Annotated in this window: 38 protein-coding genes and 1 pseudogene; 10 read left to right on the forward strand and 29 right to left on the reverse strand. The window is 42.3% G+C overall.

Translation table 11 applies throughout. The features are described 5' to 3' along the window. Window positions 1-397: 397 nt before the first annotated feature. Both dapA and ligA read right to left on the reverse strand, forming a co-directional pair. Window positions 398-1,291 carry a 4-hydroxy-tetrahydrodipicolinate synthase gene (dapA, locus tag ACESTD_RS15450; RefSeq protein WP_005827769.1) on the reverse strand — a complete coding sequence of 298 codons (894 nt, stop codon included), beginning with the start codon at window positions 1,289-1,291 and terminating at the stop codon, window positions 398-400. A 103-nt stretch (window positions 1,292-1,394) separates the two neighbouring features. Next, window positions 1,395-3,392 (reverse strand): NAD-dependent DNA ligase LigA, encoded by a 1,998-nt coding sequence (gene ligA, locus ACESTD_RS15455; RefSeq protein ID WP_057089422.1) that lies wholly within the window; start codon window positions 3,390-3,392, stop codon window positions 1,395-1,397. Between the two features lie 89 nt (window positions 3,393-3,481). Between ligA and trmD the strand changes: the two genes are divergently transcribed. Then, complete coding sequence (gene trmD, locus ACESTD_RS15460) at window positions 3,482-4,159, forward strand: tRNA (guanosine(37)-N1)-methyltransferase TrmD (protein ID WP_005837186.1); 678 nt, start codon at window positions 3,482-3,484, stop codon at window positions 4,157-4,159. Between the two features lie 93 nt (window positions 4,160-4,252). Here the strand turns inward: trmD and ACESTD_RS15465 are convergent, their stop codons facing one another. From ACESTD_RS15465 to ACESTD_RS15485, 5 genes are all read right to left on the reverse strand, one after another. Further along, window positions 4,253-5,164 (reverse strand): dihydroorotate dehydrogenase, encoded by a 912-nt coding sequence (locus tag ACESTD_RS15465; RefSeq protein WP_009038379.1) that lies wholly within the window; start codon window positions 5,162-5,164, stop codon window positions 4,253-4,255. Beyond that, complete coding sequence (locus tag ACESTD_RS15470) at window positions 5,152-5,928, reverse strand: dihydroorotate dehydrogenase electron transfer subunit (RefSeq protein ID WP_057281048.1); 777 nt, start codon at window positions 5,926-5,928, stop codon at window positions 5,152-5,154. The genes ACESTD_RS15465 and ACESTD_RS15470 overlap by 13 nt, the downstream gene beginning before the upstream one ends. 117 nt (window positions 5,929-6,045) lie before the next feature. Then, window positions 6,046-6,507, reverse strand: coding sequence for a helix-turn-helix domain-containing protein (locus tag ACESTD_RS15475; RefSeq protein ID WP_005827779.1), 462 nt, complete (start codon window positions 6,505-6,507; stop codon window positions 6,046-6,048). 911 nt (window positions 6,508-7,418) lie between these two features. Beyond that, entirely contained in the window at window positions 7,419-8,438 is a 1,020-nt protein-coding gene (gene holA / locus ACESTD_RS15480; protein ID WP_005837183.1) for a DNA polymerase III subunit delta, read from the reverse strand. A gap of 42 nt (window positions 8,439-8,480) precedes the next feature. Continuing rightward, window positions 8,481-9,257 (reverse strand): AMP nucleosidase, encoded by a 777-nt coding sequence (locus ACESTD_RS15485; protein WP_005837181.1) that lies wholly within the window; start codon window positions 9,255-9,257, stop codon window positions 8,481-8,483. 64 nt (window positions 9,258-9,321) lie between these two features. Here ACESTD_RS15485 and ACESTD_RS15490 point away from each other — a divergent pair, with 64 nt between their 5' ends. Then, the gene (locus ACESTD_RS15490) at window positions 9,322-9,771 is read left to right on the forward strand and encodes a type I restriction enzyme HsdR N-terminal domain-containing protein (RefSeq protein ID WP_005827787.1); all 450 of its coding nucleotides are present in this window, start codon (window positions 9,322-9,324) and stop codon (window positions 9,769-9,771) included. 30 nt (window positions 9,772-9,801) lie between these two features. Here ACESTD_RS15490 and ACESTD_RS15495 read toward each other — a convergent pair whose 3' ends face one another. From ACESTD_RS15495 to ACESTD_RS15530, 8 genes are all read right to left on the reverse strand, one after another. After that, window positions 9,802-10,692 carry a CblA family class A beta-lactamase gene (locus ACESTD_RS15495; protein WP_005827792.1) on the reverse strand — a complete coding sequence of 297 codons (891 nt, stop codon included), beginning with the start codon at window positions 10,690-10,692 and terminating at the stop codon, window positions 9,802-9,804. Window positions 10,693-10,829: 137 nt separating this feature from the next. Next, complete coding sequence (locus ACESTD_RS15500) at window positions 10,830-13,943, reverse strand: efflux RND transporter permease subunit (protein ID WP_118274942.1); 3,114 nt, start codon at window positions 13,941-13,943, stop codon at window positions 10,830-10,832. 25 nt (window positions 13,944-13,968) lie between these two features. Next, on the reverse strand, window positions 13,969-15,072 hold the full coding sequence (locus ACESTD_RS15505) for an efflux RND transporter periplasmic adaptor subunit (protein WP_117959113.1): 1,104 nt from the start codon (window positions 15,070-15,072) through the stop codon (window positions 13,969-13,971). 25 nt (window positions 15,073-15,097) lie between these two features. After that, window positions 15,098-16,531: an efflux transporter outer membrane subunit gene (locus tag ACESTD_RS15510; protein WP_035448557.1), complete on the reverse strand. Its 1,434-nt coding sequence runs from the start codon at window positions 16,529-16,531 to the stop codon at window positions 15,098-15,100. A gap of 93 nt (window positions 16,532-16,624) precedes the next feature. Next, window positions 16,625-17,407, reverse strand: a complete 783-nt coding sequence (locus ACESTD_RS15515; RefSeq protein WP_005837175.1) for a porin family protein — start codon at window positions 17,405-17,407, stop codon at window positions 16,625-16,627. 25 nt (window positions 17,408-17,432) lie between these two features. Further along, window positions 17,433-18,587 carry a PCMD domain-containing protein gene (locus tag ACESTD_RS15520; RefSeq protein ID WP_005837174.1) on the reverse strand — a complete coding sequence of 385 codons (1,155 nt, stop codon included), beginning with the start codon at window positions 18,585-18,587 and terminating at the stop codon, window positions 17,433-17,435. Between the two features lie 145 nt (window positions 18,588-18,732). Then, entirely contained in the window at window positions 18,733-19,572 is an 840-nt protein-coding gene (locus ACESTD_RS15525; RefSeq protein ID WP_005827804.1) for a zinc ribbon domain-containing protein, read from the reverse strand. A gap of 5 nt (window positions 19,573-19,577) precedes the next feature. Next, complete coding sequence (locus ACESTD_RS15530) at window positions 19,578-20,672, reverse strand: Nif3-like dinuclear metal center hexameric protein (protein WP_373158994.1); 1,095 nt, start codon at window positions 20,670-20,672, stop codon at window positions 19,578-19,580. Between the two features lie 188 nt (window positions 20,673-20,860). On the opposite strand from ACESTD_RS15530, the gene ACESTD_RS15535 reads away from it, so the two are divergent. Next, on the forward strand, window positions 20,861-21,637 hold the full coding sequence (locus ACESTD_RS15535) for a DUF4377 domain-containing protein (RefSeq protein WP_005827810.1): 777 nt from the start codon (window positions 20,861-20,863) through the stop codon (window positions 21,635-21,637). A gap of 24 nt (window positions 21,638-21,661) precedes the next feature. Then, window positions 21,662-22,072 (forward strand): DUF4891 domain-containing protein, encoded by a 411-nt coding sequence (locus ACESTD_RS15540; protein WP_005837172.1) that lies wholly within the window; start codon window positions 21,662-21,664, stop codon window positions 22,070-22,072. Between the two features lie 2 nt (window positions 22,073-22,074). Here ACESTD_RS15540 and ACESTD_RS15545 read toward each other — a convergent pair whose 3' ends face one another. Further along, window positions 22,075-22,884, reverse strand: a complete 810-nt coding sequence (locus tag ACESTD_RS15545) for an ABC transporter permease (protein WP_005827813.1) — start codon at window positions 22,882-22,884, stop codon at window positions 22,075-22,077. Window positions 22,885-22,895: 11 nt separating this feature from the next. Then, window positions 22,896-23,519 (reverse strand): ATP-binding cassette domain-containing protein, encoded by a 624-nt coding sequence (locus ACESTD_RS15550; RefSeq protein WP_005827815.1) that lies wholly within the window; start codon window positions 23,517-23,519, stop codon window positions 22,896-22,898. A gap of 92 nt (window positions 23,520-23,611) precedes the next feature. Between ACESTD_RS15550 and ACESTD_RS15555 the strand changes: the two genes are divergently transcribed. The 3 genes from ACESTD_RS15555 to ACESTD_RS15565 all read left to right on the forward strand — a co-directional run bounded on the left by ACESTD_RS15555 (window position 23,612) and on the right by ACESTD_RS15565 (window position 26,330). Further along, window positions 23,612-24,148 (forward strand): ferredoxin domain-containing protein, encoded by a 537-nt coding sequence (locus tag ACESTD_RS15555; RefSeq protein WP_005827817.1) that lies wholly within the window; start codon window positions 23,612-23,614, stop codon window positions 24,146-24,148. Window positions 24,149-24,286: 138 nt separating this feature from the next. Next, a complete protein-coding gene (locus tag ACESTD_RS15560; RefSeq protein WP_005837171.1) occupies window positions 24,287-25,402 on the forward strand; it encodes an agmatine deiminase family protein in 1,116 nt (371 codons plus the stop codon). Window positions 25,403-25,442: 40 nt separating this feature from the next. Next, window positions 25,443-26,330 (forward strand): carbon-nitrogen hydrolase, encoded by an 888-nt coding sequence (locus ACESTD_RS15565; protein ID WP_005827821.1) that lies wholly within the window; start codon window positions 25,443-25,445, stop codon window positions 26,328-26,330. Window positions 26,331-26,356: 26 nt separating this feature from the next. On the opposite strand, the gene ACESTD_RS15570 is transcribed toward ACESTD_RS15565, so the two are convergent. The 3 genes from ACESTD_RS15570 to ACESTD_RS15580 form a co-directional block, all read right to left on the reverse strand. Next, window positions 26,357-26,737, reverse strand: a complete 381-nt coding sequence (locus ACESTD_RS15570) for a GtrA family protein (RefSeq protein ID WP_005827823.1) — start codon at window positions 26,735-26,737, stop codon at window positions 26,357-26,359. Window positions 26,738-26,758: 21 nt separating this feature from the next. After that, complete coding sequence (aspS, locus tag ACESTD_RS15575; protein ID WP_005837170.1) at window positions 26,759-28,516, reverse strand: aspartate--tRNA ligase; 1,758 nt, start codon at window positions 28,514-28,516, stop codon at window positions 26,759-26,761. 131 nt (window positions 28,517-28,647) lie between these two features. Then, window positions 28,648-29,691 carry a diacylglycerol kinase family protein gene (locus tag ACESTD_RS15580; RefSeq protein WP_005827827.1) on the reverse strand — a complete coding sequence of 348 codons (1,044 nt, stop codon included), beginning with the start codon at window positions 29,689-29,691 and terminating at the stop codon, window positions 28,648-28,650. 207 nt (window positions 29,692-29,898) lie between these two features. On the opposite strand from ACESTD_RS15580, the gene ACESTD_RS15585 reads away from it, so the two are divergent. The 3 genes and pseudogenes from ACESTD_RS15585 to ACESTD_RS15595 all read left to right on the forward strand — a co-directional run bounded on the left by ACESTD_RS15585 (window position 29,899) and on the right by ACESTD_RS15595 (window position 32,978). After that, the gene (locus ACESTD_RS15585; protein ID WP_005837169.1) at window positions 29,899-31,086 is read left to right on the forward strand and encodes a pyridoxal phosphate-dependent aminotransferase family protein; all 1,188 of its coding nucleotides are present in this window, start codon (window positions 29,899-29,901) and stop codon (window positions 31,084-31,086) included. A gap of 99 nt (window positions 31,087-31,185) precedes the next feature. Next, window positions 31,186-31,992, forward strand: a pseudogene (locus ACESTD_RS15590) (M48 family metallopeptidase). 299 nt (window positions 31,993-32,291) lie between these two features. Continuing rightward, on the forward strand, window positions 32,292-32,978 hold the full coding sequence (locus ACESTD_RS15595; RefSeq protein WP_005827835.1) for a hypothetical protein: 687 nt from the start codon (window positions 32,292-32,294) through the stop codon (window positions 32,976-32,978). Here ACESTD_RS15595 and ACESTD_RS15600 read toward each other — a convergent pair. The 9 genes from ACESTD_RS15600 to mobV all read right to left on the reverse strand — a co-directional run bounded on the left by ACESTD_RS15600 (window position 32,956) and on the right by mobV (window position 51,364). Then, a complete protein-coding gene (locus ACESTD_RS15600) occupies window positions 32,956-33,822 on the reverse strand; it encodes a hypothetical protein (RefSeq protein ID WP_229079763.1) in 867 nt (288 codons plus the stop codon). The genes ACESTD_RS15595 and ACESTD_RS15600 overlap by 23 nt on opposite strands. A gap of 20 nt (window positions 33,823-33,842) precedes the next feature. Beyond that, a complete protein-coding gene (locus tag ACESTD_RS15605; protein WP_195289050.1) occupies window positions 33,843-34,127 on the reverse strand; it encodes a helix-turn-helix domain-containing protein in 285 nt (94 codons plus the stop codon). 25 nt (window positions 34,128-34,152) lie between these two features. Continuing rightward, window positions 34,153-35,718 carry an RNA-binding domain-containing protein gene (locus ACESTD_RS15610; protein ID WP_195289051.1) on the reverse strand — a complete coding sequence of 522 codons (1,566 nt, stop codon included), beginning with the start codon at window positions 35,716-35,718 and terminating at the stop codon, window positions 34,153-34,155. 1 nt (window position 35,719) lies between these two features. Beyond that, on the reverse strand, window positions 35,720-37,405 hold the full coding sequence (locus ACESTD_RS15615; RefSeq protein ID WP_195289052.1) for an AAA domain-containing protein: 1,686 nt from the start codon (window positions 37,403-37,405) through the stop codon (window positions 35,720-35,722). Then, the gene (locus ACESTD_RS15620) at window positions 37,402-43,743 is read right to left on the reverse strand and encodes a sacsin N-terminal ATP-binding-like domain-containing protein (protein ID WP_195289053.1); all 6,342 of its coding nucleotides are present in this window, start codon (window positions 43,741-43,743) and stop codon (window positions 37,402-37,404) included. The genes ACESTD_RS15615 and ACESTD_RS15620 overlap by 4 nt, the downstream gene beginning before the upstream one ends. Window positions 43,744-43,755: 12 nt before the next feature. After that, window positions 43,756-45,333, reverse strand: coding sequence for a hypothetical protein (locus tag ACESTD_RS15625; protein ID WP_195289054.1), 1,578 nt, complete (start codon window positions 45,331-45,333; stop codon window positions 43,756-43,758). A 26-nt stretch (window positions 45,334-45,359) separates the two neighbouring features. Further along, window positions 45,360-49,403 carry an ATP-binding protein gene (locus ACESTD_RS15630; protein ID WP_195289055.1) on the reverse strand — a complete coding sequence of 1,348 codons (4,044 nt, stop codon included), beginning with the start codon at window positions 49,401-49,403 and terminating at the stop codon, window positions 45,360-45,362. A 1-nt stretch (window position 49,404) separates the two neighbouring features. Continuing rightward, the gene (locus ACESTD_RS15635; protein ID WP_195289056.1) at window positions 49,405-49,812 is read right to left on the reverse strand and encodes a hypothetical protein; all 408 of its coding nucleotides are present in this window, start codon (window positions 49,810-49,812) and stop codon (window positions 49,405-49,407) included. Between the two features lie 148 nt (window positions 49,813-49,960). Beyond that, complete coding sequence (gene mobV / locus ACESTD_RS15640; protein WP_195289057.1) at window positions 49,961-51,364, reverse strand: MobV family relaxase; 1,404 nt, start codon at window positions 51,362-51,364, stop codon at window positions 49,961-49,963. Between the last annotated feature and the right edge of the window lie 368 nt (window positions 51,365-51,732).

Raw genomic sequence — 51,732 nt, forward strand, 5'->3', positions numbered from 1 at the left:
TGTTCGGTTAAACATACCCATGGGTGGGGCACTTTTTAAATGTTGTTCCGGGTCCCTTTTCAAGTGTTAGCTACAGAACACTTTGTTCCATCATATAAAAACAAAGTGTTTTTCTCTGCTGAAACAAAGTGTTCAGTGTTGTGAACTAATAGATTAGCTGAAATAATAGTCTTGTCTTGATTGAGCTAGAGATGTCTTTTTCTCGATTTAACCAGATGTCTTTTTGCTTTATAACGTAATCAGTAGACTGTTTTGGGATTATTGTACTGATAAATATAGTCACATAGGAAAAAAAGAAGGAGTTAATTCCGTGTTTCCACAAAATTAACTCCTTGCATATCTGATATTAATATGTTGTATACTGGAAATTAATATCCTATAGGGGCGGTATAAGGCCTTAGCATTTGATGTTCAATTCATCCAGAATCTTGCGCATGGCTTCGAAAGTAGTGATTCTGGTCGGCACCAATGGCAGGCGGAGCTTGTTCTCAATCATTCCCATTACATTCAGCATGGCTTTTACTCCGGCAGGGTTGCCGTCTACAAACAGAAGCTTGAATAATTCGGCAAATTTGTGGTGAATGGTCAATGCATTGGCATAGTCCCCTTGCAGTGCCAGACGTACCATACGGCTGAACTCACGTGGGAACGCGTTTCCGATGACCGAGATAATGCCGACGGCCCCCAGGGTAATCAGAGGGAAGGTGATGCCGTCATCGCCCGAAATAACGTCGAAATTGGCCGGTTTGTTTTTGATGATGTCGTCCATCTGCGTGATGTCGCCCGAAGCTTCTTTGACGGCTATCACATTCTTGAAATCACGTGCAATGCGCAGGGTTGTTTCTGCCTTCATGTTCACGCCGGTACGACCGGGGACATTATAAAGCACAATCGGCAAATCCGTTGCTTCAGAAATGGCCTTATAATGCTGATATATACCTTCTTGCGATGGCTTGTTGTAATATGGAACGACGGATAGAATGGCATCTACTCCGGTGAAATCGTCATTTTTCAGTGTTTCCACTATGGCCCGGGTGTTGTTTCCACCTACGCCCAGCAGGATAGGAATTCTTCCGTTCACTCGCTCGATGACCATTTTCTTGATTTTCTTTTTCTCTTCTTCAGTCAGAGTCGGAGTTTCTGCCGTGGTGCCGAGCACACATAAAAAGTCGGTATTGTTTTGAAGTTGATAGTCTACCAAACGCATCAACGCATCGTAATCAACGCTTTCATCCTCTTTAAATGGAGTAATCAGCGCTACCCCCATTCCTTTCAATCTTGTCTGTATCATGAGTATTATAAAGTAATCTCTAATTAAATGACTCGCAAAAGTACGAATTTTTTCGATTTACCCTACAAATATAAGCCATAAAAAAGCTTTTTGTGGAAATTTGTTAGGATAGCAATGCCAAAAACTCATCTTCGCTCATAATCTTTACTCCCAGTTTCTGCGCTTTCTCCAGTTTGGCAGGTCCCATATTTTCTCCGGCCAGGATAAAGCTGGTTTTGGAGGAGATACTGCCGACGTTTTTCCCACCGTTCTTTTCAATCATCTCTTTGTATTCGTCCCGTGAGTGGTGGGTGAATACGCCGCTGATGACAATGGACTGGCCCGCCAGTTTGTCGGTGTATCCGCTGAGGTCTTCTTCCGTCCGGTGGAGTTGCAGACCGTTCGATTTCAGCCGTTCCACCAGCTCTCTGTTGGCAGGATTGGAGAAGTAGGTTATAATGCTCTGCGCTATTTTTTCACCGATTTCATCGATGTTTTTCAGCTTTTCGAGGTCTGCGTTTTCCAGTTCTTCGATGTCCGTAAAGGACTTGGCTATTTTCTTGGCAACCGTTTCTCCCACGAAGCGTATGCCCAGTGCAAAGAGCACTCTTTCGAATGGCACTTCTTTACTTGCCGCAATACCGTTGACTATGTTTTCTGCCGATTTTTCGCCCATCCGTTCCAGGTTCTTGATGTCATCGGTTTTGAGCTGGTATAAATCTGCAGTATCCTTTATCAGCCCCAATCGGTAGAACATATCTACTGTTTCAGGTCCCAGTCCGTCTATATTCATGGCTTTGCGGCTGATGAAATGCTCTATTTTCCCTTTAATCTGCGGAGGACAAGCGGTTTCATTGGGGCAATAGTGGGCTGCTTCTCCTTCAAAACGTATCAGTTTGCTGCCGCATTCGGGACAATGGGTGATAAACTTCACTTTTTCACCGATAAGCATACTGCGGGCATCCTTATCGACACCGGTTATTTTGGGGATGATTTCACCGCCTTTTTCCACATACACCATGTCGCCTATATGCAGGTCCAGCCCCTCGATAATATCTGCATTGTGCAGGGAGGCACGTTTCACAATGGTGCCGGACAGTTGTACGGGGTCCAGATTGGCAACCGGAGTGACTGCGCCGGTACGTCCTACTTGGTAGGTAACCCTATTCAAGCGTGTCAGTGCACGTTCTGCCTGGAATTTGTATGCGATGGCCCACCGGGGGGACTTGGCTGTGAATCCCAAATTCTTTTGTTGTCTCAAGCTGTTGACTTTTAGTACAATACCATCAGTAGCTACCGGAAGGTTCTTACGCTCCGTGTCCCAATAATTGATGTATTCGAAGACTTCCTCCAGGCTGTGGGCTTTTCTGGTGTGCTCTGATGTTTTAAATCCCCAGCTGGCGGCGGCTTGCAGATTCTCGTAATGGCCGTCGCAGGGCAATTCCTCTCCCAATAGATAGTAGAGATAAGCATCCAGCTTTCTGGATGCTACGATGGCGGAATTCTGCAACTTCAAGGTACCGGAAGCAGCGTTGCGCGGATTGGCGAAAAGCGGTTCCTCACGTGCTTCCTTTTCCCGGTTCAGTTCTTCGAAAACCACCCAGGGCATCAGGATTTCCCCTCTGATTTCGAATGATTTAGGATAATCCCCATGGAGGACCAGTGGAATCGTTCGGATTGTCTTTACATTGTCCGTCACGTCATCGCCCTTTTCGCCGTCGCCACGGGTGACGGCACGCACCAGTTTGCCATCCTCGTAAGTCAGCGAGATGGAAGTACCGTCATACTTCAGCTCGCAGCAGATTTCAAAATCCTCATTCAACGCTTTCTTTACCCGTTCGTAAAAGTCGGTCACTTCGTTTTCGGAATAGGTGTTTCCCAATGAAAGCATGGGATATTTGTGTGCCACTTGTGTAAAGTTCTTATTCAAATCACTCCCTACACGCATCGTGGGCGAATTATCATCTTGGTATTCAGGATGTTCTTTCTCTAAGTCTTGTAGCTCGCGCATCAGGTCGTCAAACTCCTTGTCGGATATTTCAGGAGCATTCAGCACATAATAATTGTAGTTGTGCTGGTGTAATTCCGCACGGAGCTGGTCTATTTTTTCTTTTACAGTCATAGGGTTTTCGGATTGTTTGAACGCAAAAATACGGGTTTCTCCCCGAATATTTGTACTTTTGCAGCTTGAAATAGCTAAAATAAAGTTATATGCGCATTGACATTATCACAGTTTTGCCGGAGATGATTGAGGGATTCTTTAACTGCTCCATTATGAAACGTGCTCAAAATAAAGGGCTTGCAGAGATACATATCCATAATCTTCGTGATTATACGGAAGATAAGTACCGTCGTGTAGACGATTATCCGTTTGGCGGCTTTGCCGGAATGGTCATGAAGATAGAGCCGATAGAGCGGTGTATCAACGCCTTGAAGGCCGAGCGGGATTACGACGAGGTTATCTTTACGACCCCCGATGGTGAGCAGTTCAATCAGCCGATGGCAAATACTCTTTCCCTTGCCCAGAATCTCATCATTCTCTGCGGGCATTTCAAAGGGATAGATTACCGGATTCGCGAGCATCTCATCACCAAGGAAATCAGTATCGGCGACTATGTGTTGACTGGCGGAGAACTGGCGGCGGCTGTCATGGCAGATGCCATCGTCCGTATCATTCCGGGAGTGATTTCCGATGAGCAGTCTGCACTTTCAGATTCTTTTCAGGACAATCTGCTGGCCGCACCGGTCTATACACGTCCCGCTGATTACAATGGATGGAAGGTTCCGGATATTTTACTCTCCGGACATGAGGCCAAGATTAAGGAATGGGAGCTGCAACAGTCGTTGGAAAGGACCCGTAGATTGCGTCCGGATTTGTTGGGAGAGTAAGTTTACTGATGTAAATAAAAAGAAAAAGGACATTCGTCAATGAATGTCCTTTTTTATGAATATATATTGCGAATGGCAATCTCTTGTTATTCTTTATACCTCGAGTGCACCGATAATATCCTTTATAGACTGATAACCGTGTCTGTCAAGATAGTCATTTATTCCTTCTACCACTTTCACTGTAACCGCCGGATCAATGAAGTTTGCCGTACCAATCTGGATGGCAGAGGCACCTGCAAGCATGAATTCCACAGCATCTTTCCAGTTCATGATACCTCCCAAGCCTATGACGGGGATTTTTACCGCTTTGGCTACTTGCCATACCATACGTAAGGCAATGGGTTTCACGGCCGCACCGGACATGCCACCGGTTACAGTGGAGAGTATCGGACGCCTGCGTTCCGCGTCTATAGCCATTCCCAGCAGGGTATTGATGAGGGAAACACTGTCTGCACCGCCATTTTCGGCTGCGCGGGCTATTTCAGTGATGTCGGTAACGTTCGGGGAGAGCTTTACGATAAGTGTCTTTTTGTAAACTGAGCGCACGGCTTTCACCACTTCTTCGGCGCCCTTGGCGGTAACACCGAATGCCATTCCTCCTTGCTTCACGTTGGGGCAAGAGATGTTCAATTCTATGGCAGGAATTTTGTCAAGTTCATTAATGATTGCGGCTGTTTCGGCATAGTCTTCGATGGCAGAACCCGAAACATTCACAATCATGTTGGTCTGAATGTCCTTGATGCGGGGATAGATGTGTTCAACAAAGTAATGAACACCCTTATTTTGCAGTCCCACAGCGTTTAACATACCCGAAGGAGTCTCTGCCATGCGCGGATATGGATTGCCTTCACGTTTGTGAAGAGTGGTTCCCTTTACAATAATACCGCCTATTCGCGATAGTTCGATGAAATCGGCGAATTCTTCACCATATCCGAATGTTCCGGATGCAGTCATCACCGGATTATTCATTTGTAATTCACCAATATTTACACTTAAATCTGCCATAATAGTTTGTTTATATTAAAAACCGGACCTTCTTTACATACGCACAAATGACCTTCCGTGGTATTTTCTGCACAGCATAGACAAGCGCCTATGCCACACGCCATCATATTTTCCAAAGATACTTCGCAACTGATGCCTTTACTTTTGGCATACTTTGCTACTGCCATCATCATCGGTTTGGGGCCGCAAGTATATATCTGCTCAAAGCACACCTTATTTAATATGGAGTGTTGTGTTACGTATCCCTTCTCTCCGTGGCTGCCATCTTCGGTGGTGGTATACACCTCGCCATAGGCGGCAAATTGTTCCAATTGAAGCAAATCTTTGTCACTTCTGGCACCCAGCAGGAATGTTGGCTTGCAACCTTTCTTGGCGAGCTGTTCGCCTAAATATAACATAGGAGCTGTACCTACACCTCCACCTACCAATAAGAGCTTGTCTGAGGCTTTTTCAGGCATTGTGAAGCAGTTTCCCAGCGGAAGCACTACATTGATTATATCGCCTGCTTTTGCTTCTCCTAATCGCTTGGTTCCGTCGCCTACAAGTTGGATTAAGAACCATACTTCGTTCCGTTGTCTATCTACATAATTGATGGAGATGGGGCGGCGCAAAAAAGTGGTAGGCGAGCCGTCCACGCGAATCTCTGCAAATTGTCCCGGAAGCATTTCCGGAAGTGGGGACGGAGAAGTCAGCTTCAACAACACATAGTTGGCATGCAAGCGGAGGTTCTCTGTCACTGTCAGATCTAAAATATACTTTTTCATATCTATAAAGAGGGATGTTTTTCTTTCGGGTGCAAAGATAGTGTAAACCGAGTGCAGAATAAAATGAACCCGTTTCTTTTTTATGCCGGGGCGTTAGTCTATTTCCATTCTCATTCCTTAATTTTCCGGTTTGAAAGTCTCGTAGGTATTGTCATCAAAGAAAATTCTTATTTCTGTGATTTTTCTGGGAGGTCTTTCTTTGTAGATAATCTCTTGTTTTACAATCTCTTTAGGCGATTTTAGGGCTGTCTCTAATGCAATTTCCTTGCGATTTTTAGATTCTTCCGGCCCGTTGGACAGATTTTCCGGATTCTCGGCGAATAAAGGATAGTCGAATCCATCGTTTTCGGGTGAATCCGGATTATTACTCATATTACCTTTTCCGGTAAGCAGCCACTCCAAGTTTATGTCGTTGTATCGTTGATGCAATCGGAGAATGACTTCCGTACTTGGATATTTGTTACGCGGACCCAAGATGTGAGAAATGGTGGCTTGGGCCACGCCGATACTCTCGGCAAAAGCTCCTGCTGTCAGTTTCTCCCGGTCCATAACCATTTTGAACCTGTCTTTTATACTCATGGTTTATGTGTTATTACAATTGTACATGTTATTTATTGGATTACAAAAGTAAAAAAACGACATCACAAAAGCAAATTAAAAATGTAATATTTTAAAGTTTACAAATGAAATGCTGTTATTACAATATTCATCATTACAAATGCTATAATACAAATTACGAGTAAAATAGGTATTTATCGTAAGTTTAATAAAATAATATATTTATCTAGTTATTAGCATATTATATGGTTATTTTTTGATGGTAAATGCTGTATTACATTTGTTTGTCGCTCATTTTATATAATATATAATTTAATAATTTGATTAATCGTCGTATGTAATTGATATATACATATTTATTGCTTATAATTATATGGGTTAACCCCTACTCTATTATTTTTGTAAACCATCAGTTTGCGATATTAAATATTACTTATTACATTTGTGTTTTTCAAGTGTAATATTACATATGTTATAATACACCCGTCATATAGATATTTATGTAATGTATTAAATTCACAATAGTCAATTATCCTAGTTGTGTATTACAACTATTGTACTCTTGAAAAGTGTAACAGATTTCATATATGACGATTTAAAGCTGAATTGCTCCATCTCTTCTTTTTACTAAAGGAGAAAAGATGTGACATAAATAAGAAAATAAGATGCTTTATTTATTTTCTAGTCTTCAAGACTTAAATCCTTGCTTTATTTCTGTATAATTGGTCGATTCGTTATAAAAACACGATTCTCAGAGCTTATAAATGAACGTAATTTGCTGTAAATATGATTATTATCTCCTATTTTACTGTCTATGCTAAGGACCGAAATAGAAAAAAGGGGGATAAATCCCCCTAAAAATGACATAATGATATTAAATCAGTCTGTTTTATGCTTTTTCCCCTTTTATGGAAAAGGATGCTGTATGGAAGTTAATGTAGAATCTTAAAGACCAATTCCCGGAGGATATCTCCATCGCTTAGGGAGGAATTTCCTACTCCTTTGGATTTGGCATCTGCATATCGAATTTCTCCGATTATCTGCATGGTCTTTACTCCGCTGTAACGGCGCATGGCACTTAGGTATTCGCGCGACTGCCAGGGAGTCTTTAATCCTATGAAACTGGCAATACCCTGCTCCGTCTTTTCGGGTGCATAATAAGCCAACATCAAGTTGGAGAAGAAGCCGAAAAGTAAAGATAAAGTCATCTGGATAGGGTTTGTTTTCGGATTTTCTTCAAAATATTTTATTATTTTATTGGCCTTTAGTATGTCTTTTTCTACAATGGCACTGCGAAGTTCAAAGTTATTATAATCCTTACTGATTCCGATGTTACGTTCTATCTGTTCGGGGGTGACGCGTGTCTGACCTTTTGGAAGAGTTATAATCAGTTTTTCCAGTTCTCCTGTAAGGCGGCTGAGGTCCGTACCTACGAAATCGGCAAGCATGGAGGTGGCTTTAGGATCCAAGTCTACACCTTTGCGCTTCATGTATGAGGTGATGAATGCCGGTAACTGGGCATCCTTCACCTTCTTGGATTCGAATAGAACTCCCACCTTCTCTATTTCGGCCGCCAGCTTCTTTCTTCTGTCCAGCACCCCATGTTTGTGGCATAGAACAAGAATGGTGGAGTTCAACGGTTTTTGCAGGTAGTATGAAAGCTCCTCCATGTTGCGGATGGCCTGCGCTTCCTTTACGACTACGACCTGGCGTTCGGACATCATCGGATAGCGCTTGGCCGCATTGATGACAGTGGCTATATCGACATCTGCACCGTAGACTACGGTCAGGTTGAATTCCTTTTCGGTGTCAGTGAGAACGTTGTCTACAATATAGTCGGAGATGAGGTCTATGTAATACGATTCCTCGCCCATGAGATAGTAGACGGGGCGGTATTGCTTGGCTCTCAACTCTTTTAGAATATCATCACAGGTTGTTTCTTGTTTTGCCATATAATAAAGTAAATGCTATACGAGGGGATGTCCCGTAACGGATTACCAGTCGAACTTCAAGTGTTTTACGGTTTTCTTTTCATCAATAATCATGCGCAAGGATGCGATGCCGATTTCAACATGCTCCTTTACATAATTCTGGGTCACCAGATTGTCGCTTTTATCGGTTTTTACACCTTCCGGAATCATCGGTTGGTCTGAAACCAGCAGAAGGGCTCCCGTGGGAATATGATTGGCAAAACCGCAGCTGAATAGGGTTGCCGTTTCCATATCGACAGCCATGGCACGGGTTTTCTTCAGATATTCTTTGAATTCCTCGTCATGTTCCCAAATGCGGCGGTTGGTGGTGTATACGGTACCGGTCCAGTAGTCACGGGCATAATCGCGGATGGCAGAAGAAACGGCACGTTGCAGCATAAATGCCGGGAGTGACGGGACTTCAGGTGGGAAGTAGTCGTTGGAGGTACCCTCGCCACGGATGGCGGCAATGGGAAGGATGAGGTCCCCTATTCTATTTTTCTTGTCTATACCGCCGCACTTACCCAGAAACAGACATGCCTTGGGCCTGATAGCACTCAGCAAGTCCATGATAATGGCGGCATTAGGACTTCCCATACCAAAATTAATGATGGTCATTCCTTCTGCACTGGCAGATATCATGTTGGCATCTTTACCGAGAATGGGAACATTGAACTTTTCTGCGAAAATCTCTACGTACTTGTTGAAGTTGGTCAACAGAATGTACTCTCCAAAATCCTCCAGGTTACGCTTTGTGTAACGGGGCAGCCAATTGGCTACGATTTCTTCTTTTGTTTTCATAAGATTTCATTAAATTTGTGTTCCCAAAAGACGGGAACCATTATTTAACTTACAAATGTAGTAAATGTTATCGTTAAACCTACCAGCATTCGATGCTAAAATTGCCGCAAGGAACGGAAAAAATGTTATTTTCGATGTAATCCGTCGTCGTTATGTCGCCTTGACCCCTGAAGAATGGGTGCGGCAGCACTTCGTCCACTTTCTTCTTGCTCACAAGGGGTATCCGCAGGCGCTTATGGCAAATGAGGTGCAGGTACAGCTGAACGGTACAAAGAAACGCTGTGATACAGTGCTCTATCGACGCGACCTTACCGCCCGGATGATTGTGGAATACAAGGCGCCTGAAATAGAAATCACCCAAAAGGTTTTCGACCAGATTACCCGCTACAACATGGTGCTGAAAGTGGATTATCTGATTGTCAGCAACGGGCTTCAGCATTATTGTTGCCGCATAGATTACGAGCACAACAGCTATACTTTTCTGCAGGATATACCCGAGTATCAAAACTTATAGGAGGAGCTACCAATAGCCCCCTTGCCTCTCTCATCTCATCGCATCATATACCATGCGTGATATGCGGGCGATGATGTTCGCATTGTCCTCATCCGTCTCGTATGAGTCCATGACGAAGGCGGCAATGTAGTATTTCCGGCCGTCGGGAAGGATAACGAGGCCGGCATCATTATCTGCAGTTTTCATACCGTCGGCATTGCGGTCGGAAGAGCCGGTCTTGTGTCCTACCACGGTTTTGGCTGGCAACATACCTTTCAGTTTGTTGGCACCGGTTTCAGTATCTATCATGGTCTGCCACAAGAAGTCTTTCAGCTCCTTGTTGGAGAACAACTCTTTTTCATCAGCCGTTCTCAGTAGTCGGACCATAGCGGAAGGAGTACTCCAGTTGCGGTATACAGCCTCGAAGCTGGAGTGCATGCCGTCTTCTGTTTCCGAGAGGTTGAAGGAGTCGATACTCAACCGGTGGATATAGTCGTTGATATGTTTGATGCCTCCTGCATATTCTATCAAGATGTCGCAGGCATTGTTGTCGCTTTGGGAAATGCTGTATTGCATCAGTTCCCTAAGCGTAATCGTGAAATCCTGGTCGGGAAACTTCTTCCGCAGGGGGCTGTAGGTATTGGGCGGCATTTGGGATGCCTTTATGGAAACAATGCTGTCCAGACTGATGCTTTGCTTATCCATCTTGTCCAGTACGGCCAGTGCCACATGGAATTTGAATACACTGAGCAAGGGGAAGTGTACATGGTCGTTATACCGGAGCATGTCTCCTTTGTCTGTCCATACGGCTATACCAACGGTGGCTTTCTTGCCATTGAGCAGACTGTCAATCCGGTTTTCAAGTTCAGACATTTGCTGCGCCCGGACGACGGTAGCTATACAAGTGAATAAGGTAAGTATGGCGATGAAATATGCTTTCATAACTTCAATTTCTTTAAGAGGCAATTCGCACGCAAAGATACAACTTTTAGCAGCAAGTTGCTAAAATGAGTTATGGATTATGGGCTATAAGTGTGATAGCTTATAACCCATAATCCATAACTTGTAGCTCATCCTCCCTATTGTTTCTTACTGAACTTCTCCTGCAACTTCTGCATCAATTCGTAGAAATTAGGAATATAGACCGTGGCAAGCAAGGTATTCAGTGCCATACCGAACACTACGGCGGCTCCCAGTGCAATACGGCTTCCCGCCCCTGCTCCGGTTGCAAAAAGCAGCGGCATAACCCCGAATACGAATGCAAGCGATGTCATCAGAATAGGTCGCAGGCGGATATGTCCGGCCTGGAATGCCGCATCGCGGATTGAATTGCCTTGTGCACGAAAGTCACGTGCAAACTCCACAATCAGAATACCGTTTTTGGCAGACAAGGCGACAAGCAGAATGATTCCAATTTGTGTGTAGATGCTGACCGGAGTCCCCATGACATAGCATCCCAGCATGGCACCGAGCAGTGCAACCGGAAGTCCCATTACGGCAGCTACCGGACTGGTCCAGCTTTCGTATTGTGCGGCGAGTACAAGGAAGGCAACCAGCAGTGCCATGACGAATACGACAGTCGTCGTGGTTCCCGCCTGCGTCTCCTGATAGGCTACCGAAGTCCATTCATAGCCGAACTCGTCTCCGAGATGCTCTTTGATTAGACTTTCCATTTGCCGGATACCCTCTCCCGAACTACTGCCCGGAGCCACATTGCAGGTCACGGCTGCTGTGGAATACATGTTATATCTGTTTATCTGGTCCATGCCTAACTGCTCTTCCACCCGGGTGAAGGAAGAGAAAGGCACCATTTCTCCCGATGCATTGGGAACGCTCAATTTCAGAACATCGTCGATGACACGCTGGGCACGGTCGCCCGCCCCCAATTTCACTTGGTAGATGTGTCCGAACTGTACATAGTCGTTGACGTAGGCCTCCCCCATATAGTAACCCAAGGCGGTGAATACACTGTTCAGCGGGATACCCATCAACTGTACCTTGTCGCGGTCTATATTCAAAAAATATTGCGGTACATTGGCTTGGTACTGGCTGCTGACCGATGCCAGTGCCGGATAATTGCGGTAATGCTCCATCAAGGTCTCTACAGCACGCTGCATCTCGGTGGCGCCGAGGTTGTGGCGGTCTTCCAATTGGAGTTGCAGGCCTCCGGTAGCTCCCAGTCCGGGGATGGCAGGCGGGACCATGGCAAATATCTCTGCTTCCTGGATGCCATATACTTCCATATTGAAGCGCTGTACTACGGCTTCAGCCGTATGTTCCTTTCCCTTGCGTTCATTCCAGTTTTTCAGTACGATGAAGTAAGTGGCCGCATTGCTTTGCTCTCCACCTCCCATCACGGAGAAGCCGGATATGCCGATGTAGTCCTTTATTTCGGGGTAAGAATCGAGAATCTTATTTATCTGCTTTCCTACGGCTTGGGTGCGCTCCAGGCTCGATGCAGGGGGAAGTTGTACCACTGCGAGGAAATAGCCGTCATCTTCTTCCGGAACAAATGTGGACGGCCATTTGACAAACAGCAGGACAGCAATCAATGTGAAAACTGCATATGAAACGATGGAAGCGACAGGGCGTTGGAGCAGGTACTCCACTATCCGGTCGTAGACTCCTTGTGTCTTGTCGTACAGATGGTTGAACCCCCGATATAGGGGATTTTTGGAAGGCCGGGTAGGTTGCAGCATCAAGGCACAGAGTGCCGGAGTAAGGGTCAGTGAGTTGAATCCGCTAAGTACGGTGCTGGCTGCAATGGTCAAGGCAAACTGTTTATACAGTTGTCCTGATATGCCGCTGACGAGTGTTGTCGGGATAAATACGGCAAGCAGCACCAGCACTACCCCGACAATGGGTCCGGTAATCTCTCCCATCGCTTCGGTCACAGCCTGGCGGGAGGTGTAGCGCCCCGTGTCCAGCAGACGCGTGGAGTTCTCCACCACCACAATGGCATCATCCACCACGATGGCCACGGCAAGTATCAGTCCGAATAGTGTCAGCGTATTGATGGAGAAGCCGAACAAGGACATGACGGCCAGTGTGCCGATGAGTGATACCGGAATAGTGATGCAGGGAATGACGACCGCCCGCCAGTTCTGCAGGAACAGGAAGATGACGAGAACTACCAGCAGGGTTGTTTCAAGGAACGTCACCATCACTTCGTCTATGGAAGCATGAATGACATCCGTAGTGTCCAGGGTTACATTGTATTGTATGCCTGCAGGGAAATTTTGCGAGAGTTCCTGCATTTTTGCCTTTACTCCTTTGGAAACGTCCAGCGAGTTGCTGCCAGGTTGCTGATAGATAGCGATGGCAGCGGTGGGTTTCCCGTCCAGTTGGGATACTACGCTGTAAGAGGCCGAGCCTAGGTCGATGTGCGCCACGTCGCGCAGACGGAGTATCTTCCCTCCGGCTTCGGTACGCAGGATGATGTTGCCGAACTCTTCGGGCGAGGTAAGGCGCCCTTTTACGGTCAGGCTGTATTGATAGGCATTTTTATTGTCTGTGCCGATGGGTTGCCCTACGTTACCTGCGCTGACTTCCACATTCTGTGATTGGATGGCTTGGTATACATCGGCCGGCGAAAGATAGCGGATGCGCATGGCGGCAGGGTCGAGCCAGATACGCATGGAGTAGTCCCCTGCTCCCATCACATTGACGGCACCCACACCGGGCACACGCGTCAGTTGGTCCACAAGATTCAGCTTGGCATAGTTGCTGAGGTAAAGTCCGTCGTAGTCTTTGCTGTCCGACGTCATCGTGAGGAACATCACGATGTTCGATGACTGTTTCTGCACCGTGACACCTTGTACCACAACGGGAGTAGGCAGTGACGACTGGGCCACGCTGACCCGGTTCTGAACTTGTACGGTAGCCATATCAATGTCCGTGCCTACGGCAAAAGTAATGGTAAGCGAGTAAGCGCCCGATGAGCTGGAGTTGGAGGACATATAAAGCATTCCGTCCACTCCGTTGACTTGCTGCTCGATGGGAATGCCGACGGTTTGTGCTACCGTCTGCGCATTGGCTCCGGGATATACGGCACTGACCTGCACGGTGGGTGGTGTGATGTCCGGATATTGGGCAATGGGCAGGATACCCAGTGTGACCAGTCCTGCTACGACGATGAGCAGCGCCAATACGGTAGCAAAGATAGGACGGTCTATGAAGAATTTTGAAAACATAGGCTTTGGTATTAATCAATTCATATTAGTTGTCGATGGGATGTACTTTCATTCCATCCCTTACCTTCATCAGCGCTTTGGTGACGTAGCGTTCCCGGGGAGTGATGCCTGCCCTTATCTGGCGTAGGCTGTCCCCTATCAGTTGTCCGGTTTCTATATGGCGGTAGCGCACTATATTCGAATCGTTGACTACGTATATGTATTTCCCCAGCTGGTCGGTGCCGATGGAGGCATCCGGCAGCAGGATGGCCTGCTGTTGCTCTCCGTAGGGCAAGATGATGCTGACGTAGAGGCCGCTTTTCAGAAGTCCTTTAGGATTGTCGAGACGGGCGCGGATGTTCAGAGTTCCGGTGTTCAAGTCTACGTTGGGCGAAAGATAATCCAGTTGTGCAGGATAAGTGAGAAGCCCGTCTTTGCCCAGGCTGACGGTTACTTGCCGGGGAATGCTGTCCCCTTGCTGCATCAGCATGGAGAGCCATTGGTTGTCTGCCACGTTGAAGTAGGTGTACAGATGGTCGTCCTTGTAGATGGTTGCCAGTGTGACGGGCTGCACGCTGCCGCCTACATAGCTTCCGGCATCCACCAGGTTACGGCTTACAGTGCCGTCGAAGGGGGCACGGACGGTGCAGTAGCTCAGATTGGTGCGTGCCGTGTTCAGGGCTGCTTCCGCATTGCTCACTGCAGCCTGCGAAGTTGCCACGTTGGATTGTGCTTGTAGCACTTGTATACGGCTTACAGCATCGCTTTTCACGGCTTCCTGCATACGTGTGTAGTTGTTTTGGGCGTATTCCAGGTTGGCGCGGGCAGTGTTGAGTTCTGCTTCTGCCTGCCGCACATTGTCTTGATAGACTGTCGGTTCGATGACAAAAAGTACTTGTCCCTGGCGTACCCGGCTGCCGGGAGCGTAAGCGATGGTCTGTAAGGTTCCGCTGACTCTGCCTACCAGGTCTACGGTCTTTTCAGAAGTCAGGTAGCCCGGATATTCTTTCGTCAGCGTAATGTTCTGCACTGTCGGACGGGCCACGCTTATCTCGGGAACGGGCATCGTTTGTGCCGTTTCTTTCCTTCCCCCGCATCCCGTTGCCAGCAATGGCAGGATGAGCAGGGTGATGTACATTTGATTTTTCATATACGGTTCGGTTTAGTTTATATTCTTATTTCTGATTCATTTCATATCCACCTCCCAATGCCTGGTATAAGGCTATCAGATGCAGCAAGGAGCTGCCTTGTGCCTGCACCAGCTGATTTTCGTATGTCAGGAGTGAGCGTAGTGCGTCCAGTACGTTCTGGAAGGGAGTAAGTCCTTGTTTGTACAAATCGAGGGAGAGTTTCAGAGTTTCTTCTCCCTGGTTGCATACTTCGCGCATGGCAACAATCTGTTGGATGGAGTTGCGATAGGAGTTCATGGCATTATCCGTTTCCTGCACGGCGGTAAGCACTGTCTGGTTGAACTGGTGAATGGATTCATCGAGCTGGGCACGTGCCAGACGGGTGGCATTCACCAGTTTGGTACCGCTGAATAAGGTCCAGCTGATGCTTGGAGCAATTTCAAACGTCATACTGTTCCGTTTAGTCAAGTCCTTCAAGTCATGGGAGGAATAGCCGATGGAACCTTTTAGGAACACTTGCGGCAGCCAGTCACTTTGAGATGCGCCGAGTGTTGCCGCCTGCGCGTTGACTTGGCGTTCGGCTTGCCGTATATCGGGGCGGCGGAGCAGCAGGTCGGCAGGAACACCGATGCCTATGGGTTCCATATAGTCGGGCAGTTTGCTGGGCTTCTCCAATATGGGGCGGATATGCTGGGGGTAAGTACCGAGTAAGATTGCGAGCGTCGTGATGTATTGGTTGATGCCTGCCTCCAGTTGTGGGATGGAGGCTTTGGTACTGTAATATACGGATTTGGCTTGTGAAACGTCCAGTTTGGACACCAGTCCGGTTTTGTAGCGTACTTCGGTAATGTTAAGTACGGCTGCCTGGGTATGGCAATTGTGGGTCACTACACTTAGCTCTTGCTGCAGTTCGCGGAGTCCGATGTAGGCAGAAGCTATCTGGGCACAGAGGGATACCATGACAGAGGTATATTCCTCCTTGCTTGCCATGAAGGTTTCCCGCTGTGCCTTTACCCGTTGGCGGATACTTCCGAATACGTCCAGCTCCCAACTGGCGTTGAGCGAGGCGCTGTATGCACCGGTAATGGATTGCGGAAGTGCGTTGACATTGCCGCTGCTTTGCTGCCGTGCCCATCCTCCGTCCAATGAGATGGAAGGGAAAAAGCTGCCGCGTTCTATCCGCAGATTGGATTTAGCCATATCCATACGGTCCATGGCAGAAAGTACGGAATAGTTTTGAGTGGAGGCTACCGTAATCAATGAATCCAGCATCGGGTCATCGAAGGCTTTCCACCACTTGTCGTCAATGGGTGGTATTTGTCCGCTGAACAGATTGTCATCTCCGGGAATGGCATGGGAGGCGTCCTTTCCCCAGCCTTGTGGGAGTGGTTTCTCAAGATAGCGGTTGGCTTTCTGTGCCATAGCCGCAGGACATAGGCATAATATGAGCAACGCAGTGCTCCAAACTTTTATATTCATAAATAAAGGTTTAGGTGGTTATCTTTTTATGGGATTGATAACAACCTAAACCTTTATTTGTTTATGAGTATTTACTCGGTATACCCGAGTATCTTAGAAGGCATACCCGAAACCCACATTCAAGTAGATGGGATACATGGCAAAGGTAATTGTATTGAAATCTTTCTTGAAAATATCATTCAATCCCCATGTAAGGTCGGCAAATACACTCAGATGTTTGAAGGCACGCCAGTCTACACCAGCTTGCACGCCCCAGGCAAACTTGCGCAAATCATCCGAAAAGTCGTAAGTGGCAATGGCACCGTCGGAGAAGTTTACCTTTTCTCCGGTGGAGTCTCCTTCACGCAAATAGCCTTCATATACATGTCCGGAGAATTCCTCATCCATCAGATATGAGACATATATACCTGCTTTGGCCCGCAATCGTGAGTTGATTTTATATGCACCCAGCACGGGGACGGTGATGTAGGCATTGCGTACTTTAGTTTTTACTCCCCCGGTCCAGTTGCCTTTCAAACGGTTACCGTCATTTCCTATGATTTCCATGCCATAGTTCTTTACTGTCGCTTTAGTAATCATATTTTTGGTTTCCAGTCTTACACCGGTTATTACACCCCATTTTTTTGTTTTGCCCAACCATTTGATGGCATTTCCTTCCAGCATAAAGGCTAAGGTAGGATTATAGGCATCGATACTTCGTATTTCTACGGGTAATGGAAGCGGAGAAGTGCCGCCGATACTGACACCGGCCCTTATTTCATATTCCCAACCGTGTAGAGCGGCGTTTATAAGCGTACGGTTCTGGTTTTCTTGAGCGTATAAGGCAGTCTGCATACATCCCACCAGTACGATAAATGCTAATATTTTCTTTATCATGTTGTATTCCAATTCTATATGATTCTTATTCGTAAATCAGTTCCACTTCGTCTATAAGTAAAGTGCTTCCTGGAGCACCCTCAAAAGTGGCACCATCCTTGCTTGAGGCAAATATGATGCCTATCTTATATTCTCCTTTAGCCAGTCTGGCTTCGTCAATCTTCTTTCCGTACCGTTGGTAGTCGAAAGGTATATCAAAGAATTTCCATTCGTCTCCTTCTGTTTCTTGCGGATTGGAAACTAAAGCAAGAGCCACCATGCTGGAGTGTTCGTAGTTTTGATTCGGCAGATTTCCATCCAGTGTTACATCTGTCCCCTTTCCTGCACTGTCATATTTTACTCCATCATAAAATATTGCATAGATATTGAATATATCTTTTCGGGAGGTATATTCGCCATTTTCATAAAATTGTTCTCCGGCCTTATACTTATAGTATCCAGTCAGTCGTAAAGGTTTATTGTAGAAAGGAGTACCGAAGCGCGTAGCACTAAGCGGATTGGTAATAGCATTCAGCATGTCGAAACTGCCGATAAACAGATTACCGGCGGCGATGGGCATACCTACCATGTTACCTAAGTCGCCAGTGAGGCGTGTTTCCAATTTCACACATTTTCCAGTTTTGCCATTGTCTATTTGGGTAGTAGGATAATCTTCTGTTGCGGCTTCACTCATAGCCCATTTGAATCCCTTATTACCACTTGCCCATGTCAATTCGTTACCGGAATCTTGCTCTTCGTAGAATTCCTGCCATACATTTTGCATGATTCTTACCTTTTCAAAGTGGTATGTGGTCGGAATGTTACTTGCCTTTTGTTCTCTGGCAGTAATGGCGTAGACACGATGCCAGGCCTTGTCTTCCGAAGTGACTGTATATCGTACTGGAGTCGTGAAGTTCTGAACACTCCCACTGGCAGGACTGATGGTAGCTCCCGGAGTCAATTCAAATATGGGGGCCAGACTTGTCATGTCCGTACCTTCTTTCACACTGATCCGTATTGGGTAGGCGTTCTGGCTTTCGTCGTACGACGGGTTCAGATCAATGTATGAATTTGCCAGTACATCTTCTTCAAAAGAGATGCCTGTTATATCAGCTTCAGCATTGGGTGCTTCATCTTTTATGCACGATGCCATCAATATTCCGAAAAGTGAATAGAGTATGAATAATTTGTTTAGTCTCATGCTTTTTAATTTAATTCTATTAATTTTTCAAGCAACAAAACTACTTCTTTTTTCTCTAATAGCAGGTTTTTATGAGCTTATTTAACAAAAAAACGGCAATAGGTGCTTTACTATTGCCGTTTTATATATAGAAAATGTTCTATTTTTAATTATCTGAGCCGATATGTACGATTTTTCTTTTGGCTCTTACTGGCTTTTCCTTTACAACTTCCACTTTCTGTTCGGGAGTTATACCTGCTAATTCCGGGTCAATCATGATACGGCCACAATATTCGCAAACGATAATTTTCTTGCGTGAGCGGATGTCCAATTGTCTCTGGGGCGGAATCTTGTTGAAGCAACCACCGCAAGCATCACGCTGTACGTATACAATACCCAGTCCATTGCGTGAATTCTTACGGATACGTTTGAAGGACTGAAGCAGACGGGGTTCAATCTTTGTTTCCAGTTCTTTGGCTTTGTCTCTCAGCTTCTCTTCCTCTTGTTTGGTCTCGGAGATGATTTCGTCCAGTTCGCTCTTCTTTACGTCGAGGTCTTTTTGTCTTTCTTCCAGAGCAGCAGTGCTTTCTGCTACTTCTTGAGATTTTTCTTCCTCTTGTGCGGCAAATTCCTTGATACGCTTTTCGCAGAGTTCGATTTCCAATGTCTGGAATTCGATTTCCTTGCTTAAGAAGTCATATTCGCGGTTGTTGCGTACGTTGTCCTGCTGGTCTTTATATTTAGCTACAGAAGCCTTTGCGGTTTCAATTTCAACTTTCTTTCCTGCAATGGAGGATTTCAACTCGGCAACTTCTGCCTTGATTCTGTCTATACGGGTACTCAGACCGGCTATTTCGTCTTCCAAGTCCTGTACTTCCAGTGGAAGTTCACCTCTCAACGTCTTGATTTCATCGATTTTGGACAGCATTGTCTGCAATTGGAACAAAGCTTTCAACTTCTGTTCTACGGTTAATTCCTGAGGATCTTTTTTTGCTTCTTTAGCCATTTTACTTACATGTATTTTATGGGGTTTGTATTCACTTTGGTCATCTGAACCTCAAAATGAGGAAACAAATCCCGGATTATTGTATAAAATATTTCTTTCGTATATTGCTCACTTTCATAATGCCCTATTTCAGCCAATAATATATCGGTATCATGTCCGAAATAGTCATGGTATTTTATCTCGCCGGTGATAAAGACATCTGCACGGTTGCGGATGGCAAGCGGCATTAGGAAAGCGCCGGCGCCGCCACATAATGCAACAGTCTGTATTTCCCGCCCGAGGAGTTTGTTATGTCTGAGACACCCTACTTCGAAGGTTTTCTTTATCCGTTTCAGGAATTCAAGTTCTGTCTCCGGTACTTCCAATTCGCCAATGACACCGGCTCCGGCTTGTGGCCATGAGTTTTGCAAGGGATAAATATCATAGACCGGTTCTTCATATGGATGTGCCGCAAGCAGTGCCTTGACAGTTGCCGCTTTTTTGTAGGCGGGTATGATTGTCTCAATACGTACTTCACGTTCGGTATGCAGCTCCCCTATCGCTCCACAGTATGGGGTGGCACCTTCCCGGGCTCGGAATGTCCCCTCGCCTTCCATGTTATAACTGCACAAATCATAGTTGCCGATATTGCCGCATCCAGCGACGAACAAGGCTTTCCTCACGTCTTCCGCTTGGGCGGTCGGTACAAATGTGGTCAGCTTTACCAGCGCATTTTCCTTGGCTTCCAGGATACGGACATTCTTCAAACCGATTTTCTCGGCAATCTTGAAGTTCACTCCTCCCGGTGCATTATCCAGGTTAGTGTGCGCAGCATAAACAACGATGTCATTCTTGATGGCTTTCAAGATACAACGTTCCACATAATCCCTGCCCGTGATGGATTTATACCCTTTGAAAATGAGAGGGTGATGTGATATAACCACATTATATCCCAATGCAATGGCTTCATCCAGTACAGCTTCAGTAACGTCAAGACACAACAAAGCCCCTGTTGCTTCCGCATCTGTCAATCCGATTTGCAGGCCGGCATTATCAAATCCGTCTTGCAATGGCAGAGGCGCGAACCGTTCAAGGGCGCTTACTAATTCCTTAATTTTCATTGTGAACAGAAAATTTGGTTGCAAATATAGTAAAAAGCAATGGATTGAGAATGTTTTTTATTCTTTTTATAAAATATCAGTAACAAATTTGAGTAATAGACGGTTTTCTTCCAACAAAAACTCTTATCGAAAAATGTTTTATCACGAAAAAGACTATCTTTGCGAGCGATTATTATAAAACTAAATCTATGAAAACTAAAAAACTATTCGGAATTTTATCGCTCTTGATTATAATTGGTGTGACCTCTTGTAACAGTGATACTCCACAAGACAATGTAGAAAACATTAAAATGAAGGTCTCTTCCGAGATTGGCACTTACCAGCCTTGGGGAAGTGATCATTTCATTGATTGTATGTTGGTAAAGGAGGAAGGTAAAAATGAATATGAAGCGTTGGACTTTTTAGGAATTGCCGGGTTTGATTATAGCAAGGGGTATGAATACACCTTATTGGTGAAAAAAACAACTTTGCTCAACCCTCCCGCCGATGCCAGTAATATTGCATACGAACTGGTCGAGGTGTTATCAAAAGTCGGAGTAGAATATGAATATACAATAGAGGTTGATGGACCCAATCCTTTTATTCTTTCTCCTGATGGAGGAAAATATGAGATTCCTTTTGCATGCAAAAGAAAAAAATATGTAGCAGGCGAGTTTACTGAAGAAGAATATGCTCCTTTAAAAGGATTGAGATATAATATGGGGACCAATTATGGAACCTATACAAGCATTATAAAAGATGGTGATACAGTTGGATTATATAAGTTTGTAATCGAGGGTATTGAGCCTTATAATATGGAAGGAACTCCCTGGTGGTATTATGGTATTTATCCTGCTGATGCAGATTTTTTCTCTGAAACAGAGCCGGAACCTATCTACAAACAATTGTTTGAACAACCGCAAACGGAAGGTGAAGAACATTTTATATATCCGATAATATATGCTTCATCGGGTACGTTTGATTAGTTGGACACATTAATCTCCTTTATTATGAAAACATTACTTGTTTTGTTTCTTTTCCTTTTATCGTTATTGTCTTGTCAGGATACGAACCGTTCCGGTAAAGATGTATCTGAGGATATGGAGGAGCCGGTAGATACTACTCCCAAGGCTACGGCTATCTTTTGGGTAGACAAGGATAAAGATTATCAGGCTAAGAAAAAAGACGGTCCTCTTTCTCTACGCACCGTCAAGGCAAGGGTAGAGATTGATTCGCTGGGAAAAGTTAATCTGTTGGCATATACCAAGCCGCAAAGTCAACGCATCAAAAGTTACCTGCAGTATAGGCTTGAAGTATTCCGTGTAAAGAAAGTGATGTTGGACAGCGGCTTTGTGAAACCGGGCGTACAATATGTGCAGCTACGCTATCTCCCCGGAAAACTGGATGCCCATCACCGTTGAAGTTATTTATGCTCCTTTTTTCCCTTCTTCTCTACCATCACCGGCAGTAGCTTGCCGTAGGCATCGAACGACTTGCGGGAAGCCAGAGAGATTGTAATCATCAGTGACAGCATGGAGGCGGTAAAGGTGATGACCATAATCATCATCTGATATTTGATGGCCACATTCGGGCTGCTGCCACCCAATATCTGGCCAATCATGGTTCCCGGAAAAGCAACCAGCCCCATCACGGATATATTGGCAATCAGCGGACTGAAGGATTTGATGATGGCTTGGCGGATGAAAGGTGCCTGTGCTTCCGCTTTTGTAGCACCATTGCCGAGAAGATACCGGTAAAGCTGTTGTTCCCGTTTCAGTCCACTATAATAGGTGTTGAGGGCTATGACGTTACTGGATAGCATGTTGCCCATCAGTATGCCGAAAATAGGGATGAAATACCGGGCGCTGAATACGTTTTCCACTCTCAGTACTATTCCGATAAAGTACAAGCCTACACATACTACACTGCATAAGAAACCTGCAGATATGGGAAGAAGCAGAATCTTCCTCTTCAATTGCGTTCGTGCCAACGCCGTCTGCGATGCTACGAATATCATGACAATTACCCATAGAAAGTTTATCCACGGGTTATCCCATAAGAAGAGGTAGTTCAAGTATATGCCGATGAAGAACAACTGGACAATCATGCGTGCCGTACCTATCACAGTAGCGCGCAACAGTCCGGTCTTGAACTTCCAGATGTAAAACAGCGGTATTAATAATAGCAATAATCCGATGCCCAGGCTGAGGTATGATATATCTATGGTTCCCAATAGTGTGTATGTTATTTCATGATTATATGTCGGTCACATCCGTTGGCGAATCTTTTGTCATGGGATACGGTCAGTATGGCACTTCCATTTTCTGTCTGCCTGCGGAAGAAAGAGAGTACTTTTTCCGCGGAACCGGAGTCGAGAGCGGAAGTCGGTTCATCGACAATGGTCAGTGGTTTGCCAATCATTGAGGCTACGGCTATCATCATCCGTTGGCGTTGGCCTCCGGATATTTCGTTCACCCGTTTGTAATATAACTCTTGTTCCAGACCCAAATCCTCGAAACATGCAAATAAACGGGTTTCAGAAAAGGGTGTACCCCGGTTTGCCTTTAAACCGAAGGGCAATTGTACCATGTCCTTTACCCATTCCAGCGGCAATGCCAGTTCTTGTGGAATCCATGCAGTCTGCTTACGGACAACGTCGACGTTTCCTTTATCCAGCAGAATGCCGTTCAAGACGATGCGTCCTTCTTTTAACGGAGTAAATCCAAGTATGGCATTCAGCAGTGACGACTTTCCGCATCCCGAAGGGCCGGAGATACTGGCTATCTCTCCCCTTTCCAATTGCAGGTTGAAACCCGAGAAAAGTATATCGTTGCCGTAGGCGATACTGGCATTTTCTATTTGCAGCATGGTGTTCCTTTAATCTTTCTGTATCGCAAAGATAGTGCAAAAAAATATTTGTGCTATCTTTGACGCACTAATTAATTCAGGAAAGAAAGACTATGATACAGAATGAACGGGATTGCCGCCACGAACATGTGCTTGACGTGGCAAGGCAAATGCTGACTGCTGCGCGCACGGCACCGAAAGGAAAAGGTATTGATGTGATTGAAGCTGCGCTGGTTACGGGTGAAGACATTAAGAAGCTGTCTGAAAAGATGGTCGCTATGGTTGAAGAGCACGGTATGAAGTTCTTTCTCCGTGATGCGGACAACATTTTGCAGGCTGAATGTGTAATTATAATAGGTACGCGCGAGCAGACGCAAGGTTTGAATTGCGGACACTGCGGTTTTCCCACTTGTGCCGGTCGTCCGGAGGGAGTACCTTGTGCTTTGAATACGGTGGATGTAGGGATAGCTGTAGGTTCGGCTTGTGCCATGGCTGCCGATTTGAGGGTGGATACCCGTGTCATGTTTTCTGCCGGACTTGCCGCCCAGCGTTTGGATTGGCTGAAAGGATGCAAGACTGTCTTTGCCATTCCGGTGAGTGCATCCTCCAAGAATCCATTCTTCGACCGGAAACCGAAGGAAGATAAGTGATAATTGACGAGTAGAGGTTTACAATCATAGAGTAGAGGTTTAGAAGTCTGAAGTAGAGGTTTGGCAATTCTAAACCTAAGGTTTATTCTCCCTCTCTCTGCTAACTTAAAAAGTAACGAATTAGAAAAGATAAATAATATGGGATATTTTGTAGGACTGCCGCTGGGTGGTGCCGCAGAGAAGGACTGTCAGGTGCGTTTTGGCAAGAATATGACTTTTCAGGTAGAGACACGTGCTCCCCACTTGCCTGCCGAATGGGCTTTGCAAAGCGGCATACAGCTTACATGGCCCCATGCGGGTACAGACTGGACCTATATGTTGGACGAAGTGCAGGAATGTTTTGTAGCCATTGCCCACGAAATAGCCGCCCGGGAGACATTGCTGATTGTAACCCCAGAACCGGATGAGGTGAAGAAACAGATTCTCGGCAGGGTGAATATGGAAAATGTCCGTTTCCTGAAGTGTGAGACGAATGATACTTGGGCACGCGACCATGGAGCCATCACCCTACTGGATGCTGACGGTGTATCTCTGCTCGACTTTAAGTTCAACGGGTGGGGATTGAAGTTTGCATCCGATAAGGATAATTTGATTACGCGTCGTGCGGTGGAGTCGGAAGTGATGAAAGGAAAGTATGTAAATCGCTTGGGGTTTGTCCTTGAAGGCGGTTCCATCGAAAGTGACGGCATGGGTACGTTGCTCACCACCTCCGAATGCCTGCTTTCGCCTAACCGGAACGGACAGATGAACCGGGTGGAAATTGAGGAATATCTTCGTTCCGTTTTTCACCTGCAACGTGTTCTTTGGCTGGACCACGGTTATTTGGCAGGTGACGATACGGACAGTCATATAGACACGCTGGCCCGTTTCTGCCCTGCCGACACGATAGCCTATGTACAATGCAAGGATGCGGATGATGAGCATTACGAAGAACTGCATCGCATGGAGGAGCAACTGAAGACTTTCCGTACGTTGAAGGGGGAACCTTACCGTTTGCTGGCTTTGCCCATGGCCGATAAGATAGAAGAGGAAGGGGAACGGCTTCCTGCCACTTACGCTAATTTCTTGATTCTGAATGATGCAGTGCTTTACCCCACCTATCGCCAGCCGGAGAATGATGCCCGCGCGGGGGAAGTGTTGCGGGAGGCTTTTCCCGGTTATGAAATTATCGGGATAGATTGCCGTGCTTTGATTAAGCAACACGGCTCTTTGCATTGTGTTACCATGCAATATCCCGTAGGGGTGTTGAAGTAATGTCGATTATACATAGTAAAACAATAAACCATAGAATAAGATGACAAGAAAAATAAAAGTAGGTATTATCCAGCAGGCCAATACCAAGGACCTCAGGACTAATTTAATGAATTTGGCCAAAAGTATAGAGGCATGTGCGGCGCATGGGGCTCAATTAGTTGTTTTGCAGGAGCTGCATAACTCTCTGTATTTCTGTCAGACGGAAAACACGCAGTTGTTCGACTTGGCAGAACCGATTCCCGGTCCTTCTACGGGATTCTATTCAGAGTTGGCTGCTGCCAACGATATTGTGCTGGTCACTTCTCTGTTCGAGAAACGCGCTCCCGGATTGTATCATAACACAGCGGTTGTTTTTGAACGTGACGGCAGCATTGCCGGGAAATACCGGAAGATGCATATTCCTGATGACCCCGCCTATTATGAGAAATTCTATTTTACTCCCGGTGATATAGGCTTCGAACCTATTCAGACATCTTTGGGCAAATTGGGAGTTTTGGTATGCTGGGACCAGTGGTATCCGGAAGCAGCGCGTCTGATGGCACTGAAGGGAGCTGAAATACTGATATATCCTACGGCTATCGGTTGGGAAAGCAGTGATACGGATGATGAAAAGGCGCGTCAGCTCAATGCTTGGATTATCTCCCAGCGTGGACATGCTGTGGCCAACGGCTTGCCGGTGGTTTCAGTGAATCGCGTGGGACATGAGCCGGATCCTTCCATGCAGACCAATGGTATCTTGTTTTGGGGAAATAGTTTTGTGGCCGGACCGCAAGGCGAGTTCCTGGCCCAAGCAGGAAACGAACGGCCGGAAAATATCGTTGTAGAGGTGGACTTGGAACGTTCGGAAAATGTACGCCGTTGGTGGCCTTTCCTGCGCGACCGCAGAATTGATGCCTATGCCGGATTGACAAAACGATTTCTTGACTGATAACGACGGGGATCTCTGGGGGAGAACTAACGGAATGTCACCCGTTTGTTCATTAGGAAATTGACACTTCCGTAGATGAATAATCCCAGGAACTGGGCAAGGTATTCGTTGCAGTCCAGTCCCTCCACCAGCCCTATGAGGAAAAGGAATTGCGCTCCGTAAGCCATTCCGAAAGCTATAGAAAAGAGCAGCACTTGTCGCCAAGTGTTGCTCTTTTTTTCTGTAGGGAATATCCAGTACTTGCACCAGATGAAGTTGTGTATCTGTGCAAGTATATATGCGGTTACATTGGAGAGCATATAGTTGATGTCCAGTTCGTCCATCATTACCCAAACGGTAACAGCCATAATCAAGGCATTCAGCGTGCCGATTACCGCAAAACGAAAAATGCGTGCAGACTCTTTCACTCTCCTACTCCGTACCTGCTTTTACTCTTTCACTTCAACAATCAGATTCAGTTCATCCAGCTGCTTCTGGTCAATAGCCGAAGGTGCATCCAGCATTACATCGCGTCCACTGTTGTTCTTGGGGAATGCAATGCAGTCGCGGATACTGTCGAGACCTGCGAAGATGCTGACCCAACGGTCCAGACCGTATGCCAGACCACCGTGAGGAGGTGCACCGTATTTGAAGGCATTCATCAGGAAGCCGAACTGCTCCTGAGCCTTCTCCGGAGTGAATCCGAGAATCTCGAACATTTTTGCCTGCAACTGTGCATCGTGGATACGGATGGAACCTCCACCCACTTCAATACCGTTGCACACCATGTCGTATGCATCTGCACGGACAGCTGCCGGGTCTGTATCCAGCAAAGGAATATCTTCGTCTTTCGGATGGGTGAACGGGTGGTGCATAGCCATCAGGCGGCCTTCTTCATCGCTCCACTCAAACATCGGGAAGTCAACCACCCAAAGGCAGACGAACTTGTTCTTGTCGCGCAATCCCAGTTGGTTACCCATTTCAAGGCGCAACTCGTTCAGTTGCTTGCGGGTCTTCATGGCGTCGTCACCGCTCAGAATCAGAATCAGGTCACCCGGCTTGGCGTTGAAAGCAGCCTTCATTTCCTGCAATACTTCCTGCGCATAGAACTTGTCGACACTTGATTTTACGTTGCCGTCTGCCTCTACGCGCGCGTATACCATACCTTTGGCACCGATTTGCGGTCTTTTCACGAATTCGGTCAGTGCATCCAGCTGTTTGCGTGTATAGTGTGCGGCGCCTTCTGCGCAGATACCGCCGATGTAGGCGGCATTGTCGAATACCGGGAATCCGTGTCCCTTCATGATGTCCATCAGTTCCACGAACTTCATGCCGAAACGGAGGTCGGGCTTGTCGCTGCCGTAATATTTCATGGCGTCTGCCCATGGCATGCGCATGAACGGCTCGTTCATCTCTACGCCACGGATTTCCTTGAACAGATATTTGGCCATGCCTTCGAAGAGGTTGATGACGTCATCCTGCTCCACAAAAGACATTTCGCAGTCAATCTGTGTGAATTCCGGCTGGCGGTCAGCACGCAGGTCTTCGTCACGGAAGCATTTGGCTATCTGGAAGTAACGGTCGAAACCGGAAACCATCAACAACTGTTTCAGTGTCTGCGGGCTTTGAGGCAAGGCATAGAATTGTCCCGGGTTCATGCGTGAAGGAACGACGAAATCGCGTGCACCTTCGGGTGTGGAGCCTACCAGAATCGGAGTTTCCACTTCGATGAATCCCTGGCTGTCCAGGTATTTGCGTACTTCAATTGTCATTTTATGGCGAAGCTCCAGATTGCTGCGTACATTGGCACGGCGCAGGTCTAGATAACGGTACTTCATGCGGATATCGTCGCCACCGTCCGTATTTTCCTCGATGGTGAAGGGAGGGGTCAGCGATGAGTTCAGAACATCCAGTTCCGATACGATGATTTCAATGTCTCCCGTCGGGATATGCTGGTTTTTGCTGAAACGTTCGTTGACGGTACCCTTAACCTGGATTACGAATTCACGGCCCAAGCGGTTGGCACGCTCGCAAAGTTCGGCATTCACCTCTTCGTTGAACACTAATTGGGTAATTCCGTAACGGTCGCGGAGGTCAATGAAAGTCATGCCTCCCATCTTACGGCTGCGCTGTACCCAACCTGCCAGCGTCACTTGCTTGTTAACATCGGAGATACGGAGTTCTCCGCAGGTGTGTGATCTATACATCTTTTTATTTACTGTTTGACGATTTACTTATTTACTATTTTGAACATGCAAAAATACATAAAACATATTATATGGCGCATCAAAAGGGGAAAGTTATTTTCAGAAACTCCTTTAGTACCTTTTTTACAACATTACATTTTTGTCAGTTTCTTGAATTGCCTTTTGCCTTTATCCAGTATCATCTTGTTTTTATGGGCGATGTCCTCCACAAAAGCATCATTAATTTGTTTCAGTCCGTTGATATAGTCTTGTGCCCGCTGCAAGACATTCGAAGTGTCTTTTTCCGCATCCCGGGGAACAATGACCTGCAGTCCTTTCTTCATAATCTTTACATCTACATTCTCTCCCATCATCATCGGGTCGCCGTCAAAGTGGACTACCCCCGGTTTAGAACGGTGAATACGGAGTGTCTGGCAACGGAACGTCTTAATCCGGCTGTTCTGGTCAATGGTCTTGTTGAAGAGCTGGAAAGAGAGCGACGGTACATCGAGCACAGTGAACGGCTCGAGTATGGTGACGTCCAGCAGTCCGTCGTTCAAGGTGGCTTGTGGGGCAATATACGCATTGTTTCCATATTGCGATGCGTTTCCGCAGGCTATCAGGAACGCCTTGTATCGCAGGGTGCTGCCGTCCATTTCCAGTTCATAGGTTTCCGGACGGTACTTCAGGCTTTCGAGCAGAGTCTTTTCCAGATAAGTGAGTGGTCCTCTCCTTCCCGCCTTGGAGAATTGCAGGCTTACAAATGCGTCGAATCCCACGCCGCAGGTGCAGAAGAAAGGCACATCGTTGATTTTTCCGTAGTCAATGATGTCTATCAGTCCGTCATTGATGATGTCGATGGCCTTTTTCGGCTCCATCGGAATCTGCAGATGGCGGGCAAGTCCGTTGCCGGAACCGCAGGGAATGATGCCCAAAGCGGTTTTTGTATGTACCAGTGAGCGGGCTATCTCATTGATGGTGCCGTCTCCTCCTATGGCGATGACGGCATGTGCATCTTCTTGTGCCTTCTGTGCCGCTATCTCTACGGCATGGCCTGCCCGTTCGGTATAAATCACTTCTTGTGCATACCTTTCCTTATCCAGTTTTTCATCGAGCCACTTCAGTATCTGCTCCTTACTCTGAGTGCCGGATATGGGGTTTATGATGAATGCTATTTTCTTCTTGTTTTCGTTCATGCAAGGGTTGTTGCTATGCAGGTTTTCCAACTGGCAAAAGTAATATAAATATCTGAAAAATTAACCACATAATTCTTTTTAAAATAAGTATAAGTAGTTTTTTTAATGTAAATAGAACATATACCGACATATTTTGCTATCTTTGCCCCCTGTTTTTTAAGACTTGTATTTAATAGAATTAAATATTCATTATATAAAAGATATTTCATGGGTTTACTACAAGACAAATTTGCGAAATACGACCTGCCGCAGCAGTTTATGGCAAAAGGCGTATATCCTTATTTCCGCACAATTAACAGCCATCAGGATACAGAGGTAATGATGGATGGTAAAAAGGTTCTGATGTTCGGCTCTAATGCATATATGGGACTGACATATGACAAGCGTATCATTGATGCCTCGATAGCTGCCACAGAAAAATATGGCACCGGTTGTGCAGGTTCCCGCTTTCTGAACGGAACACTCGATATACATGTTGAACTGGAGAAGGAATTGGCTGAATTCGTAGGAAAAGATGAAGCACTCTGTTTTTCTACCGGATTTACTGTAAACGAAGGTATTATTCCTGCCGTTGTAGGCCGTGGGGATTATATTATTTGTGATGACCGTGACCACGCTTCCATTGTAGATGGCCGCCGTCTTGCATTTGCCACTCAGTTGAAGTACAAGCATAACGATATGGAGGCTTTGGAAAAAGAACTCCAGAAATGCGAACCGGATGCTGTAAAGCTGATTGTTGTGGATGGAGTATTTTCCATGGAAGGTGACTTGGCCAATCTGCCCGAAATTGTCCGCCTGAAGAAGAAATACAATGCCAGCATTTACGTGGACGAAGCTCACGGCTTGGGTGTATTCGGAAAACAAGGCCGTGGTGTGTGCGACCATTTCGGTGTTACCGAAGATGTAGATCTGATTATGGGTACATTCAGCAAGTCATTGGCTTCCATCGGTGGTTTTGTTGCTGGAGACAAGGCGGTAATCAATTGGCTGCGCCACAATGCCCGTTCCTATATATTCCAGGCAAGTAGCACACCTGCTGCTACGGCTGCAGCCCGCGAGGCGCTTCACATCATCAAGTCCGAACCTGAACGCATCCAACGTCTGTGGGACATCACTAACTATGCCTTGAAGAAGTTCCGCGATGCAGGCTTCGAAATCGGTGAGACAGAATCTCCTATCATTCCTCTCTATGTGCGTGATACAGAGAAGACATTTATAGTAACGAAGCTGGCTTTTGACGAAGGTATCTTCATCAACCCCGTTATTCCACCTGCATGTGCTCCACAAGATACACTGGTGCGTGTAGCGTTGATGGCTACCCATACGGTCGAACAAGTGGATTATGCTGTAGAAAAATTGACTAAATGTTTCAAGGAATTGGGTATCATCAAGTAAACTTGATTTAAACAGATATTCGGAAAACCGTTTAATAATGATTAGGCGGTTTTTTTTATAGACAAAGCGAAGTAGGATTAAAATTAAATCGTAAAGTACATGAAAAAGAACTTCTTCATCATTACTGCTGTAGTATGTGGAATGAGTTGTACCACCACTGCCTATGCGCAGTTCAAAATCGGTGGAAAGAAAATCAATGTGAACAAAGTTGTCCAAGCTGGTACAGATGCCGTCAAGGCCATTTCATTGTCCGATGCTGACATTGCAGCGATGAGCAAGGAATATATGGAATGAATGGATACGCACAATCCGCTGACAAAGCCCGATACGGATTACGGCAAGCGTCTGGAGAAGCTGACCGGAAATATCAAGGAAGTGGACGGCTTGAAGGTGAACTTCGGTGTTTATGAAGTAATAGATGTGAATGCCTTTGCGTGCGGTGATGGTAGTGTACGCATCTGTGCCGGACTGATGGACATCATGACGGATGATGAAGTGATGGCAGTTGTCGGCCACGAGATAGGTCACGTCATCCATACGGATTCCAAAGATGCGATGAAGAATGCTTACCTTCGTTCGGCTGTGAAGAATGCTGCCGGTGCGGCAAGTTCTACGGTATCCAAATTGAGTGATTCTGAACTGGGTGCCATGGCCGAGGCATTGGCAGGTGCTCAATACTCCCAGAAGCAGGAGACGGAAGCGGATGATTACGGCTTTGAATTCTGCATCAAGAATAATCTCGATCCGTATGCCATGTACAATGCTTTGAACAAATTGCTTGAACTTTCAGCGGAGGCACCGAAGGAATTCAAGTTCCAGAAGATGTTCTCTTCTCATCCGGATACAGCCAAGCGCGTGGCACGTGCCAAGGAGAAAGCGGATGAATATATGAAGGATAAGAAATAACTATCCGTTGCTTACTATGATGAAGTGGGATCAGAGGTTTCTCTGAATCCCACTTTTTTTGTGCCGAGACTATGATATGGGCTTCTGAGGAAGCTAATGGGATAGTTCGTTAGTTCACAGTGCTGAACACTTTGTTTTAGCTATAGAAAACAAAGTGTTTTAATTTTGGAAACACACTGTTCGGTTAAGGGAAACACTTTGTTCTGTTTGGTAAAACTTCTTTTATTTACTTATTTGCTTTTAAATTAGAATAATTTTAGTATGTTTGCCACATTATTTATGAAAAACATGACTTTTGTATGAAAAAACAAGACTTCCTCTTTATTTTTGTTCTGGTGATAATATTCCTGCCATTCTTTGTGAGTGAATCCATCTACAATTGGTATAAGTCTTTCAACGCTGCACATGGCATGGTAATGAGTTTCGTTAAATTCGGAATTCTTGCTACACTGGGTGAGATGCTGGGACTTCGTATCAGTGCCGGAGTCTATAACCGAAAAGGATTTGGCGTACTGCCGCGTGCCGTAGTGTGGGGACTGCTGGGAATGGGTATCAATGCGGCCATGATAATCTTCTCCAAAGGTGTGCCGCAATTTATGGAATATATGGGAATGGCAAATGCCGCCGCCATTATAAACGGAGAATTCTGCCTGGACAAATTATGGATAGCCCTCGCCATTTCAGTTGCTATGAATACCATTTTCGCTCCGGTATTCATGACATTCCATAAGATTACGGATACGCATATCCTGGATTGTGGCGGTTCGCCTCGCAGCCTCCTCACTCCTATCCCGATGACCCGCATCATTACGCATCTGAATTGGGATGCACAATGGAATTTTGTCTTCAAGAAAACAATTCCTTTCTTCTGGTATCCGGCACACACCATCACATTCCTCCTGCCGGGAGAAATGCGGGTGCTGTTTGCAGCGATATTGGGTGTGGTGCTCGGGGTATTGCTGGCTATTGCGGCTCGGATGAAATAATCCGGCCTATATATTCTCGAATGATTTCAAGCAAGTCTTGCGGATAAGGTATAAAGAACTTCTCTATCATTTTCGGATACTGAGGTACAAAGGGGTTGGGTATCATTGTGACAAGGGTATCCAATTCTGCCTTCCGTTGCTCTTCAGTCTCTGAGACGGCGTAGCGGATAGTCCACCAGAACAAGAAAGTCTGGTTAAGATACCCTTTGGGGGTGATGACTTGCAGTTGCTTGTAGCGCTCGGACTGTAACATGATTTTAATTCTTTTCTCCTGTTCTTTCTCACTGATGGAACATAGAATGTCATACCATTCATCAAACTCCTGACGCAAGCAGGCGACAAATGCCCATTCGGCAATTCTATATTTGGCAAATTCTGGAATCTTCTTTAGAAGTACGAAGATATGTCCTATATTCAATTCGCCTTTATATAAACCTTTGACTTTTGTATAGTCTTCAATGGAAGTGATTGTGTGTAAAAGGGAGTAATATATTTCCGGACTCATCGGCACATGGTGTTCATCAATGAATTTCAGAGTATTCTGAAGCACCAGTTTTTTGTTTGTTCTGTTGTTGGCCATGCGGCTGATGACATTGTTCCAGTAGATTTGTGTGCGTGCAATGGAAATATGTAAATCATCTTCCATCTCTTTTATACGGCTTTCGGCTTCTTCGAAGGTCATGCCGCGTTCCCGCATTTGATAGCATATGTCCTTCATAATTGGATAATGTTCGACAAATAGGTAGGGTTTGGGAATGACGGCTCCACCCTTGAACCGAAATGAGATTAATACTTTGCTGATTATCAGTGATACAACAACGGGAACTACATGAATTGATACCATAAAGTTCCCGTATTTTGTAATTACAATGTGATGCTAGACTGAGCCACTTTAATTGCTTCTGACTTCAATTCTTTCTCATCCTCTACTGCATCAAGGACTTTATCCGCTACCCAAAGGGTGAGAAGTTCTTTTTCGTCAACATTGAAATATTTGGCAATTTGAATTACTTGTGTGCGTTTTGCACGTCTATCACCTCTTTCAATTTTTGAAAACATAGGGGTGTCAATCTCAAGAAGGGATGCTAATTGTCTTTGTAAAACACCATTCTCTAACCTAAGTTCTTTTATCTTTTGTCCTAATAACATCTTATGTTCTATATTAACGGTTAAACTATCCTATAATTTCCCAATGACCACCTTTGTTGGGTCCAACTCTTTTAACAACTCCTGTATCTTGAAGATGCTTCATATTAGTCGCAATCCAACGTCGAGATACACCAATCTTTTCTGCAATCTCTGAAAGAGTTACATTAGGATTATTTCTAATTTCATTGATGATTTGTAGTGCAGTTTCTGGTGCACTTTGTAGTGCAGTTTCTGGTGCACTTTGTAGTGCAGTTTTTAGTGAACCTCGTTTAGATGCTTTCAGTGAACCATCTTTATGTGCAATGTCGGCAATAATATTTCCTGCTGCTTCGTGACAAGGAATAGTTATTCTAAAGAAAGTACGTTCATCGTCTGTAACTACTGTAGCTCTGGGTGAACCATTGTTTTCCAAAACATTTTGGATTGTTGGAATACCAGTACTGCGACCTTCTGTCAAATCCAGTTCTTTCAGATATTCGCCAAGTCTGCGATTACGATAACGCTTAGAGACTAAGATTTCACATCTTGAAATATCGGCTGCAGATATACTTCTATCAGGTCCACCGACATTCTGTATGGTGATTCCTTGAGGTTCTACAGTGATAACCACTGGTTCCCATTCTCGATAATCTCTATGATAGAGTGAGTTTGTTACACTCTCTTCCAATGCTTGATATGGATAGGTAACAAACTTTTGACTCCTACTGCTATCCTTTGGTTTTATCACCGTCTGCATTACAAGCATACGATTCAGGTATTCCAATGTTCTATCAATTATCTGGGTGATGGAACCTTTAATTACAGGACCTTCGTATAAGTTGTTTGGATTGTTCAATCGCCCTTCAGGGAAATATACCACTTCAACTTGTGTGCGCTTAAAGAATTTGCTTGGGTCTTCACAGAACATCATAGCTGCTACATTTCTGAGCATACGATTTTCCTTTGGACCGACATACAAATCCATTTGCTCCAAGATACTATCAAGAGGTTTTGTATATAGTTCATTGGCAAGTTTGCTACCCACCTTCACCAAATATTCTCGTAACAGAAGCGTTGAAATATCCTCTATCTTAATATCGGGATTTCCACGTTCATCAAATGGCACGCGGCTTGCCAATTCACGCAGTTCATCAAGAACTTCCCCCTTAGCTATGATACTACTCGTACCACTACGAACATAGAAATATTCCTTTGTGTTACTCTTGGCTGTTACGTTCTCTGGTACAGAATATGGGCGGTTGATTCCTGCCGGACACCATATCACAAGCACAGACTTACCATCCACTTCCTCTACACTAGTGCGAGGCATATAATAAGGCGAAATCTTGTTGTTGTAACCCACCATATCTTGAAGAATTCCATCAATCTTTTCTGTAGGTATACCTTCAACCGGACGAATAGCTACACCCGTCTTTTCGTCAGTATCCACACCGACCACGATGTAGCCACCACCAAGATCGTCAAAATCGTTGGCGAACGCACATACGCTGTGGTATATGCTCGCCGGATTCCAACCCTTCTTAAACTCAATTCGGTTGGATTCTATCTTCTGCTTGTTGAGCAGGTCGTTTATGTTTATTGCTAGTGCCATATCAACTGTTTTCAATCAATTTTACTAAATATTCTCGAACTAATGGTGCCATATAAGTATAACTTAAAATATCTTTAGGACAAATTATATAGGTATTATCTTTGGCACGACTTGTTGCAACATTAAATAATCTAAGTTCTAAACTGTGCACCATTGAATCTGTATTTGGAATAACATATATTGTTACATCTTTAGTAATGCCCTGAACACGTGCGACAGTCTCAACTAGTATATTATTTGTGTTTCCAATAGTACGAGTAACTTCTACTTGCAGAGCTGTTGTCGTTTTTATTAAAAGACTTAAAATAGCAATTTCTATTTTTTTATTTTGCTGTATTAAGTCGGATGCAATTCTTACTGCTTCTTTAATTGCATTAGAAGGAATAGGATCTCCTATTGGCATATCAATAGGAATAATAACGGGGCCTTCTTTCTTTTGAGAAACCATATTAGATTCTTTTGCCAAAGACCTTAGTGCTCCTTTGTAAAACAATCCTGTAAGTTTTGCTGCATTCGTTCCAAGTCTAAAGGTATCTGATAATTGATAATTTGAATACTTGTTAGAAGAAGTTATAGTATCGAGTCCATTTACTAATGGTTCATAGCCTTGTCTTTTGATTCTATCATGGGACATTAATACAATAGGAGGCATCTGATATACATCACCTACCCATAGTTTTTTATATCCAAGCATGTTTGTAGCTGCAAGCATTGCAAAAAAAGCCTGACTTGCTTCATCTACAATTACATAATCAAATAATGGTCCTTCATATCCATTTACCGCAGAGCCACTTGCTATATAAAAAGTGGAAAGCATTAACTTACCAGGTATTGCATAAACTTTCTCTGCATTTTGAATACCATTTACTTCTTTAGCTTCATCTGTTGTTAAATTGGTTTTGTATACTTTATGTTCCTTAATAAGACTCTCTCTCAATTTATCAGCAACTTCCATTAACGCTCTATTAGTTAGAGCTGTTACCAAAACGGAAAAACCTTTTGCACAAAGCATATCGCACAATTGAGATATGCGATGAGTTTTACCCGTTCCTGGAGGACCTTGAACAATTACTACATCTTTGTTTTTAAAATCTTCTAATACAATGTCAGACAGATTCATATCGTGTGATAACAACGAAGGGGTCCATGGTTTAGGCTCATAGTCTGCATCTAGAATTTCTGTACATTTAGGATGATATGAATGGCAAACTTTTTCCAAATTTGCAAGATATTCATATGGGGGTACTTCTGGACCAAGAACGATAATACCGCCTGGGACTTTTTCTATGTATTTTTTGAAGTCCTCTGTAACACCTTTACATCCTGTAAGCATAAATTTGGGATTATCGGATGATGAGTGCCATACACATTTAATACTGGTTGCTGATGTCTCTTTCTTAATCAGGTCCCCATAGGTCAGATTTCCCCAATCCTTATATCTTTTCAAAACATCAGGCAATGTAAAGCAATAATAATGTGAGTTTTTTCTTGGCAATGCTCTAGATACAGGAAATTTGAACAAAGCTTCACCATTGTCCATAAACTTTATGAACATACCAACGAATACTTCGTTCTTCTCTAAGAGCAAATCCAACGCAGATGTTTCTAATTTCTGCTTGAAAGCATCAGTTTGAGCTTTGAGTTCATCCTGAATGAATTGTTTTTGTTTTAGTCTATCTATATTCATTCTATATCTTCATCATTACCTGCAGAATATTCTTGATTTGAATTACTTTGGAACAAACCATAATCATCTAATGAATTAGCGCGGGATAGAATACTATCGTGAACTCGTTCAAACACAAAGTGTGTTCTTTCAAAATACTGAATGTCATTAGCTAATCGTTCAAGACTTTCCTCTAATTTGCTTCCATCAACACTAAAGTTTGAAGATGATATTCTCAATCTAAGGAAGTCATGATTTCCTAGAAGAGCTTTTCTATCAACTACAGCAAAAGACATGTGCCCCATATATAGCATTAAACGTGAGTTTGGTTTTAACAGATGTAGCCATTCATTCGGATTAATCTTTAATTCCTTAGATGATGACCTGAAACTCTTAACTACTATATTATATTCGGTAGTTCCCTTACATACTCCTTCAACAAAAGAATAACTGGTGCGAACGTTTCTTGTATCGTAACCTTTTGCAGAAAGCCATTCTATTGCTTCCTGTTTGGCGAGTTGACTCGCAGCAGCTCGTGCATCTTCGTCTATATCATCATCAATTTCACCATCTAATGTACCAGAGATTCTCTTTTGCTCTTGATCGAAAAACAGCATAAAATCTTCAGCTGTAAATCGATCCGTATTGATTAAAGAACGTACAAGATCAAGAATAGACTGCTCTTCATTACAATTTACGAATATGTTATATCCATTTAGGATGACATCCTTTTCTTTATAGGTATGGAAAATAAATCCAGTGTCTACAAGTTTAACAGTCCAAGGGATTTCTCCGTTGCAAAGATAAATATAATAATCACCAAAAGCAGTATAACGATATTCTGGTGATTCAAATTTTGACAATTCTTCAGAATTGACTTCTATGATATAATCATTTTCATCTAACACATCAACAATTGTTAAGAATTTGGTATTATCTAGAGAAATTGAGTTCTCGGCAATCCATTTACTTAACATTTTAGATAAAGTCCTATTTTGAGCGTTTATAGAGAAATGATTGCCATTATCCAAAAACTCTCGAACTTTTACTATATCAGAATCATTCGTGTGGACTCCAAATATATTTTTAAGTAATTTGCTCTTATTTTCAGCATCCGATGAAGATATCCATTCTGTTATTGTCTCTGGCAGAAGTTCAGAAGGCAAGGCATACTTAGAAGATAAAACATACTCCTGATCTTTCATACCGATAACCCCCTTAATGCACTTTAAGTCTTCACTAGTCAGCTTGGCACCTTTTTGATGCATCTCTAAGATATAATCCAAAAGCGCCTCTTCTTCTTCAATAGATAGTTTACTCTTTATATATTGGAAGTCATCAACATTTTTCTTGATGAACCACTTAGCATCTGCTTCGGTATACGGTAATGTTAAATATTTAGCAATATCTTGGTATTTTGTTGCTAGGATATGAGTGCTATCATTGAAAATCTCACCGTTTATATACCAATTGTATGAAATAGAGTGACTCTGAGGTGTTGATGCAGCATCATGCACACTACAAAGAATGTTTTTCTTCTGTTTGCTATCTTGCACATATTTGATAACAAATGCCAATTGTACTCCATTCTCAAGTATAAAATCAGTCTTATTCAATTGATCAAATACTTCATCAGCTCTATCTTCATCAATTTCATTTCCGAAAAGACTGTCTAAAAATGTTTGAGAAACATGCTTCTCCTCAAGACGTTCTTTCAAGCTATCTACAAGCATCGCAATCTTGTCTTCATTAGGCAGAAGTTTTGATAGAGGGAATTTTTGTCCATTTGACTCAATTGTATGTTGTAATTTAATAGAAGAGAAAGCATATTGCTTTTCATCGTATACAACAACCATCAAAGTTCGAAGTTTATCAAACAAGATTTCATCCTGTTTTTCAATTGAACTAGCCATAAGCAAATGCTGAAGATCTATGTCGGAATCTTCAGTAAAGCTGAAATCGTTTAGTTGTATGGACGAAATATGTTCAATGTATGCTCTTTTTACAGAACTTATGCTATTCCTATATATTGGAAGCAGAGTATCTGCATAAGGCTTAACGTCTTGTACAGTTTCCAAGACTTTAAGAAGCAATTCCTCTTCCGTCAATATGTCTTGAATATCAGTATATTTACAAAAATCTTCTTGGAGTAAAATTAAATTATTGCAATTATTCTCAATGAAAGTTCTTAAAGCATCATTGTTCGTATATGCAATACAACACCCTTTGTCAATCATAGAAAAAACATAGCCATCTTCTACTTGTTTTATAAAATAATGGTTGAATATCGTTTCGTTATTTCTATGGCAATAGTCTAAGACACAGTTTACCTGTTCTTTTGTTATGACTTTGTCTGAGGATAGATAAATTTGCTCTAATTGTTGTTCAATACAATTAAATGGATCTTTTTGTAAAGCCTTAAGAACTATATCTGTAACGACCAATTTGCCAGAAAGCAACTCTATAATCGGTATTATATCTTCTTCGCCTGCAATTGATGAACTAAAAATCACATCATCTATTTTGTGCATTGATTCTGATACAAATACACAATTCTTGTCATAGAAGTATTCTTTTTTATTATCATTAGCTTGTTCGTGTTCTGCGACAATATAAGTAGTAGAAGCCAATGAGTATAAAGACATTGCCTTCTCTTTGTTGCTGCCAATCTCCTTAACAAGGTCATCCCACTTGTTTACTACTACCTTATCAAATTGGTCTTTTTCCTTCATCAAATACCTATCTAAGCTTTTACCAACAGCAAGATATTCAGATTCATCAATGACATATTCTCTTGTAATATCATTGTAGAGTGAACTATCCATGTGAGTAAGCTCTGATATAGGCATTATCCTTCCATTTTGATTTGAGAAAATTTCCCATGCATTTAGATCTTCATTTTTGATGCTTATCTTGTTTGATGCAAAATGAGTAAAGAGTGAAGACTTCTCTTGTTCAGATAATTTGTGGGCATCTGTTTTTGTCTTTTTTGCAATGATGGAGAACAAATATATACTATATGCTTTTAGCTGTTCTTGTAGTTTATGCTGAAAAGCGTGGGTCGAAATATCTTCATCTGTTATTTCAAAGCCCAATTTTAATAGGATTTCTTCTATTCCTTTAATCGTTTCAGTACGAAGTATTATATTTCGAGAAGTAAGTAGTTTGTTAAAACTATACAATCTCCCCATAGAAGTAAATGCTGGTATATCGGCAATCTGATCGTCAAGATTCTTTCTGTTGCCAGGCATATTTGCAATATGATTTAACACTAAGAATCTCAATTCCTTGGAAATTGAAAGCCAATAACGTAATATAGAAATGCGGTTTTTCTTGTCAAGAATACGTTCGACAACATTGCTTGTCTGCAAATGCTCTATACCAGAGAAAATATTTGAAATTTTAAGAGGTTCTATATTGATTTCGCTGTTTATCAATCGTTTGTTCAATCGGTATAGGTCACAAAAATCAGATGCACCAATTATGTCTGCAAATCCTGACTCATCTATGATAATATCAGATTGACAGACTACTTCATTTTTATCATTTAAAATAAATGGAGTTGTTACTAGCGATTCGGTATAGCCTCGATTAAATTGTTTTGCCAATTTATCAACTTTACTTTCTTCCAATTCTTCAGTAAGAAGTTCTTTAGGAAGTAGGGAAAGATATGATGGATGAGCTTTAGATGCTAATGTAGATACCCAAGATACAATACTCTTTCCAATATTGTAAAAGAGGAACTCATTCCATACACTAACTTGTTTTGCGTTTTGTCTGTTAGAGGACAACTCAAAATCGGCATTAATATAGAACGGGAATAAATATCTTCTGTCTTCCATTGGAAGATAGGCATACAGAGATGGCGTTTTATCAGGTATAGGGATTGCATGACCATTTTCGTCTAACATGAATGCATATGACAAAGTCGTTGTGTCTGCAGCAATAATTCTCTCTGGTATTGAGGTAATAGGAATTTCTGTATTGTCTACAATTTGATACATAAACCACTTTTCGCGACTTCCTAGTTTCTTGCATTCCTTTTTCATCGGAATACCACATACCTCAAAGTTTTTATTATCAACAGCAATATCACAACCTTCTTTTACTATATACGAAACCTCCTCTTCTGTTTCATCAAAAGAGTTCTTGAGTTTTACAATACCTGTTCGTTTGTCTTCTTGTTTGGCAATGCTAAGCAGTTCCCATTTTTTCTCACCGAATTGTATTCTTAGAGTGTTTCTTAGGAAAAGCATGAATCGGGGTTTCTTGATAATACCCTTGATAATTTCACGGTATTGTTCTGCTGTCGCATCCATTTCCAAAGCAATAGCGACATTACAATTACGCATAAAACTTGTTCCACGTAATTCTTCTGGACACTCATTTACCCAGAACGGCAATAATTGCCATGGTAAATGATCTACACCCTCAAAATCTTCTTCGTTCTCTCGATTCTCTTCAAAAAACAATTGTAATTGTTCTTCCGTATATATTGGATTAACATATCTGTAGAAATCTCTGAAGTTATTGAATATATGGGCATTTTTGTCAAAAACGAAGAAAAATCCAGCTGTTTTAATAAAAACCCGTTCGGAATCTGTGAAAACACTTTTAAAGCCAATCCCTTTATATCCAGTTTTCTTTCTATCAAGCCTCTTCGTACTATTTGCCGTTGAAACGATCGATCTGAAATCCTGTCTAGAAAACGATAGCCCATCATGTGTAAAAATAAGGTAATTGTCTTTTACTTGAACCATTACCTTTACACCTTTAGGCGACGATGAGTCATCCGCATTTTGTAAAAGCTCATAAAACATTCTATCTCGATCGGTGTACATGTCAGCACCAATCTCTTTTAGGTAGCTGGCAGATTCTCGATTCGACTTAGGTGTCTTGTTTTCCTTAAAACTCTTCTCAACTTGTTCTTTGAATGGATCGGGGAGAGCAATAGCACCTCCTGCAAGTTGCGCGGAAAACATATATGGTCGGTGCTCTTTTTCACGTCTTTCAGGAGAAGCAACGTCTAATGAAAAAGTGTAGTATTTGCCATCCTCTAATCCATAGGCGTACCGCGTTGGTATTAAAGCAGAGATATTTGTTCCTGTATATTTATCAACAAACTGAATATTTTTATCTGCTTCTGAAGCTGGAATTATGTTTCTTGCTATTGCTCCAGAAATTGTAGGTTCAGATTTTGATGTTTTGTTGTCGTATAATTTTGATACTTTTGCAATGAATTTGTTCTCATGAATGTTTAAAGTTGACAATAGTTCATTAACATCCATATCGAATAATTCCTTAGGGTATACCTTCTCTGATTGCCATTTTAGGTCAAAAAAGAATTTTTGCTGGTCGGAATAAAGATATTTAACCTCTAAATCTTCGTTTAGATATACAAAATCCGAGGCATTAAGAACCTTTTCCCAAGCCAAATCTTCACTCTTTATATAACCATAGATTGTAGTATTATCAAGAATGATTCGTAATGTAACAAGGTCTTTTTCAAGAAAAACAACCTTGCCAATTACAATTGTTTCATTAGGAATCAAATTGTCATCAACAATCTTTTTGATTCCTAACCATTTGTTTTCTAATAATCTTGATATACTTACATAAAACAATAACTTATCAATGTTGATTTCTGAGACAGCTACATCTATGCTAGCTCCTTCTTCTATTTTATACTTTGATGGTATATCCTTTGAACGTAATAAAGCTGTTATTCCATTAGAGAATTCTACAATATATCCAGAAGGAACCGCTCTTTTTATCAATCCATTTAATACTTGATTAATTTCAAGTTTAGTGATGTACTCTTTTCTGATTCTTTCTGCATTAATCTTCTCCAGTTCTTTTGAGGCAATGTGTTCCTGGGTTTTCAGTAATTTTTGACTTAATAGAAGAATTGAGTTTTCCGGGTCTGCTTTTTGTACAGAGAATTCAATAGGGCTATTAATACCATTGTTATCTGGTTCACACATTTCTTCTTTATGCATGAATCCAATAATACCCATTACATTGATCTGGTAACCTTTCTCTGTTATTCCTTTAATTATGCCAGATAACTTTTGCCCTCTTTGAAGATTTGAGATAATATTTTTTCGTTCAAAGATTTTCTTTATGTAATCTTTATGAGAAACAACAGTACTCCATCTGTCCGCACGTTGAACCATAACTTTAACACTCTTGCCAGCATACGATTCATAATCTTCTATGTCTTTATAAAGCTGACTTCCAGGGAGAAATACTTCCGAGTCACCAATAGAACATATCCATCCTCCATTAGTTGTATGAAGGATCTTTGCAATGAAAAATTGTTGAACATCTATTGCATGTGCAAATTTGTTGAGTGCCATCTCTTGAATTTATTAAGCTTTATTTTCCTTAATTCTCTTAAACATTGTCTCCAGTGTTAGCTTGAATCTCTTAAGCATTTCAACCTGAAATTTATAGTATTCCTGGGAGGTACTTAATTCATCAGCAGAACCCATAATCTCAATATACAAATCGGCTCTAGAGAATTGTCCATGATGTTGCTCGAAATTATCCATTTCATGACCGCCTCCAATTGAATGTCTTGCTATATCTACACACTTGCCGAATTTTCCATAAAGAAATTGTCCAAATTCGTCTCTGCTGCTCTTAAGCCTTTCGTAGTAATATTTATAGAGAGCAGAAGCAAAATCAGATAATTGATCCTTTGTATAGCATGGTGTACGTAAGTCATCAGCTAAAGAATCTCCGTCTATTACTGGTGTAAATACGACTTTTTTCTTATAATTGATTCTTTGTTTGTTTATCAATTCTATGAGGTCTGTAATTGACTTCATTAAGTTGTATGTTTCCGGAATGCTTGGAGTCTTCTTGCCGGAAAGTTCTCCAATAATAAAGTCCTTTAAGAAGCCAATAGGCAAATGATACAAATCTTTTGATTTCAAGGATATAATACCTTTATTCTTAAGACTTTCAAAATTATTAGAATTAGGAACTTTACGAGGTGCAATTGCCAGGTCTTTTAATATTGAATATTCCCCTGTATTTAATGCTTTATTTGTAAGCTCTTGGAAATAACCTTGGCATATTGTATAATCAGGAAGTTCATTATTTTTGTATATATATGAACCAATTACGTTTTTGCCGTAGAATGGTACTCCTCCTGATTTTTCGTAGGCAAATTCTTTGTTTTTAAGTAGAGTCTCACGCAATTTTGTATCTTCTACTAATTTGCATTCATTCTCCCACATAGACAGAAATGCTTCTTTTGATAAAGGTGTTACATACTCATAACCCGAAATCGTATTTGCTTCACCAGAACCAGGAACTTCACTTATTAATTGATCCCAAGGTGTTGCACCTGTAAGCCAAAAACAGAAAGGTCGTGAGCCATTAGGTAATGTATCACTACTCATGGTTCTCATCTTCATAAATCCAGATGTTGAGTCTAAAGCATATTTGAAGAGATATTCATACTCATCAATCATGAAGAGTATCGTTCTGTCTAATAAATCAGAAAGCCAATATACTAGTCTTTGAAAAACAGATTGTATTCTAGTGCTTGAGAGAGATTCAAGCTTTTCAGCAATTTCTGTCCAATCATCACATGGAGTGATCTCTACACTACCGAATTTTTCTGGTTCTGTAAATAAACCATTATTATATAATGATTCAACTAATATGCCTATCATATGACGATATACGGCATCTGTTCCTTTTATGTCAGATGTCTTTATATCTATATAAACGGGATAAACTGATATGTCTTCCTTTTCTTTCAGTAGAGTGCAGACGGTCTTTAATACACAGGTTTTGCCGAATCGTCTTGCCCCAATAATATTGGTGTTTTGTTTTAATTTTGCGGCAACAATGAGATTATCGAGCAGTTTTTCTCTGCCAAAAAGCTCTTTAGGATTCGATATGTCCTTAACTTGAAAAGGTATGATGTTCATAATTATTTTAATTTGAGCGAATATAATTACATTATGGTACCAATCTCTACAGTTATATCAGGATGATGGATGCTCCACCATCTTCTAAATAGATCTACAGTTATTGTATAAACAGGAAGATCTTCATCTAGAGCATCCTTTAAGACTCTCTTCTTTGTCAAAAGTTCTATAGAATCTGCAAGTTTTGCTGTAAATGCAGAGACTCTTTTGGCTGCCCATAATTCCTGCAACTCAACCATACTTACACCTCTTGGATGTTCTTTGTTCTCCCTGTTAAAATGAACGATGCTTGTTATCAATACGTTTACTTCTTTAGGGTCTGCTGGACTAAACATGTTGTTTTGGAATACATTGTCCGGAAGAGTTTTGACTAATGAGTTTTCTGAAGGAGAAATTTCACCAGTCAAAATTTTGATTACATGTTCTAGTTCGGGGTAGCCAATTATAGATCTTTTATTTTCAACTGCATAAAAACCACAATATTTGCAAATCATTTGGACAAAATAAGGTACATCGCCAGATAGTCGATGAATATGATCTACAGCTTCCTTTGTAAAGACTAGTTTATCTCCTAGTACTTGGATCAATTCCTCTGCAGAATCTTTGTCAATCTCACTGATTTGTTCTTTTTTACAACCTACCAACTGCCCTTGAATTCCATATTTCGGATCTTCAAGCAATGCATCTACATCATATGTTCCTGCATATATGAAACCCGCTTTTGCCTCAAATGAAAATTGTCTTAATGTGTGCAAGAAAGCAGGGTTTACTACTGAATTATCCATCATTACCTTGATGAAAGAAAACTCATCAACAAAGAATATAGGGTAAATATGCTTCTTCTGTAAGAACGTCAAGGCATTATTGAGTTCCTTTGCCCTAGGCCTCTCAGGCATATTTAATTCTTTATATCCTTCTGCTCCGATATATGGTTCAAGGTACTCGTTGAATTGGTCAAACAACAAGTACTCCCACATATCATGAGCATTTCCGAAGCTGGATGCTTGTGATAAATCCCAGTAAAAAGTTGCAATACAATATTTTTCACCAGATATAGTAATTTGTTTCTTATCAAGTGCGTTTCTAAGATATTTTAATATTGAACTTTTTCCTGTCCTGGTTAATCCGTATAATATATAGGGCTTATCTCTTTCTATTGACGTATAGTGTTTAGTCAACATTTCAAGTATTTGTTTTCTGCCCTTAAACATTTGCTCTACAGGAATAGGTCCATCATTCCATGGAATATCTTCGTATTTCAATGTTGATTCCGGTTCTTTCTCCAGAGTGAATTCAAACTCCGTAGATGGAAGTTCCTTTCCTTGATAAATCGCACTTATTGACATTACCAACTTGATAGATTCAACCTCGTTCATTGCTGGAGGTAATTTCATTGGTACCTCCAAATTATTACCAGATGGAATTTCATTCTTGTAAGTATTCTTGCCTTTAATTGATGCGCCAGTTGTGAGGTTAATTACATTTGGAATCATAATGCATCCTTCTGCCGTACTTTCACCTTTATTTTTGATGAGTAGATTGACTACTTTGGAACCGTCAAGATCAACTATATACGGAGGGTCAGCTAATACAACCAGCTGTGGCATTGTGTCGGCGATTTTCTTTTCAAGAGCATTCATTACTACTCTTTTCCACTTACTTAAGAGTGGAAAGAAAAAAGTCCTTCCATAATACGTTGTGTTATCATTGATAAAAACAAGCTGTTCATCAATGATTCTTTGTACTTGAATTAATAAATTAGTTCTTTCTACTTGGTTTCTATTTGTGTAAGGACTTAGAATTAATAAAATCTTGTCAGCTGCAATTTTTGATTCTGTTTCTGTTTCATTGAGAAGATCGCTTAATTTTGAAACTACATCCCATTTCTCTTGGATTGAAGACAAAAGATGAATGTTTAGTTCTTCTTTTACTACGGTTGACAACGAATTGGCGAAGTTTACATTCCTTTCTTGTCTGTATGATAAAGATTTTTTTAGAAAGACTCCAGGTGATAAGCTAGTCTCAATGTTTGTTCCATTAATTCTATTAATTATGTTGTATATGTCGGGACGTTTTGTGTTGTCCTTTAATGCATTATGGAACTCACGTCTCCATTCTCCTTTCCATCTGTTAAACCATAATTCATTCCAGGCTTTAGAACTTGCGGATCCAACTTCAATAATTGTTTTCCACAAAATATCATTGACGGCTTGGTTATGACTGTTGATACAAGATAGAAATATCTTGTTGAAATTTCCAGTTAAATCAACTTCAAGGTTGTTCTCAAAATTGCTAATCGCCACATTCAATTTGATATAATTACAAAGAATCATGCTTAACATGTTTGTATTAGTATTTGATAACAAATTAAGTGATTCAATGTAATAACTACAAGCACTATCTTTTAGTCGTTTTAGATATAGTATATTTGAATGTTTAGACGATTTTATGTCATTATTAAACTGATTAAAAAGAAAATTAGCTTTATAGACTGCATAAAAGGCAACAGACTCCATGTAATTTGACAAATCATAACTACCAACAGGAAGCTCGCTGAAGGCTTTTGCGGCTTCTAGGTAAATTGGGTATCTTTCGCCTAGATCGGTTCCTTTATACGATTTTGCTTCTTCAAGAATAGACTGTGCAATTGAAGGTGACGGAACTCCACCATTAGATATGATTAGATCATGATTAAACTTATGTTCTTTTATATCAATATCAATCATTTTACTGATAGTTAATGCGGAATCGTCTATTTCAAGCATTAATTCTTTATCATCTTCAGAATTGTCTGAGACTGAACTTGATGAACTTTCAATAGAAACAGAGGATAAAGAACCTGTTTTGATTTGATCAAGCAGTGTTGCCGCATATTTGTTTTGCGGATTATATCGCAATGCTTTTTCAACAGATTTTTGTGCGTCACTTAAGTCTGTTTTATCCATTGCTTGTAAACGGGCTAATTCTGTATATAAATGACTTAAGTTCTTAGGCTCACCTCCTACAGACTCGATAAACTCTATCAATGAAGAATAGGCTAATTGAGCGTTTTTATAATCTGTTATAGAGGAATATGCTTGTGCCTTTCTAAGGAGCAAGCTACTTTTGTATTTATTATCAACTAAAGTTTGATCTAATATTTCATCAATGGTAGATATTGCGGTCGCGTGCTCTCCATTCCTGATTAGTTCATTCAGTTGTTTTTCAATTTCCTTATATCCCTTAGGAATCTTAGTCGCAGACTTTATGCTTTCTAGTTTTTCTTTGATAAAGGCATTGACACATTTCATCGCTTGGATCAATTTGCCAATTTTCCAAAGTGCTTGTTGCCCCATGGATTGAGAACGTAAGAAATAACAAAGAGCTTTTGCTTGACGATAATGTCCTTCACTAATTGCTTGCTTAAGCAAATCTACATATCCAATAATAGTGTTTGGGGATAGGGTTAGATATACTCCTTTAACTTCAAACTGCGGAGTCTGATGATAATATATTACAACTGGTAAACTGTCTCCGATAGAAAAGTGCAGAAGATCCTGCATTAACGAAGTCTCAATAATCGTATATGTATTGACAGACAACTTAGGTTGTTCATCTGTACTTACACGAAATGAGCGTCGAATTACTTCATTCACATTTGCATTCGAGGCAACTATTGTGTTTTTTTCAGTTACCGTCAGTGAATTTTGTATTTCAGAAACGATAGAAACTAGATTGTTCCTGTCTATTTGATCCCAACTAGACTCGTATTTTCCGATTGTAACAAATGCTTGTTTTGGCTTGGAAGGATGTTCGTCTTTGGGGGTAGATGTGATCGGAGCAACACTCGTTCTATCATTAGTAGTAGAGTCATTTGAGCCTTTGACCTCTTTGCTTGATTTATCTGTAGCTTTTAATTTCAGGTCAATGATGTCCTCATCTTTACAAAAAACGACTGCGCCATTTGTCTTTTTAATGGCAATTAAGGAAGATGAAATTTTCATTATTTCACCTTCTATGGTTTGTTCTTTAGTAGTGATATTGATAATATCTCCTACTTTAGCTATATCTAAAATAAAATCTAAATACATACTATTTGTTTTCTAATCTCGCCAAAGTCCATCCATAGCATGAATTGCATATTCTGGAATTTGGATTGTTTACTTCGATAGCATATTTTTTTGAAGTTTTGCTCTTGCCACAAATATGACAAGTAAAAGATTCTACCTTGTCGTTTTTGATTAAAGTAATACCGGACCTTACATTGCTATTTGAAACGTTAGTTTGCATTTTCCCTCCAATTTCATTTGTCACTGTAGGATGAATCTCAACATGTGAAATATCAGAATCTTTTTTTATAATAACAGAACCATCTGTTTTTTGAATGGCTATAAGTTCTTTCGACAATTTTACAATTGCGCCCTCAATTGTCTCGGTACTAGTTCTAATAGTAACTTGATTACCAACTTCTGCTATATCTACAATGAAATCTAAAAACATAATCACATTTCTATTTGTTGTGACTTATTTGAATTGTCAATATTTGGACACAAATATATAAAAGGATTTGCAGATTCACGAAGAAATATCCGAAAATCTGCAATTCTCTTGTAAAAAAGTTAGTTTCCTTATTCGTTAGCGACCAAAGTTACCGTTTTCGTCTAGAGGTAGTCAGATTATTATCATTCTTCTTCTCTCCCCAGGGCATATCCGATGATGAACCACCGCCACCTGTGCCAACATGAGTCTGTGCTGGACCACCTGAAAGCATCTCAAATATAGCACCAAGCAGTTGGGCTTGAACCTGGCTCACTTGCTCAAACGGCTCAAAGATTTCATTGACAAGTTCATATTCGGTAAACTCACCATTCAGATACTTTTGTATAACAGGATTGTACCACTCGAAATACTTCGCATCCTCAAAGGTCTCATTTTCCACCTTAGTTTGAATGCGAAGGCTTGGTATGTTTGAGTGGCGAGGCGATATGCGAATACCTGTGAGTGTTGCACCCGATGAGAGGCGATATCGATGCGGATTGGCCTTTCTGTCAAGTGTGTCAATACGCTGCTTCTGCTTTTCTATGGTAGCTTCGTGAGCAATGAGCTTTCGCTCGGCAACTTCAGCCCGTTTGATTGCCTTGTCAATCTCCACCATGTAACCATTACGATATTTCGCTAGTTCGGCCTTATGTTGCTCCTTTAGTTGCAGCAGTTCCTGTTCTAATTGAGCTATGCGTTGCTGTAACTTTTCTATCTGCTTGTCCTTATCCGATAGTTTTTTCTTTGCTTCAGCCAATTCTCCCGTACCGAAGAATGACAATATCTTGGAACGACCTTCACGTGCCTTTTCAACCTCTGCCTGCAATCTCTCTATGTCATCTTCGTATTTCAACATCTGCTCACGATAGTACTGACCATTAGTCTTATGTCGGGCCGTAGAACCCACCACACCACGTTGCAATCCAAATGGTTTCATTGCAACGGCATAGGTATTCTGATATTGGAACAGCTTGCCACGAGACATTACGTCATCTGCGGATAATCGTGGACCACTCTTAGTTTCATATTTCTTATCACCCTCACGCTCCTTGCGTCTGCGTTCTGTGGTCACGATGGGTATAATGGTGGCATGCAGATGGGGTGTCTTCTCATCCATGTGCAGCACACACGACACAAGATTCTCTTCACCGAATGTATCTTTTAGCCATGACAGATTAGCCTTGATCCATTGGTCAAGTTTACCTTCATGCTGAAGCTTCATCATCTGCTCGTGTGTTCCGGTCAAGATGATACGTATAGCCTTGGTCTGATTCTTACCGACCTTTCGGTGTAAACCAGCATGGTCTATACGATACTGAATAGCCTCGGTTCTGTTGGCAACTCCTTGCGGAAATTCTATCAGTTCCCGATTCAGATGTGTCCGTTTTGCATCGGCATTATCCGGCACATATGTTTTACCCTTTGCATCCTTTCTCTCTATGTGGCATGACATACCGCTGTCACTTCCACTGCCACGTTGCAGGTGGCATACTGCATATTGAATATTACTCATTGTGATTTGTTTTAAGTTAAACGATTGTTCTATAAAATGCCGTTATATAATACCGCTCTTTGTGTAGCAGGTATCTTCAAGAACTTATGGGACTTTTTCATTCTGCCACATCGGAGGTGGTCAAGATGAAAATGCCCTAATAAGCTACGGCATTTTATAAAGCCTTTCACCTGAAGGATCCTCCTGACCATTAGGATTCATCTACCAGAACCAAATCCAGTTCGTCAATGAGATTTTGCAATACAGGATTGTAGCTAACACTTGAAAAGGGACCCGGGTAGCATTTGAAACGTGCCCCACCCATGGGTATGTTTAACCGAACAAAATTGGTATATTCATAAAAACCAATGGCGTTCATAATATGTACC

The organism is Bacteroides sp. AR20, from assembly GCF_964250605.1.
GTDB lineage: Bacteria > Bacteroidota > Bacteroidia > Bacteroidales > Bacteroidaceae > Bacteroides > Bacteroides uniformis.

Bases quoted from the DNA above. Each gene is read 5' to 3' on its own strand.
- ACESTD_RS15610 (WP_195289051.1), bottom strand. From the start codon at position 35,718: ATGGCACTAGCAATAAACATAAACGACCTGCTCAACAAGCAGAAGATA.
- ACESTD_RS15535 (WP_005827810.1), top strand. From the start codon at position 20,861: ATGAAAACTAAAAAACTATTCGGAATTTTATCGCTCTTGATTATAATT.
- ACESTD_RS15540 (WP_005837172.1), top strand. From the start codon at position 21,662: ATGAAAACATTACTTGTTTTGTTTCTTTTCCTTTTATCGTTATTGTCT.
- ACESTD_RS15550 (WP_005827815.1), bottom strand. From the start codon at position 23,519: ATGCTGCAAATAGAAAATGCCAGTATCGCCTACGGCAACGATATACTT.
- ACESTD_RS15620 (WP_195289053.1), bottom strand. From the start codon at position 43,743: ATGGCACTCAACAAATTTGCACATGCAATAGATGTTCAACAATTTTTC.
- ACESTD_RS15635 (WP_195289056.1), bottom strand. From the start codon at position 49,812: ATGTTTTTAGATTTCATTGTAGATATAGCAGAAGTTGGTAATCAAGTT.
- ACESTD_RS15585 (WP_005837169.1), top strand. From the start codon at position 29,899: ATGGGTTTACTACAAGACAAATTTGCGAAATACGACCTGCCGCAGCAG.
- ACESTD_RS15580 (WP_005827827.1), bottom strand. From the start codon at position 29,691: ATGAACGAAAACAAGAAGAAAATAGCATTCATCATAAACCCCATATCC.
- ACESTD_RS15555 (WP_005827817.1), top strand. From the start codon at position 23,612: ATGATACAGAATGAACGGGATTGCCGCCACGAACATGTGCTTGACGTG.
- dapA (WP_005827769.1), bottom strand. From the start codon at position 1,291: ATGATACAGACAAGATTGAAAGGAATGGGGGTAGCGCTGATTACTCCA.
- ACESTD_RS15505 (WP_117959113.1), bottom strand. From the start codon at position 15,072: ATGAAAAATCAAATGTACATCACCCTGCTCATCCTGCCATTGCTGGCA.
- ACESTD_RS15630 (WP_195289055.1), bottom strand. From the start codon at position 49,403: ATGTATTTAGATTTTATTTTAGATATAGCTAAAGTAGGAGATATTATC.
- ACESTD_RS15625 (WP_195289054.1), bottom strand. From the start codon at position 45,333: ATGAACATCATACCTTTTCAAGTTAAGGACATATCGAATCCTAAAGAG.
- ACESTD_RS15515 (WP_005837175.1), bottom strand. From the start codon at position 17,407: ATGATAAAGAAAATATTAGCATTTATCGTACTGGTGGGATGTATGCAG.
- ACESTD_RS15600 (WP_229079763.1), bottom strand. From the start codon at position 33,822: ATGGTATCAATTCATGTAGTTCCCGTTGTTGTATCACTGATAATCAGC.
- ACESTD_RS15475 (WP_005827779.1), bottom strand. From the start codon at position 6,507: ATGAGTATAAAAGACAGGTTCAAAATGGTTATGGACCGGGAGAAACTG.
- ACESTD_RS15595 (WP_005827835.1), top strand. From the start codon at position 32,292: ATGAAAAAACAAGACTTCCTCTTTATTTTTGTTCTGGTGATAATATTC.
- ACESTD_RS15490 (WP_005827787.1), top strand. From the start codon at position 9,322: ATGTTATCGTTAAACCTACCAGCATTCGATGCTAAAATTGCCGCAAGG.
- ACESTD_RS15615 (WP_195289052.1), bottom strand. From the start codon at position 37,405: ATGAATATAGATAGACTAAAACAAAAACAATTCATTCAGGATGAACTC.
- ACESTD_RS15465 (WP_009038379.1), bottom strand. From the start codon at position 5,164: ATGGCAGATTTAAGTGTAAATATTGGTGAATTACAAATGAATAATCCG.
- ACESTD_RS15565 (WP_005827821.1), top strand. From the start codon at position 25,443: ATGACAAGAAAAATAAAAGTAGGTATTATCCAGCAGGCCAATACCAAG.
- aspS (WP_005837170.1), bottom strand. From the start codon at position 28,516: ATGTATAGATCACACACCTGCGGAGAACTCCGTATCTCCGATGTTAAC.
- ACESTD_RS15605 (WP_195289050.1), bottom strand. From the start codon at position 34,127: ATGTTATTAGGACAAAAGATAAAAGAACTTAGGTTAGAGAATGGTGTT.
- holA (WP_005837183.1), bottom strand. From the start codon at position 8,438: ATGGCAAAACAAGAAACAACCTGTGATGATATTCTAAAAGAGTTGAGA.
- ACESTD_RS15530 (WP_373158994.1), bottom strand. From the start codon at position 20,672: ATGAAAATTAAGGAATTAGTAAGCGCCCTTGAACGGTTCGCGCCTCTG.
- mobV (WP_195289057.1), bottom strand. From the start codon at position 51,364: ATGAGTAATATTCAATATGCAGTATGCCACCTGCAACGTGGCAGTGGA.
- ACESTD_RS15520 (WP_005837174.1), bottom strand. From the start codon at position 18,587: ATGAGACTAAACAAATTATTCATACTCTATTCACTTTTCGGAATATTG.
- trmD (WP_005837186.1), top strand. From the start codon at position 3,482: ATGCGCATTGACATTATCACAGTTTTGCCGGAGATGATTGAGGGATTC.
- ACESTD_RS15485 (WP_005837181.1), bottom strand. From the start codon at position 9,257: ATGAAAACAAAAGAAGAAATCGTAGCCAATTGGCTGCCCCGTTACACA.
- ACESTD_RS15560 (WP_005837171.1), top strand. From the start codon at position 24,287: ATGGGATATTTTGTAGGACTGCCGCTGGGTGGTGCCGCAGAGAAGGAC.
- ACESTD_RS15500 (WP_118274942.1), bottom strand. From the start codon at position 13,943: ATGTTTTCAAAATTCTTCATAGACCGTCCTATCTTTGCTACCGTATTG.
- ACESTD_RS15470 (WP_057281048.1), bottom strand. From the start codon at position 5,928: ATGAAAAAGTATATTTTAGATCTGACAGTGACAGAGAACCTCCGCTTG.
- ACESTD_RS15525 (WP_005827804.1), bottom strand. From the start codon at position 19,572: ATGGCTAAAGAAGCAAAAAAAGATCCTCAGGAATTAACCGTAGAACAG.
- ACESTD_RS15510 (WP_035448557.1), bottom strand. From the start codon at position 16,531: ATGAATATAAAAGTTTGGAGCACTGCGTTGCTCATATTATGCCTATGT.
- ligA (WP_057089422.1), bottom strand. From the start codon at position 3,392: ATGACTGTAAAAGAAAAAATAGACCAGCTCCGTGCGGAATTACACCAG.
- ACESTD_RS15495 (WP_005827792.1), bottom strand. From the start codon at position 10,692: ATGAAAGCATATTTCATCGCCATACTTACCTTATTCACTTGTATAGCT.